Origin of the sequence: Anoxynatronum buryatiense, from assembly GCF_900182905.1 — a bacterium.
In the GTDB taxonomy this organism is placed as follows: Bacteria; Bacillota; Clostridia; order Peptostreptococcales; family Tindalliaceae; genus Anoxynatronum; species Anoxynatronum buryatiense.
This window is the reverse complement of record NZ_FXUF01000019.1, coordinates 1-55,567: the sequence shown is the minus strand read 5'-3', so window position 1 is coordinate 55,567 and position 55,567 is coordinate 1. Positions and strand designations below refer to the sequence as shown.

Annotated in this window: 71 protein-coding genes, 1 riboswitch and 1 other annotated feature (1 of these 73 cut by a window edge); of the genes, 68 read left to right on the top strand and 3 right to left on the bottom strand. The window is 48.3% G+C overall.

Annotated elements, in window-relative coordinates:
* The 62 genes from proS to rpsI all read left to right on the top strand — a co-directional run.
* Nucleotides 1-619, top strand: partial view of a proline--tRNA ligase gene (gene proS, locus QOL74_RS17005; protein ID WP_283410697.1) — the 3' end only. Its footprint begins 824 nt before the window's first position; 619 of the gene's 1,443 nt are visible here — the last part of the coding sequence; the start codon falls outside the window, past its left edge; the stop codon is at nt 617-619.
* Between the two features lie 137 nt (nt 620-756).
* Nucleotides 757-2,226 carry a glutamate--tRNA ligase gene (gene gltX, locus QOL74_RS17000; protein ID WP_283410696.1) on the top strand — a complete coding sequence of 490 codons (1,470 nt, stop codon included), beginning with the start codon at nt 757-759 and terminating at the stop codon, nt 2,224-2,226.
* A 336-nt stretch (nt 2,227-2,562) separates the two neighbouring features.
* Nucleotides 2,563-3,975, top strand: a complete 1,413-nt coding sequence (gene cysS / locus QOL74_RS16995) for a cysteine--tRNA ligase (protein ID WP_283410711.1) — start codon at nt 2,563-2,565, stop codon at nt 3,973-3,975.
* Nucleotides 3,976-4,046: 71 nt separating this feature from the next.
* A complete protein-coding gene (locus tag QOL74_RS16990; protein ID WP_283410695.1) occupies nt 4,047-4,499 on the top strand; it encodes a Mini-ribonuclease 3 in 453 nt (150 codons plus the stop codon).
* Nucleotides 4,486-4,878, top strand: a complete 393-nt coding sequence (locus tag QOL74_RS16985; RefSeq protein ID WP_283410694.1) for a hypothetical protein — start codon at nt 4,486-4,488, stop codon at nt 4,876-4,878. Before QOL74_RS16990 ends, QOL74_RS16985 begins: the two co-directional genes overlap by 14 nt.
* Complete coding sequence (gene thyX / locus QOL74_RS16980; protein WP_283410693.1) at nt 4,856-5,626, top strand: FAD-dependent thymidylate synthase; 771 nt, start codon at nt 4,856-4,858, stop codon at nt 5,624-5,626. Before QOL74_RS16985 ends, thyX begins: the two co-directional genes overlap by 23 nt.
* Nucleotides 5,627-5,644: 18 nt before the next feature.
* Entirely contained in the window at nt 5,645-6,403 is a 759-nt protein-coding gene (rlmB, locus tag QOL74_RS16975) for a 23S rRNA (guanosine(2251)-2'-O)-methyltransferase RlmB (protein WP_283410692.1), read from the top strand.
* Nucleotides 6,400-6,960, top strand: a complete 561-nt coding sequence (locus QOL74_RS16970) for an NYN domain-containing protein (RefSeq protein WP_283410691.1) — start codon at nt 6,400-6,402, stop codon at nt 6,958-6,960. The genes rlmB and QOL74_RS16970 overlap by 4 nt, the downstream gene beginning before the upstream one ends.
* Nucleotides 6,961-7,058: 98 nt before the next feature.
* Entirely contained in the window at nt 7,059-7,712 is a 654-nt protein-coding gene (gene sigH / locus QOL74_RS16965; protein ID WP_283410710.1) for an RNA polymerase sporulation sigma factor SigH, read from the top strand.
* A gap of 34 nt (nt 7,713-7,746) precedes the next feature.
* The gene (gene tuf / locus QOL74_RS16960) at nt 7,747-8,940 is read left to right on the top strand and encodes an elongation factor Tu (RefSeq protein ID WP_283410677.1); all 1,194 of its coding nucleotides are present in this window, start codon (nt 7,747-7,749) and stop codon (nt 8,938-8,940) included.
* 284 nt (nt 8,941-9,224) lie between these two features.
* On the top strand, nt 9,225-9,374 hold the full coding sequence (gene rpmG / locus QOL74_RS16955) for a 50S ribosomal protein L33 (protein ID WP_283410690.1): 150 nt from the start codon (nt 9,225-9,227) through the stop codon (nt 9,372-9,374).
* A 36-nt stretch (nt 9,375-9,410) separates the two neighbouring features.
* On the top strand, nt 9,411-9,626 hold the full coding sequence (secE, locus tag QOL74_RS16950) for a preprotein translocase subunit SecE (protein ID WP_283410689.1): 216 nt from the start codon (nt 9,411-9,413) through the stop codon (nt 9,624-9,626).
* A 63-nt stretch (nt 9,627-9,689) separates the two neighbouring features.
* Nucleotides 9,690-10,208: a transcription termination/antitermination protein NusG gene (gene nusG / locus QOL74_RS16945; protein ID WP_283410688.1), complete on the top strand. Its 519-nt coding sequence runs from the start codon at nt 9,690-9,692 to the stop codon at nt 10,206-10,208.
* 83 nt (nt 10,209-10,291) lie between these two features.
* On the top strand, nt 10,292-10,717 hold the full coding sequence (gene rplK, locus QOL74_RS16940) for a 50S ribosomal protein L11 (protein ID WP_283410687.1): 426 nt from the start codon (nt 10,292-10,294) through the stop codon (nt 10,715-10,717).
* Between the two features lie 50 nt (nt 10,718-10,767).
* Nucleotides 10,768-11,466 carry a 50S ribosomal protein L1 gene (rplA, locus tag QOL74_RS16935; RefSeq protein ID WP_283410686.1) on the top strand — a complete coding sequence of 233 codons (699 nt, stop codon included), beginning with the start codon at nt 10,768-10,770 and terminating at the stop codon, nt 11,464-11,466.
* 17 nt (nt 11,467-11,483) lie between these two features.
* Nucleotides 11,484-11,610 (top strand) — a sequence feature (ribosomal protein L10 leader region).
* A 32-nt stretch (nt 11,611-11,642) separates the two neighbouring features.
* Nucleotides 11,643-12,149, top strand: coding sequence for a 50S ribosomal protein L10 (gene rplJ, locus QOL74_RS16930; RefSeq protein ID WP_283410685.1), 507 nt, complete (start codon nt 11,643-11,645; stop codon nt 12,147-12,149).
* Between the two features lie 59 nt (nt 12,150-12,208).
* On the top strand, nt 12,209-12,574 hold the full coding sequence (rplL, locus tag QOL74_RS16925; RefSeq protein WP_283410684.1) for a 50S ribosomal protein L7/L12: 366 nt from the start codon (nt 12,209-12,211) through the stop codon (nt 12,572-12,574).
* A 357-nt stretch (nt 12,575-12,931) separates the two neighbouring features.
* Nucleotides 12,932-16,675, top strand: coding sequence for a DNA-directed RNA polymerase subunit beta (rpoB, locus tag QOL74_RS16920; protein ID WP_283410683.1), 3,744 nt, complete (start codon nt 12,932-12,934; stop codon nt 16,673-16,675).
* Between the two features lie 56 nt (nt 16,676-16,731).
* Nucleotides 16,732-20,262: a DNA-directed RNA polymerase subunit beta' gene (gene rpoC / locus QOL74_RS16915; protein WP_283410682.1), complete on the top strand. Its 3,531-nt coding sequence runs from the start codon at nt 16,732-16,734 to the stop codon at nt 20,260-20,262.
* Nucleotides 20,263-20,467: 205 nt separating this feature from the next.
* A complete protein-coding gene (locus QOL74_RS16910) occupies nt 20,468-20,713 on the top strand; it encodes a ribosomal L7Ae/L30e/S12e/Gadd45 family protein (RefSeq protein WP_283410681.1) in 246 nt (81 codons plus the stop codon).
* A 38-nt stretch (nt 20,714-20,751) separates the two neighbouring features.
* Nucleotides 20,752-21,168, top strand: a complete 417-nt coding sequence (gene rpsL, locus QOL74_RS16905) for a 30S ribosomal protein S12 (RefSeq protein ID WP_283410680.1) — start codon at nt 20,752-20,754, stop codon at nt 21,166-21,168.
* Between the two features lie 140 nt (nt 21,169-21,308).
* A complete protein-coding gene (rpsG, locus tag QOL74_RS16900) occupies nt 21,309-21,779 on the top strand; it encodes a 30S ribosomal protein S7 (protein WP_283410679.1) in 471 nt (156 codons plus the stop codon).
* A 104-nt stretch (nt 21,780-21,883) separates the two neighbouring features.
* Nucleotides 21,884-23,953 carry an elongation factor G gene (gene fusA, locus QOL74_RS16895; protein WP_283410678.1) on the top strand — a complete coding sequence of 690 codons (2,070 nt, stop codon included), beginning with the start codon at nt 21,884-21,886 and terminating at the stop codon, nt 23,951-23,953.
* Between the two features lie 47 nt (nt 23,954-24,000).
* The gene (gene tuf / locus QOL74_RS16890) at nt 24,001-25,194 is read left to right on the top strand and encodes an elongation factor Tu (RefSeq protein ID WP_283410677.1); all 1,194 of its coding nucleotides are present in this window, start codon (nt 24,001-24,003) and stop codon (nt 25,192-25,194) included.
* Nucleotides 25,195-25,555: 361 nt separating this feature from the next.
* Nucleotides 25,556-25,870 (top strand): 30S ribosomal protein S10, encoded by a 315-nt coding sequence (gene rpsJ / locus QOL74_RS16885; RefSeq protein ID WP_283410676.1) that lies wholly within the window; start codon nt 25,556-25,558, stop codon nt 25,868-25,870.
* 97 nt (nt 25,871-25,967) lie between these two features.
* Complete coding sequence (gene rplC / locus QOL74_RS16880; protein ID WP_283410675.1) at nt 25,968-26,603, top strand: 50S ribosomal protein L3; 636 nt, start codon at nt 25,968-25,970, stop codon at nt 26,601-26,603.
* A gap of 20 nt (nt 26,604-26,623) precedes the next feature.
* Nucleotides 26,624-27,247, top strand: coding sequence for a 50S ribosomal protein L4 (rplD, locus tag QOL74_RS16875; protein ID WP_283410674.1), 624 nt, complete (start codon nt 26,624-26,626; stop codon nt 27,245-27,247).
* Nucleotides 27,247-27,537, top strand: coding sequence for a 50S ribosomal protein L23 (rplW, locus tag QOL74_RS16870; protein WP_343187429.1), 291 nt, complete (start codon nt 27,247-27,249; stop codon nt 27,535-27,537). Before rplD ends, rplW begins: the two co-directional genes overlap by 1 nt.
* A 28-nt stretch (nt 27,538-27,565) precedes the next feature.
* Nucleotides 27,566-28,396 carry a 50S ribosomal protein L2 gene (gene rplB / locus QOL74_RS16865; RefSeq protein WP_283410673.1) on the top strand — a complete coding sequence of 277 codons (831 nt, stop codon included), beginning with the start codon at nt 27,566-27,568 and terminating at the stop codon, nt 28,394-28,396.
* Nucleotides 28,397-28,434: 38 nt separating this feature from the next.
* Nucleotides 28,435-28,716: a 30S ribosomal protein S19 gene (gene rpsS, locus QOL74_RS16860; protein WP_283410672.1), complete on the top strand. Its 282-nt coding sequence runs from the start codon at nt 28,435-28,437 to the stop codon at nt 28,714-28,716.
* Between the two features lie 34 nt (nt 28,717-28,750).
* Nucleotides 28,751-29,098, top strand: coding sequence for a 50S ribosomal protein L22 (gene rplV, locus QOL74_RS16855; protein ID WP_283410671.1), 348 nt, complete (start codon nt 28,751-28,753; stop codon nt 29,096-29,098).
* 1 nt (nt 29,099) lies between these two features.
* On the top strand, nt 29,100-29,771 hold the full coding sequence (rpsC, locus tag QOL74_RS16850) for a 30S ribosomal protein S3 (RefSeq protein WP_283410670.1): 672 nt from the start codon (nt 29,100-29,102) through the stop codon (nt 29,769-29,771).
* Nucleotides 29,772-29,838: 67 nt separating this feature from the next.
* A complete protein-coding gene (gene rplP, locus QOL74_RS16845) occupies nt 29,839-30,282 on the top strand; it encodes a 50S ribosomal protein L16 (protein ID WP_283410669.1) in 444 nt (147 codons plus the stop codon).
* Entirely contained in the window at nt 30,272-30,469 is a 198-nt protein-coding gene (rpmC, locus tag QOL74_RS16840) for a 50S ribosomal protein L29 (protein WP_283410668.1), read from the top strand. The genes rplP and rpmC overlap by 11 nt, the downstream gene beginning before the upstream one ends.
* A gap of 46 nt (nt 30,470-30,515) precedes the next feature.
* Nucleotides 30,516-30,770, top strand: coding sequence for a 30S ribosomal protein S17 (rpsQ, locus tag QOL74_RS16835; RefSeq protein ID WP_283410667.1), 255 nt, complete (start codon nt 30,516-30,518; stop codon nt 30,768-30,770).
* Between the two features lie 26 nt (nt 30,771-30,796).
* Nucleotides 30,797-31,165, top strand: a complete 369-nt coding sequence (gene rplN / locus QOL74_RS16830; RefSeq protein ID WP_283410666.1) for a 50S ribosomal protein L14 — start codon at nt 30,797-30,799, stop codon at nt 31,163-31,165.
* Between the two features lie 15 nt (nt 31,166-31,180).
* Nucleotides 31,181-31,492, top strand: coding sequence for a 50S ribosomal protein L24 (gene rplX / locus QOL74_RS16825; RefSeq protein WP_283410665.1), 312 nt, complete (start codon nt 31,181-31,183; stop codon nt 31,490-31,492).
* A gap of 29 nt (nt 31,493-31,521) precedes the next feature.
* The gene (gene rplE / locus QOL74_RS16820) at nt 31,522-32,061 is read left to right on the top strand and encodes a 50S ribosomal protein L5 (protein ID WP_283410664.1); all 540 of its coding nucleotides are present in this window, start codon (nt 31,522-31,524) and stop codon (nt 32,059-32,061) included.
* Nucleotides 32,062-32,083: 22 nt separating this feature from the next.
* Nucleotides 32,084-32,269: a type Z 30S ribosomal protein S14 gene (locus QOL74_RS16815; RefSeq protein WP_283410663.1), complete on the top strand. Its 186-nt coding sequence runs from the start codon at nt 32,084-32,086 to the stop codon at nt 32,267-32,269.
* Nucleotides 32,270-32,290: 21 nt separating this feature from the next.
* Nucleotides 32,291-32,689: a 30S ribosomal protein S8 gene (rpsH, locus tag QOL74_RS16810; RefSeq protein ID WP_283410662.1), complete on the top strand. Its 399-nt coding sequence runs from the start codon at nt 32,291-32,293 to the stop codon at nt 32,687-32,689.
* Between the two features lie 29 nt (nt 32,690-32,718).
* The gene (rplF, locus tag QOL74_RS16805; RefSeq protein WP_283410661.1) at nt 32,719-33,258 is read left to right on the top strand and encodes a 50S ribosomal protein L6; all 540 of its coding nucleotides are present in this window, start codon (nt 32,719-32,721) and stop codon (nt 33,256-33,258) included.
* Between the two features lie 22 nt (nt 33,259-33,280).
* On the top strand, nt 33,281-33,649 hold the full coding sequence (gene rplR, locus QOL74_RS16800) for a 50S ribosomal protein L18 (protein ID WP_283410660.1): 369 nt from the start codon (nt 33,281-33,283) through the stop codon (nt 33,647-33,649).
* Between the two features lie 15 nt (nt 33,650-33,664).
* On the top strand, nt 33,665-34,171 hold the full coding sequence (gene rpsE, locus QOL74_RS16795) for a 30S ribosomal protein S5 (RefSeq protein WP_283410659.1): 507 nt from the start codon (nt 33,665-33,667) through the stop codon (nt 34,169-34,171).
* Between the two features lie 12 nt (nt 34,172-34,183).
* Nucleotides 34,184-34,363 carry a 50S ribosomal protein L30 gene (gene rpmD / locus QOL74_RS16790; protein WP_283410658.1) on the top strand — a complete coding sequence of 60 codons (180 nt, stop codon included), beginning with the start codon at nt 34,184-34,186 and terminating at the stop codon, nt 34,361-34,363.
* A 17-nt stretch (nt 34,364-34,380) separates the two neighbouring features.
* The gene (gene rplO / locus QOL74_RS16785) at nt 34,381-34,824 is read left to right on the top strand and encodes a 50S ribosomal protein L15 (RefSeq protein ID WP_283410657.1); all 444 of its coding nucleotides are present in this window, start codon (nt 34,381-34,383) and stop codon (nt 34,822-34,824) included.
* A gap of 51 nt (nt 34,825-34,875) precedes the next feature.
* Nucleotides 34,876-36,099 carry a preprotein translocase subunit SecY gene (gene secY / locus QOL74_RS16780; protein ID WP_346771763.1) on the top strand — a complete coding sequence of 408 codons (1,224 nt, stop codon included), beginning with the start codon at nt 34,876-34,878 and terminating at the stop codon, nt 36,097-36,099.
* Nucleotides 36,100-36,144: 45 nt separating this feature from the next.
* Nucleotides 36,145-36,792 (top strand): adenylate kinase, encoded by a 648-nt coding sequence (locus tag QOL74_RS16775; protein WP_283410655.1) that lies wholly within the window; start codon nt 36,145-36,147, stop codon nt 36,790-36,792.
* Nucleotides 36,793-36,794: 2 nt separating this feature from the next.
* Nucleotides 36,795-37,550: a type I methionyl aminopeptidase gene (gene map / locus QOL74_RS16770; RefSeq protein ID WP_283410654.1), complete on the top strand. Its 756-nt coding sequence runs from the start codon at nt 36,795-36,797 to the stop codon at nt 37,548-37,550.
* 12 nt (nt 37,551-37,562) lie between these two features.
* Entirely contained in the window at nt 37,563-37,859 is a 297-nt protein-coding gene (locus QOL74_RS16765) for a KOW domain-containing RNA-binding protein (RefSeq protein ID WP_283410653.1), read from the top strand.
* A gap of 7 nt (nt 37,860-37,866) precedes the next feature.
* Nucleotides 37,867-38,085 carry a translation initiation factor IF-1 gene (infA, locus tag QOL74_RS16760; RefSeq protein WP_283410652.1) on the top strand — a complete coding sequence of 73 codons (219 nt, stop codon included), beginning with the start codon at nt 37,867-37,869 and terminating at the stop codon, nt 38,083-38,085.
* A gap of 42 nt (nt 38,086-38,127) precedes the next feature.
* Nucleotides 38,128-38,241 (top strand): 50S ribosomal protein L36, encoded by a 114-nt coding sequence (gene rpmJ / locus QOL74_RS16755; RefSeq protein WP_283410651.1) that lies wholly within the window; start codon nt 38,128-38,130, stop codon nt 38,239-38,241.
* A gap of 141 nt (nt 38,242-38,382) precedes the next feature.
* Nucleotides 38,383-38,754, top strand: coding sequence for a 30S ribosomal protein S13 (rpsM, locus tag QOL74_RS16750; RefSeq protein WP_283410650.1), 372 nt, complete (start codon nt 38,383-38,385; stop codon nt 38,752-38,754).
* A gap of 22 nt (nt 38,755-38,776) precedes the next feature.
* Nucleotides 38,777-39,175 carry a 30S ribosomal protein S11 gene (gene rpsK, locus QOL74_RS16745; protein ID WP_283410649.1) on the top strand — a complete coding sequence of 133 codons (399 nt, stop codon included), beginning with the start codon at nt 38,777-38,779 and terminating at the stop codon, nt 39,173-39,175.
* 28 nt (nt 39,176-39,203) lie between these two features.
* A complete protein-coding gene (gene rpsD / locus QOL74_RS16740) occupies nt 39,204-39,827 on the top strand; it encodes a 30S ribosomal protein S4 (RefSeq protein ID WP_283410648.1) in 624 nt (207 codons plus the stop codon).
* A gap of 72 nt (nt 39,828-39,899) precedes the next feature.
* Nucleotides 39,900-40,847 carry a DNA-directed RNA polymerase subunit alpha gene (locus QOL74_RS16735; RefSeq protein WP_283410647.1) on the top strand — a complete coding sequence of 316 codons (948 nt, stop codon included), beginning with the start codon at nt 39,900-39,902 and terminating at the stop codon, nt 40,845-40,847.
* A 43-nt stretch (nt 40,848-40,890) separates the two neighbouring features.
* Nucleotides 40,891-41,232, top strand: coding sequence for a 50S ribosomal protein L17 (gene rplQ / locus QOL74_RS16730; RefSeq protein WP_283410646.1), 342 nt, complete (start codon nt 40,891-40,893; stop codon nt 41,230-41,232).
* Nucleotides 41,233-41,297: 65 nt separating this feature from the next.
* Nucleotides 41,298-42,161 carry an energy-coupling factor transporter ATPase gene (locus QOL74_RS16725; RefSeq protein WP_430383882.1) on the top strand — a complete coding sequence of 288 codons (864 nt, stop codon included), beginning with the start codon at nt 41,298-41,300 and terminating at the stop codon, nt 42,159-42,161.
* On the top strand, nt 42,137-43,000 hold the full coding sequence (locus QOL74_RS16720) for an energy-coupling factor transporter ATPase (RefSeq protein WP_283410645.1): 864 nt from the start codon (nt 42,137-42,139) through the stop codon (nt 42,998-43,000). Before QOL74_RS16725 ends, QOL74_RS16720 begins: the two co-directional genes overlap by 25 nt.
* A complete protein-coding gene (locus QOL74_RS16715) occupies nt 42,993-43,790 on the top strand; it encodes an energy-coupling factor transporter transmembrane component T family protein (protein WP_283410644.1) in 798 nt (265 codons plus the stop codon). The genes QOL74_RS16720 and QOL74_RS16715 overlap by 8 nt, the downstream gene beginning before the upstream one ends.
* A gap of 28 nt (nt 43,791-43,818) precedes the next feature.
* The gene (gene truA, locus QOL74_RS16710; RefSeq protein ID WP_283410643.1) at nt 43,819-44,577 is read left to right on the top strand and encodes a tRNA pseudouridine(38-40) synthase TruA; all 759 of its coding nucleotides are present in this window, start codon (nt 43,819-43,821) and stop codon (nt 44,575-44,577) included.
* A 172-nt stretch (nt 44,578-44,749) separates the two neighbouring features.
* Nucleotides 44,750-45,181: a 50S ribosomal protein L13 gene (gene rplM, locus QOL74_RS16705; RefSeq protein WP_484477166.1), complete on the top strand. Its 432-nt coding sequence runs from the start codon at nt 44,750-44,752 to the stop codon at nt 45,179-45,181.
* A 27-nt stretch (nt 45,182-45,208) separates the two neighbouring features.
* Nucleotides 45,209-45,601, top strand: coding sequence for a 30S ribosomal protein S9 (gene rpsI / locus QOL74_RS16700; protein ID WP_283410641.1), 393 nt, complete (start codon nt 45,209-45,211; stop codon nt 45,599-45,601).
* 100 nt (nt 45,602-45,701) lie between these two features.
* Here rpsI and QOL74_RS16695 read toward each other — a convergent pair whose 3' ends face one another.
* Nucleotides 45,702-46,244, bottom strand: a complete 543-nt coding sequence (locus tag QOL74_RS16695) for a cob(I)yrinic acid a,c-diamide adenosyltransferase (protein ID WP_283410640.1) — start codon at nt 46,242-46,244, stop codon at nt 45,702-45,704.
* A 193-nt stretch (nt 46,245-46,437) separates the two neighbouring features.
* Here QOL74_RS16695 and QOL74_RS16690 point away from each other — a divergent pair, with 193 nt between their 5' ends.
* The 6 genes from QOL74_RS16690 to malQ all read left to right on the top strand — a co-directional run bounded on the left by QOL74_RS16690 (nt 46,438) and on the right by malQ (nt 54,221).
* The gene (locus QOL74_RS16690; RefSeq protein WP_283410639.1) at nt 46,438-46,842 is read left to right on the top strand and encodes a secondary thiamine-phosphate synthase enzyme YjbQ; all 405 of its coding nucleotides are present in this window, start codon (nt 46,438-46,440) and stop codon (nt 46,840-46,842) included.
* A 26-nt stretch (nt 46,843-46,868) separates the two neighbouring features.
* Nucleotides 46,869-47,714: an undecaprenyl-diphosphatase UppP gene (uppP, locus tag QOL74_RS16685; RefSeq protein ID WP_283410638.1), complete on the top strand. Its 846-nt coding sequence runs from the start codon at nt 46,869-46,871 to the stop codon at nt 47,712-47,714.
* Nucleotides 47,715-47,978: 264 nt separating this feature from the next.
* A complete protein-coding gene (locus QOL74_RS16680) occupies nt 47,979-50,258 on the top strand; it encodes a sensor domain-containing diguanylate cyclase (protein ID WP_283410637.1) in 2,280 nt (759 codons plus the stop codon).
* A 488-nt stretch (nt 50,259-50,746) separates the two neighbouring features.
* Nucleotides 50,747-50,914 carry a hypothetical protein gene (locus QOL74_RS16675; protein WP_283410636.1) on the top strand — a complete coding sequence of 56 codons (168 nt, stop codon included), beginning with the start codon at nt 50,747-50,749 and terminating at the stop codon, nt 50,912-50,914.
* Entirely contained in the window at nt 50,911-52,569 is a 1,659-nt protein-coding gene (gene glgP, locus QOL74_RS16670; protein ID WP_283410635.1) for an alpha-glucan family phosphorylase, read from the top strand. The genes QOL74_RS16675 and glgP overlap by 4 nt, the downstream gene beginning before the upstream one ends.
* 116 nt (nt 52,570-52,685) lie before the next feature.
* On the top strand, nt 52,686-54,221 hold the full coding sequence (gene malQ / locus QOL74_RS16665) for a 4-alpha-glucanotransferase (protein ID WP_283410634.1): 1,536 nt from the start codon (nt 52,686-52,688) through the stop codon (nt 54,219-54,221).
* 148 nt (nt 54,222-54,369) lie between these two features.
* On the opposite strand, the gene QOL74_RS16660 is transcribed toward malQ, so the two are convergent.
* Both QOL74_RS16660 and QOL74_RS16655 read right to left on the bottom strand, forming a co-directional pair.
* Complete coding sequence (locus QOL74_RS16660) at nt 54,370-54,939, bottom strand: folate family ECF transporter S component (protein WP_283410633.1); 570 nt, start codon at nt 54,937-54,939, stop codon at nt 54,370-54,372.
* A gap of 82 nt (nt 54,940-55,021) precedes the next feature.
* Nucleotides 55,022-55,117, bottom strand: a riboswitch (THF riboswitch).
* 218 nt (nt 55,118-55,335) lie between these two features.
* A partial coding sequence (locus tag QOL74_RS16655; RefSeq protein ID WP_283410632.1) for a hypothetical protein occupies nt 55,336-55,567 on the bottom strand: 232 nt, incomplete at its 5' end.

Sequence of the window (55,567 nt, the reverse complement as noted above, 5' to 3'; positions counted from 1 at the left end):
TATGGTTCACGGTGATAACCGCGGGCTTTCGCTGCCGCCAGGCATTGCTCCCATTCAGGCTGTGATTGTTCCCATTGCCGCTCATAAGGGGGGCGTCAATGAAGCTGCTGCTAAAATCTTTGAAGAACTGAAACCGGCGTTCCGCATGGAACTGGATGACAGAGAGCAATATTCTCCAGGCTGGAAATTCAACGAATGGGAAATGAAAGGTGTTCCCCTGCGCATTGAAATTGGCCCCCGGGACTTGGAGCAAGAGCAGGTGGTGCTTTTCCGCAGAGATACCCTTGAAAAAGAAACCTGCTCATTGAGTCAGGTGAAACAGCGGGTGGGTGAACTGCTGGAAGCCATACAGAAAAACCTGCTGGAAAAAGCCAGAGAAATGCGGGACCAGAAGACTCATGTGGTACATGATGAAGAGACCTTCAAACGGATTATGAAAGAAACCCCTGGTTTTGTAAAAGCCATGTGGTGCGGTGATGAAGACTGCGAAGAGCGGGTCAAGGCAGAAACCGGCGCCACCATTCGCTGCATCCCTTTCGAACAGGAAAAACTGGGAGACACCTGTCCCTTCTGCGCAAAGCCTGCAGAGCAAATGGTCTACTATGCAAAAGCCTATTGATTTCAGCGGGTGCTGATTAAAACAGACAGAACGGCCCCTGGGAAAACCAACCGGTGATAATGGGTAATATCTGTCTTTTGAAAACAACAGCCAGTTTGTGATAATGGCATCGAGCAAGAAGGAAAGGAGGCGTTTTAATGAGTGTTCGCGTGCGATTTGCACCCAGTCCGACCGGTTTTCTGCATGTGGGAGGACTCAGAACAGCACTGTATAATTACTTGTTTGCCAAAGCCCATGGAGGCACTTATCTGTTAAGGATAGAAGATACCGATCAGGAGCGCTTTGTGGAAGGGGCCGTTGAAAACCTGCTGCGCTCCCTTGAATGGGCAGGCGTTCATCACACAGAGGGCGTCATGCTGACAGAAGAAGGCCAGGTGACGGAAAAAGGCGATAAAGGTCCCTATGTTCAGTCGAAGCGCCTGGATATCTACAGCCGCCATATTCGGTCACTGCTGGACTCAGGTCATGCCTATCCCTGTTTCTGCACAAAAGAGCGACTGGATGCCCTGCGTGAGAAAGAGCGTCAGGAAAAAGGCGGTTCACGTTACGACGGACACTGTCGTTCGCTTGACACTGAAGAATGCGCTGCCCGTATGACTGCCGGCGAACCTCATGTGATTCGCCTGAAGCTGCCGGCACACACAGATATCCAGTTCCATGACCTGGTACGGGGCACCGTCACCATGAACACCGATGACTTGGACGATCAGGTGCTTATCAAATCTGACGGGTATCCCACTTACCACTTTGCAGTGGTGGTGGATGACCATCTCATGGCCATCACCCATGTGATTCGGGGAGAGGAATGGCTGGCATCCACTCCCAAGCATGTTTATTTATACCAGGCAATGGGATGGGAAGCACCCACATACGTACACTTGCCCAACATCCTGAACATCGATCGGAAAAAACTCAGCAAGCGCCAGGGCGATGTGGCAGCGGAAGATTTCCGTCGAAAGGGATATCTGCCGGAGGCGCTGGTGAACTTTCTGGCGCTGGTTGGCTGGAGTCCTGAGGACAATGAAGAACTCTTCACACTGGCCGATCTGGAACAAAAGTTTTCCCTGGACCGGGTTTCCAAAAGCGGTGGGGTTTTTGATCTGAAAAAACTCAACTGGATGAGTGCCCATTACATGCGGGAGGCCGATCTGGAAGTGCTCACAGACCTTGCAATTCCCTGCCTTCAGGAAGCGGGCCTTATCACGCCTGATGAAGCCGAAGCCAACAGACAATGGGTGACCAGTCTGGTGGCAATATTACGGGAAAACCTTCATTATATGTCGGAACTCCCTGAAAAAGCAGCGGTTTTTTTCCAGGAAAATCTGGAAGTGGAGTCGGGAGAAGCCGAAGAATGGTGGGTGTCGGAGGCTCTTGAGACCTTGCGGCCAGTACTGACAGAGCAGCTTGCTGCCCTGGGGTCCATGGATGAGGCAGTCATCAAGCCGGTGTTTAAAGCCATTCAAAAAGAAACGGGACTGAAGGGTCCCCAGTTTTTCAAACCCCTGCGTGTGGCCCTTACCGGGCGGGTACACGGACCAGATCTGATGCTGGTGATGAAAGTCCTTGGAAAAGAACGGATTTTGAAACGACTTGAACAGCACCTGTAAGCCATAACGTGATGAATGAGTTCAACTGCCGGTGGAAATCACCGGTGCGAAAAGTCGGATTAAGTAGCCTCGCCACCCAACAGAGAAAGATGTCACGGCTGAAAACATCTTAATGGTGACGCCAAATGCACCCGGCCCCTCAGTGGGTTTCTTTCGCCGGATCAGCCTCCGTTAACAGCTGTTATGAGAGGGCAGGCCCTGACAGGGTCCGTCAATCAGAGTGGAACCGCGACAGGCAAGTCGTCTCTGAACAGGCTGTTCAGTGGCGGCTTGCTTTTTTGAATCAATTTTAAAACAAACCATGCGACCATCATGAAAGGAGAAATGACCATGGCCATCATGCTTTACAATACGCTCACCAGGCAAAAAGAAACCTTCTCTCCCATTGAACCCGGTAAAATCCGCATGTATGCCTGCGGGCCAACTGTCTACAATTATTTTCACATCGGTAATGCCCGTACCTTCATCACCTTCGATGCATTGCGGCAGTATTTCGAGTACCGGGGATATGAAGTCACTTTTGTGCAAAACTTTACAGATGTGGATGACAAAATTATCCAACAGGCACTGAAAGAAAACCTGACTTCTGTGGAGGTGAGTGAAAAGTACATTGAAGCGTATTTTGCTGATGCAGACAGCCTGGGAATCCGCCGGGCCGATGTTCATCCCAGGGTCACAGAAACCATCCCTGAAATCATCGCCTTCGTGGAAGCGCTGATTCAAAAGGGCGTTGCCTATGAACAGCAGGGAGATGTCTATTTTGATGTCACTGCGTATCCTGCCTATGGAAACCTCTCCAAACAAAGCCTCGATGAACTTAAGGCCGGAGCACGAATTGAAGTGAATGAGCAGAAAAAAAGCCCCCTGGATTTCGCCCTCTGGAAAGCCGCCAAACCCGGTGAACCTTTCTGGGAAAGCCCCTGGGGACCAGGACGGCCAGGCTGGCACATCGAGTGCTCCGCCATGGCCCGCAAGTATCTGGGAGAAACCATCGACATTCATGGCGGCGGCGGGGATCTGACCTTCCCCCACCATGAGAATGAAGTGGCTCAAAGTGAAGCCCTCACCGGCAAACCCTTTGCTAATTATTGGGTACATGTGGGGTATCTCAACGTCGATAACCGCAAAATGTCCAAATCACTCAATAATTTTTTCACTGCCAGGGAAATAGCTGCTGAGTATGACCTGGAAGTGGTGCGTTTCTTCATTTTGTCGGCCCACTATCGCAATCCCATTAACTTCAGCAGAGAAGCCATGACTGCTGCCAGAAGCGGGCTGGAGAGACTCTATACTGCCCTGGAAAACTGGCGGTACTATCATGATCACGCCCCTGAAACCGAAGGAACGGAAGACCAGAACCAGATCGCCACATTGGAAAACTATCGGGAACGATTTATGGCAGCAATGGATGACGATTTCAATACGGCAGACGGACTGGGCATTATTTTTGAACTGGTGAAGGCCGGGAATGCACTGCTGACAGAAAAACCAGGCAGAAAAGTACTGCAGCGAGCACTGGAACTGCTTCAGGAGCTGGCGGGCGTGCTGGGACTGCTTCAAAAAGAAGACACCTCAGAAGGCTCGCTGGAAGATGCTGTGGAAAAGCTCATAAGCGAACGGCAACAGGCGCGGCAGAACCGGGATTTTGCTCGGGCTGATGCCATACGGGATCAGCTGAAAGAACAGGGCATCGTACTGGAAGACACCCCCGAAGGAATCAAGTGGAAGCGGGTTGTCAATGACCGGTAAATCCCCTATAATCCAGAGTAGAATCCTTGGAAGGAAAGGGGGTCACAATAGTAAAAATGGATGTTCAGGAAATGTTGGAACAAATGAAAGACAGCGGTGAAACGGCGGGTCATCAGGTGGAAACCATGGCACCTCTCACCCTGGCCTATATGGGAGATGCCATTTTTGAAATGTATATGCGTGACTACTTAATTCGAAAACCCCATACCACCATTCATCGGTTGCATCGACGCACGGTGACATATGTCAATGCAGTGGCTCAGGCAGAAATGGTACGGCAGCTCCAGCCCTTCTTGACAGACCTGGAAAAGAACGCGGTGAGGCGGGGTAGAAACCAAAAATCGGGAACAGTGCCCCGAAACACAGACCCGGCAACCTATCGGGTGGCCACCGGCTTTGAAGCGCTTTTGGGGTGGCTTTACTATCGCAACGAGCTTTCGCGGTTAATGGCTGTTATGACAAAAGCCGTCGAGCTGCTGGAAAAAACCAGAGAGGAGGCGGGATCCTCTCATGAAGCGATATGACCGGCGCATGGCCGGCATTGTTTTGGTGTTGCTCCTCCTACTGAGTATGAAGTCAGTTTTTCTTGATCCGGTCAGGCCGTCAACCAAGATCCTTGAACAGTATGCCGGATTTGCCCGGCTGGCGGCACCGCTCCAAATCGGTATGCCGCCTTTACTGGAAAAGCTGCACACCTTCCGCACCATCAGTGTGAAGCAGGTGTCGGAAGAGGGCAATACCCTGATCCTTTATCCGGTGCCCGGGGAAAACAAACTGGAAGAAGTCCAGCTTACCGGCACATATGAAGCCCGTGTTCGGGGGTATCTGTTTTTTGTGTTGCCAGTGAAACAAATTCTGATTGAAGGAGGACTTGAAAGCCATGGAAACGACACCCAGAGTTGACCTGATTGCTCATACCCCAGAACCTGAAAAGGTGGTGGCGGCTGCTGCCCGCCTGTGCTATTCTTCCCATGGGGTGACCACTCTTCTGGACGAAATGAGTGATGCAGAAATCAAGCGGCTGGTGGGAATTCTTAGTGACATGGGGCACCAGTCTCCTTTTGAACATGTCAGTTTTACCTTTGCCATTGAAGGTGTCTCCCGCAGCCTGACACATCAACTGGTAAGGCACCGCATTGCCAGCTTTTCCCAGAAAAGCCAGCGTTATGTGAGGGAGGGTGGTTTTGACTATGTCATACCCGAGGCAATCGAAGAAGATGACGCCCTCAAAATCATTTACCTGAAAGCCATGGCAGATCAGCAGGCAGCGTATGACCAGCTGGCCGATGGTTTGAAAGAAAAACATTTGAAACAGCTTGTTAATGAAGGTCTTTCAGAAAAAAAAGCAGCAGGAATCGCTGAAAAAGCGGCCATCGAAGATGCCCGTTATGTGCTTCCCAATGCCTGCGAAACTAAAATTGTCGTGACCATGAATGCACGCAGCCTGCTTCATTTCTTCAATGTCCGCTGTTGCAACCGAGCCCAGTGGGAAATAAGGGTAATGGCTACAGAAATGCTGCGCCAGGTCAAGCAGACTGCTCCCAATCTGTTTCGGGTTGCCGGACCGGATTGTGTCAGCGGCCCCTGTGGTGAAGGTGCCATGAGCTGCGGAAAAAGCCGTGAAGTGGCAGAGCAGTTTCGTAATTTGTAGCGAAAGGAATGAAAAAACATGTCAGATCAGCTGGAAGGCAGAAATGCTGTGCGGGAAGCACTGAGAGCAGGCAGGGAAATACTGGAAATTTTTCTTCTGACTTCTGGAAAAGACCGGGTTTTACAGGAGATTCGTGACCAGGCAAAGAAAAAGCGTGTCCCGATCAAATTAATGGAAAGACAGGAACTGGATCGCATCTCCCGCAGTGATAATCATCAGGGAGTGATTGCGGTGGTGCCTGCGTTTCAATACACTTCCATGGAAGTGATGATTCGAAAAAGTCAAACAGAAAAAACGCCGTTGATTCTTATTTTAGACGGGGTGGAGGATCCCCACAATTTGGGTTCCATTCTCCGCAGTGCAGAAGTTTTTGGAGCGCATGGCGTCGTTATTCCCAAGCGCCGGGCAGCCGGCGTCACGCCGGTTGTATCCAAGGTTGCCAGCGGTGCGCTGGAACATATACCGGTAGCACAGGTTTCCAACCTGACAGATACATTGAAGCAACTTAAAAAAGAAGGATTCTGGATTGCCGGCGGTGAAGGCGGCAGCAGTGTCAATGTCATGGATCAGGATCTGACTGGTCCTTTGGGATTAGTCATCGGCAGTGAGGGAAAAGGGATTTCTCGCCTGGTGAGGGAACACTGCGATTACCTGGTGAGAATTCCCATGGCGGGCAGTACCGGTTCCCTGAACGCTTCTGTGGCGGCAGGAGTGCTGCTGTATGAAATATCCCGGCAGCGGCTTCGGCAAACGATGAGTTCGGAGGCAGCCAGGTGAAAGAAATACTGATTCTGGATGGCTATAATGTGATGAACGCACTCCCTGAGCTGCAGGCAATGGTAAAACATGACTTTCAGGGAGCGCGGGACCGTCTCATTGATCTGATGGCTGAATACCGTACTTTTCGGGGAATTGATGTGCGCATTGTTTTTGATGCCCATTTGGCCCCTCGTGCCCGGGAACACCGTGAAATCATACAGGGCGTTGAAGTGATCTTCACAAAAGAAAAAATGACAGCAGACAGTTATATCGAAAAATCCATCGAGGAACTTGCCAAAAAAAGACAGGTCATCGTGGTCACCAATGACTGGACAGAACAGCTGATGGTGTTGGGCAGCGGTGCGGTACGGGTAAGTGTGCGTGAACTGCAGCTGGATCTCACAGCTGCCCGTGGGCGTATCAGAGAAACTGCCTGTCAGCTCAGGCACGAGAAAGACTTTCTTTCCAATCGAATCGATGAAAAAACACTTCAGAAATTGGAGGTTTTACGCAATAAATCTGAAAAAAAGCCGTCGTCCAATCGACGGAACCGCTCAGATGATCGTCGTCGCTGAGGTTGTTGAGGCATCGGTTGACGACAGGGGAAGGCATGGGATATAATAGCGGTAGTTTCAATGCAGCACCAAATCCAGCTTTGCCGGGGGTGATGTGGATGGGTGCAGGGACTGGCGATGCGCCATGCACGGCGAGTGTCAACCAACAACTGCCTTCAGACGAACAGGTGATCGAAGCTGCCAGACAGGGAGATTTGAAATCTCTTGAGATTCTCATGAATCGGTACAAGAATTTTGTGCGTTCCAAAGCGCGGTCCTATTATTTGATTGGTGCTGACCGGGAAGACATTATTCAGGAAGGGATGATTGGGCTTTTCAAGGCGGTCCGCGATTATCAGGACGAGAGGCCCTGTTCCTTTAAAGCTTTTGCTGAGCTGTGCATTACCCGACAGATGATAACAGCCATAAAAACAGCCACCAGGCAGAAACACATTCCCCTGAATTCATACATATCCCTCAATAAGCCCATGTATGACGAAGAATCTGAACGGACGTTGCTGGATGTTTTATCAGGACACCGGCTGACCAATCCTGAAGAACTGATGATTTGCAGGGAAGAACTGGGAAGTATTGAGAATCGGATTGGCGATATTCTCAGCGATCTGGAGCTGAAAGTACTGACACTGTACGTCAATGGCCGGTCATACCAGGAAATTGCCTGTGAAATGAACCGGCATGTCAAATCCATTGATAACGCATTGCAACGCGTCAAACGAAAACTCGAACGTTACCTGGAAACCAGAAAAGCCTGAGTTTATTGGGCGAATTGAAAAGGGAGGAACGAAAATGGGAAAAGCAAAATTTGAAAGAACAAAACCCCACGTAAACATTGGAACCATTGGTCACGTTGACCATGGCAAAACCACGCTGACAGCGGCCATCACATCAGTACTGAACAAGCGATTCGGCACCGGATCAGCAGTGGCCTTCGACATGATCGACAAAGCGCCTGAAGAAAGAGAAAGAGGAATCACCATCTCAACAGCACATGTTGAGTACGAAACCCCGAACCGCCACTACGCCCACGTAGACTGCCCCGGCCATGCCGACTATGTTAAAAACATGATCACCGGAGCCGCCCAAATGGACGGAGCCATCCTGGTGGTATCCGCAGCCGACGGCCCCATGCCCCAAACCAGAGAGCACATCCTGCTGTCCAGACAGGTAGGCGTACCCTACATCGTGGTCTTCATGAACAAATGCGACATGGTGGATGACGAAGAACTGCTGGAACTGGTTGAGCTGGAAATCCGCGACCTGTTGAGCGCGTACGAGTTCCCAGGCGACGACACCCCCATCTTCAAAGGCAGCGCATTAAAAGCACTGGAAGATCCGGACAGCGAATGGGCAGATAAAATCGTTGAAATGTTTGAAGGCATCGACGAGTATATTCCACAGCCCGAGCGAGACGTGGACAAACCCTTCCTGATGCCCGTAGAGGACGTCTTCTCCATCACCGGCCGAGGCACAGTAGCCACCGGACGTGTGGAAAGAGGAACCGTTAAAGTACAGGAAGAAGTACAATTGGTGGGCCTCTCCGAAGAGCCCCGCAAACTGATTGTAACCGGCGTGGAAATGTTCCGCAAACTGTTGGATTTCGCCCAGGCAGGCGACAACATCGGCCTGTTGCTTCGCGGCATTCAGCGAACAGAAATTGAGCGTGGACAAGTACTGGCCAAGACCGGCAGCATCCATCCCCACACCAAGTTCAAAGCAGAAGTCTACGTACTGAAAAAAGAAGAAGGCGGCCGACACACACCCTTCTTTGACGGCTACCGTCCCCAGTTCTACTTCAGAACCACCGACGTTACCGGAAGCATCAAACTGCCGGATGGCGTAGAGATGGTTATGCCTGGAGACAACATCACCATGGACATCGAACTGATCAGCCCCATCGCCACCGAAGAAGGCCTGCGATTTGCCATTCGTGAAGGCGGCCGAACAGTAGGAGCCGGTGTTGTCGCTCAGATCATCGAGTAACAGGCTGCTTATTTAACACGAAACTTTGTTGCGGCAGGCCGGAGCGACGGTGGAAAACCGTCATCTGACAGCCTGCCGCAATAGAATTAAGAGATAACACCGAGGGCCAGGTATCTGCTGGTCCTTTATTTGCCGGACAAAAAACAACGGTCTGCTGGTGAAATACGATTGACAGGTCTGGTGAAATATGGTATATTCTACCAGTTAACGAGTTGTAAAGCCCGGTAAAGGCTTGGATAGAACAGCAAGGGGGCTTTAGGGAGCCTGACAGGGAGGTGTGAAGGATGAGAGTGAAAGTAACACTGGCGTGTACCGAATGCAAAAGAAGAAATTACCATACCACCAAGAACAAGAAAAATGATCCGGACCGCATTGAGCTGAGAAAGTACTGCAAGTTTGACCGTGCGCATACACTGCACCGTGAAACCAAGTAAACAGCGGCGGATAAAGAAAAAAGGATGTGAAGCACCGTGGCGAACCAGACTGTAACGGCTCCGACAAAATCCCAATCAATTGGCAAGTATGTTAGAAGCTCACGGGCAGAGTTGAAAAAAGTCCACTGGCCAACCAGAGAAGAACTCAAAAACCATACAGCGGTTGTTGTAGCTGTTTGCCTGATGGCAACACTGGCCCTGTGGGTGCTGGACACTGTTTTTGGCTTCGGGTTGAACATGATTATCCGATAACCGTCAGATTATCCAGGCTCAAAGGGGGGAAGGGGACACTGTCACAGGCAGTATCCTTCAGATATGTCAGAACAGGCAAAATGGTATGTGGTTCATACGTATTCCGGCCATGAAAACAAAGTGAAGGTTAACATCGAAAAAATGGTGGAAAACCGAGGCATGGAAGACGTGATCCTGGAAGTCAGGGTTCCAATGGAAGAAAAAATTGAAATTAAAAATGGAAAAAAACGCATCAAAGAATCAAAGCTGTTTCCAGGCTATGTCATCGTGAAGATGGTGATGACAGATGAGTCCTGGTATTTGGTGCGCAATACCCGTGGCGTTACCGGATTCGTGGGCCCCAGCTCCAAACCGGTCCCACTGACAGAAGATGAAGTGCGTAATATGGGTGTGGAAATCATTCGCCACGACATCAATTTTCAGGTGGGAGACTCTGTTCGTGTCATCAGTGGTCCCTTTGAGAGTTTCATTGGCAGCATTGAAAAAATCAACATGGACAAACAGACTTTTAAGGTACTAATTTCCATGTTTGGCCGGGAGACACCGGTTGAGCTGGAATTTCACCAGGTGGAGACCCTGTAATCCGGCGATAAGGGGAAACCGCTCATTAGGCAGACGCACACTCCTGACGGACGTGTGACCATCCCATAAAGGAGGTGGAAATAATGGCAAAAAAAGTTGTGGGACAAATCAAGCTGCAAATACCTGCCGGCAAAGCAACACCGGCACCGCCAGTTGGTCCGGCCCTTGGTCAGCATGGTGTCAACATCATGGGTTTCTGTAAAGAATTCAATGCCAAGACAGCAGACCAGGCAGGCTTGATCATTCCGGTGATCATTACTGTCTATCAGGACCGCTCTTTCACATTTATCACCAAAACACCGCCAGCAGCTGTTTTGATTAAAAAGGCCATCGGACTCGACAAAGCTTCCGGGGAACCCAACAAAAACAAAGTTGGTAAAATCAAAAAAGCGCAGGTGCGTGAAATTGCTGAGCTGAAAATGCCTGACTTGAATGCAGCCAGTGTTGAAACTGCAATGAACATGATTGCAGGAACTGCCCGCAGCATGGGTATTGAAGTGGAAGAATAGGAATTTAGTGGGAGGCCCTTCGGCCGATGGGACCACAAGGAGGAAAACCAATGAAAAAGAAAGCCAAAAAGTACCAAGACGCTCTCAAAGCGTTTGACAGTGCAAAGATGCATGATGTCGCTGAGGCAGTGGAAGTGCTGAAGCAGCTTCCATCAGCAAAATTTGATGAAACCATTGAACTGCACATGAAGCTGGGAGTCGACTCCCGCCATGCAGACCAGCAAGTCCGGGGAGCTGTGGTATTGCCCCACGGAACTGGCAAAACAAAGAAAGTACTGGTATTTGCAAAAGGTGAAAAAGTAACCGAAGCAGAAAAAGCCGGTGCCGACTTTGTGGGTGGCGACGAAATGGTTGAAAAAATCCAGAAAGAAAACTGGTTTGAGTTTGACGTGGTGGTGGCAACCCCTGACATGATGGGTGTTGTAGGCCGTTTGGGACGTGTGCTTGGCCCCAAGGGTCTGATGCCGAACCCGAAATCCGGAACAGTGACGTTTGAACTGGAACGGGCCGTCAATGAAATCAAAGCCGGTAAAGTGGAATACCGTCTGGATAAAACCAACATCATCCATGTACCCATCGGGAAAAAGTCTTTTGAAGCCGACAAGCTGACAGATAATCTGAGAGCATTGTTGGATGCGGTTGTGAAAGCAAAACCCGCAGCTTCCAAAGGCCAGTACCTGAGAAGCGTTACCCTGACAAGCACCATGGGACCCGGCATTCGCATCAACCCCAACAAAGTGATGTCTTAGACCGGAACCAGAGGTTCACAACATTGAATACTCTGCCGTAGACCGCAGGGACAGTTGACTGTTTAAACATCCTGCCGAGGCTTTTTCGAAATATAGAAAAAGGCCTCGTGCTGTCACCAGCAACGGGGCTTTGTTTCGTAAAAGCGGAACCAGAACCAAAAGGAGGTGCATTGCGTATGTCAAAAGCCATCGAGATGAAGAAGGCAATTGTTGAAGAGATTGCCGATAAGTTTTCAAAATCCACTGCAGCCATTTTGTTTGATTACCGAGGTCTGACAGTGGAAGAAGTCACAGAACTGCGAAAACAGTTTCGTGAAGCGGGTGTGGACTATAAAGTCTATAAAAACACACTGGTGAAGCGAGCGATTCAGGAAAAAGGGTTGAGTGATTTCTCAGAATTGCTGGATGGGCCCAACGCCATTGCTTTCAGCTATGACGATCCGATCATCCCTGCAAAAATCGGCAGTGAGTTCGCCAAAACCCACAAAAGCCTTGAGTTAAAAGCAGGTATTGTGGAAGGTGCGTTCTTGGATGAAGCAAAAGTGAATGAACTGGCTTCCATCCCGGCAAGAGAAGTGCTGATTGCAAAACTGCTGGGCAGCCTGAAGGCACCAGTGAGCAATTTCGCATATCTGTTGCAGGCAGTGATCGACAAGAAAACTGCCGAAGGCGAAGCCAGCTAGGAAACGAGTCAACCAATCAATCAAGCCCCTTAAGGGCAATATTAATGGAGGTGTCATGAATGACGATCGAACAAATTCTTGAAACGATTGAAAATATGAAAGTTACAGAGCTGAATGAACTGGTGAAAGCAGCAGAGGAAAAATTTGGCGTATCCGCAAGTGCTCCTGTGATGATGGCTGGCGGCGGAGCTGCAGCAGCTGTTGAAGAAGAAAAAACTGATTTTGATGTAATCCTGACCAGTCCCGGATCATCCAAAATTGGCGTTATCAAAGTAGTGCGTGAACTGACCGGACTTGGACTGAAAGAAGCCAAAGAGCTGGTTGACAATGCTCCGAAGCCAGTTAAAGAAGGTGCCGAAAAAGAAGAAGCAGAAGCCATCAAGGCCAAACTTGAAGAAGCCGGCGCCAGTGTTGAACTGAAGTAGTTCTTTTTACTGAAGAAAAATGATTCGCCAATAATGACTGTAAAAGCGTCTTCGACAGAAAATAAAATTTCTGAGAAGACGCTTTTTGTTGACAACTTGTATTTTGTTGTGATAATATTATACATTGCATAAAAGTCTTTTTTTCTGCGCATCAAATCTGGCGGCAACCCATGCACATCACCCGTCAGAGTGTTGCCGCGTCAACGTATTTCAATGTTTGAAACTCCACATTGAGGTAACCCCTGTATTCATGAAAATTCCGTTCAAAGCATTTTGGTCCTGGCGACCGAATGAACCAATGCGGGATTTTTCATTTCACGATAGAATTTACTATGATCACAAGGAGTGAAGCCCGGCATGCCACATCCCGTCAAAATTGGCAACAAAGAGCGAATGTCCTACTCAAGAATTGAAGAAATTCTTGAAGTCCCCAATCTGATTGAGATTCAGCAGGAATCCTATCGCTGGTTTCTGGAAGAAGGACTGGGAGAAGTCTTTAATGATATTTCCCCTATTGAAGATTATACCGGAAACCTGATCCTGGAATTTGTGGATTACAAACTGGAAGAATCTGCCAAATACAGTGTGGAAGAAGCCAAGGAACGTGATATGACTTACTCAGCCCCCATTAAGGTGAAGGTAAGGCTTATCAATAAAGAAACCGGCGAAGTCAAAGAGCAGGAAGTGTTCATGGGTGATTTTCCCATTATGACTGAGACGGGGACCTTTATTATCAATGGTGCTGAACGTGTCATTGTCAGTCAGTTGGTTCGTTCTCCCGGGGTTTATTACCATTCAGAATATGACAAAGCCGGCACCATGCTTTTCTCCTCGACACTGATCCCTAACCGGGGTGCCTGGCTGGAATACGAAACAGATTCAAATGGTGTGGTATCGGTGCGTATCGACCGTACCCGAAAGCAACCCATTACCATTTTGCTTCGAGCGCTGGGCTACTCAAAAGATCAACAAATCATTGATCTGCTGGGTGAAGATGAGCGTTTGTTGGCGACACTTGAAAAAGACAACACCACCACAACAGAAGAAGCATTGCTGGAAATCTATAAGCGTCTACGCCCTGGTGAGCCGCCGACTGTCGAAAGTGCCACTTCGCTGCTGAACTCCCTGTTCTTTGATCCGAAGCGGTATGATCTGGCAAAGGTTGGGCGTTATAAATTCAATAAAAAGCTGGCACTTGCAACACGCATCATGTACCGCAAGGCAGCAGAAAATATCGTTGATCCCCGAACCGGCGAAGTGCTGGTGGAGTCCGGCAAGAAAATCACCCGGCATGTTGCCGAAGCTATTCAGAATACAGGACTTAACCAGGCGCTGGTTTATTCCGAGGAAAATCAGGTGATCAAGGTCATCGGCAATCATTTTGTGGATGTTAAAGTACATGTACCCTTTGACCTCTCAGGCATTCGCCTGCGTGACAAAGTGTACTATCCAGTCCTGAAGGAAATACTGGATAGCTTTAAAACAGAAGATGAGATTCGACAGGCACTGAAAGAGCGTGTGCGGGAACTGAATCCGAAGCACATCATTGTGGCCGATATCATTGCCTCCATCAGCTATGTGTTCAATTTGGCGCATGAAATCGGACGGGTGGATGACATTGACCATCTGGGCAACCGGCGTCTGCGTTCGGTGGGCGAGTTGCTCCAGAATCAATTTCGCATCGGGCTCTCCCGCATGGAGCGTGTGGTTAAGGAAAGAATGACCATTCAGGATGTTGATCTGGTAACCCCCCAGGCGCTCATTAATATTCGTCCCGTGGTCGCTGCCATCAAGGAATTTTTTGGCAGTTCACAGCTGTCACAGTTTATGGATCAAACCAACCCATTGGCTGAACTGACTCACAAACGACGGCTTTCAGCTCTTGGACCTGGCGGACTGTCCCGGGAACGTGCCGGATTTGAAGTTCGGGACGTACATCACTCCCACTATGGACGCATGTGCCCCATTGAAACACCTGAGGGACCAAACATTGGACTAATCAACTCGCTGAGTACCTTTGCCCGTGTCAATGAATATGGGTTTATTGAAGTTCCCTATCGTAAAATCATCCAGGAAGAAGGCCGGGTTACCAAAGAAGTGGAATATCTGACGGCCGATGAGGAAGACATGCTCACCATCGCACAGGCGAATGAGCCGCTGGATGAAGAAGGTCATTTCATCAACAAACGGGTTGCTTCCAGAACAATTGAAGGCGCCATTGACATGGTTCCCCGGGAAGAAGCCGATTACATGGACGTTTCTCCGAAGCAGATTGTTTCGGTGGCAACCGCCATGATTCCTTTTCTGGAGAACGACGATGCCAACCGTGCCCTTATGGGATCGAATATGCAGCGGCAGGCGGTACCCTTGTTAATTGCAGAGCCTCCGGTTATTGGAACGGGGATGGAGTATAAGGCAGCCAGAGATTCTGGCGTTGTGGTGATTGCTAAAATCGATGGCGTGATTGAACGGGTGACTGGTACTGAAATCCTCATCAGGCGGGATGCTGACGGTCAGATCGACCGCCATAACCTGTTGAAATTCAAGCGCTCCAACCAGGGAACCTGCGTCAATCAAAAACCGATTATTGTCAAAGGACAACGGGTGAAAGCAGGCGACGTCATTGCAGACGGTCCTTCCACTCACCAGGGAGAAATCGCCCTTGGGCGCAATTGTCTGATTGGTTTTATGACCTGGGAAGGTTATAACTATGAAGATGCAATTCTCATCAATGAACGCCTGGTTAAAGAAGATGTGCTGACATCCATTCACATCGAAGAGTATGAAGCGGATGCACGCGACACAAAACTGGGACCGGAAGAAATCACACGAGATATTCCCAATGTGGGAGAAGATGCTCTGAAAGACCTGGATGAACGCGGCATTATCCGCATTGGCGCAGAAGTTCTGTCCGGTGACATTCTGGTGGGTAAAGTCACTCCTAAAGGGGAGACGGAACTGACGGCAGAAGAGAGGTTGTTGCGGGCTATTTTTGGAGAAAAGGCCCGAGAGGTAAGAGACACCTCGTTGAAAGTACCCCACGGTGAATCGGGTATCATTGTCGACGTGAAAGTGTTCACCCGGGAAAATGGCGACGAGCTTTCTCCAGGAGTTAACGAACTGGTGCGTGTGTACATTGCTAAAAAACGAAAAATCAACGTCGGTGATAAAATTGCCGGACGACATGGTAACAAAGGGGTTATTTCCAGAATTCTGCCGGAAGAAGATATGCCCTTCCTGGCGGATGGAACTCCCCTCGATATTGTATTGAATCCCCTGGGCGTTCCTTCCCGAATGAATATTGGACAGGTGCTGGAAGTGCACTTGGGTCTGGCAGCCAAAGCCCTTGGGTGGGAAGTGGCAACACCGGTATTCGACGGTGCCAATGAACATGATGTCATGGAGGCCCTGGAACTGGCGGGTTATCCGCGATCAGGAAAAATCCAGCTGCAGGATGGCCGCACCGGCGAGTTTTTTGACAACCCGGTTACCGTGGGTTACATGTACATGCTGAAACTTCACCATCTGGTGGATGATAAAATCCATGCACGCAGCACGGGCCCCTACTCACTGGTAACACAGCAGCCCCTGGGCGGTAAGGCTCAGTTTGGCGGTCAGCGATTTGGTGAAATGGAGGTCTGGGCACTGGAAGCATACGGTGCTGCCCACACCCTTCAGGAAATTCTGACGGTGAAATCCGATGATGTGGTGGGTCGTGTGAAAACCTACGAATGCATCGTCAAAGGTGAAACCATTCCGGAACCTGGTGTGCCTGAGTCTTTCAAAGTACTGATTAAGGAGCTTCAGAGTCTGTGCCTGAACATTCAGGTGATGACAGATGACAATCATGAAATAGAAATCAAGGACGCCGCTGATGATGAAATAGAATCTCTGGATACCGATCGCAAGGATCTTTTGCCGGAGCGCGAGACTGATCCGGAGCCCCTGGAAGATGAGGAAGATGCAGGTCCGGCAATCAGCGAATCGCGTGATGTGGATGAAGAAGAGCTGGAGTCGTCCATGATGTCCATTACCGGATTTGAAGAAGATGATGCCGAGGCATTGACACATGAAGTTATTGAAGATGACGAAGATCTGTAATCAACTGCTTTCGGCAACAGGTTCAGACCAGCAAGAACTGAAAGGGGAGAAGCTCCTTGTTTGAATTGAATCATTTTAAATCACTGCGAATATCCCTGGCCTCGCCTGAGAAAATCCGGCAATGGTCAAAGGGAGAAGTCAAAAAACCAGAAACCATCAATTACCGTACCCTTAAGCCAGAGAAAGAAGGCCTTTTCTGCGAAAAGATCTTTGGTCCCACGAAAGACTGGGAATGTCACTGCGGAAAATACAAACGGGTGCGATATAAAGGCGTTATTTGTGATCGGTGCGGCGTAGAAGTCACCAAGTCAAAAGTGCGTCGTGATCGAATGGGCCACATTGAACTGGCGGCACCGGTGTCTCATATCTGGTACTTTAAGGGAATTCCCAGTCGAATGGGTCTGCTGCTGGACATGTCGCCCCGTTCCCTTGAAAAAGTGCTGTACTTTGCGGCATATGTGGTGACAGATCCCGGCGACAGCCACCTGAGCCACAAGCAGATTCTGACAGAAAAAGAATTTGGCGAAGCCATGGATCACGCCCGTAAATCAGGGCAATATTTTACGGCGGCCATGGGTGCAGAAGCCATTAAAGAATTATTGGTGCAAATTGACCTGGAAGAACTGAACCAAGACTTGAGACAACGCCTGCAGGATAGTTCGGGGCAAAAAAGAGTGCGAACCATTCGGCGTCTGGAAGTGGTGGAAGCCTTCAGGAGATCAGGAAATCAACCAGACTGGATGATTCTGGATGTGGTACCGGTGATTCCGCCGGATCTGCGACCGATGGTACAGCTGGATGGCGGCAGATTTGCCACCTCTGATCTTAATGATTTGTACCGCCGGGTGATTAACCGCAATAATCGTCTCAAAAGATTGCTGGACCTTGGCGCGCCTGATATCATTGTACGCAATGAAAAACGCATGCTTCAGGAGGCGGTGGACGCGCTCATCGACAATGGCCGACGGGGCAAACCTGTAACTGGACCAGGCAACCGCCCGTTGAAATCGCTGTCAGATATGCTGAAAGGAAAACAGGGGCGTTTTCGTCAGAATTTGCTGGGGAAACGTGTGGACTATTCTGGACGTTCTGTCATCGTGGTAGGACCGGAGCTGAAATTCCATCAGTGTGGTCTGCCGAAAAAGATGGCTCTGGAACTCTTTAAACCTTTCGTCATGAAAACGCTGGTGGCAGATGGGCATGCCCATAACATCAAAAGTGCCAAGCGCATGGTGGAAAAAGTGCGACCCGAGGTGTGGGATGTGCTTGAAGAGGTCATTAAAAATCATCCGGTGCTTTTAAACCGGGCCCCAACCCTTCACAGACTTGGAATTCAGGCGTTCGAGCCGGTACTGGTGGAAGGAAAGGCGATTAAACTCCATCCTCTGGTGTGCACTGCGTATAACGCTGATTTCGATGGTGACCAGATGGCGGTACACGTTCCGCTATCGGCAAAGGCCCAGGCAGAAGCCCACGATCTCATGCTGTCAGTCAACAACATTCTGGCACCCAAAGATGGTCAGCCTATTACCACGCCTACTCAGGATATGGTACTGGGAAGCTACTACCTGACCATCGATATTCCCGGATCAAAAGGGGAAGGGATGATTTTCAAAGATTTTGAAGAGATGCTAATGGCGTATGACACCGGCAAAGTTGACTTGCATGCCATGGTGAAGGTGCGCATGAAGCACCCTGAAAAAGCAGAGAGAGCATTGGTTGAAAGTACGGTGGGACGCTTCATTTTCAATGAAAAACTGCCCCAGTCCCTGGGTTTTGTGGATCGTGAAGAAGACGCATATTCCCTTGAAGTGGATTTCGTCTGCGACAAAAAGGCGCTGGGTAAGATTATTTCCAAGTGCTATCGCAAATATGGGAATCTTGCAACCGCAGAAATGCTGGATTATATCAAATTTATCGGATTCAAATTCTCCACCCGGGGTGCTGTCACCATCGCTGTTTCAGATATGGAGGTTCCCGAAGAAAAAGCCGGCTTAATCGCTCAGGCAGAAGAGAAAGTGGATCAGTACGAGCAGGTTTTCCGTCGGGGACTGATTTCCAATGACGAACGTTACGAGAAAGTTATGGCTGTTTGGGAAGAAACGACCGGAAAAGTGACAGATGCCTTGATGAACGGACTTGACCGGATGAACAACGTCTTTATCATGGCTCAATCAGGCGCCCGGGGAAGTAAAAACCAGATTCGACAGCTGGGCGGTATGCGTGGATTGATGTCAAATGCAAGTGGACACACAGTGGAAGTTCCCATTAAATCAAACTTTCGTGAAGGTCTGACCGTGCTGGAATATTTTATTTCAACCCATGGTGCCCGAAAAGGACTTGCCGATACGGCTCTTCGAACAGCGGATTCAGGTTATCTGACCCGCCGCCTGGTGGATGTATCTCAGGATGTGATTATTCGTGAAGAGGATTGCGGCTCTGAAGTGGGCATGACAGTGGAAGCCTTCAAAGACGGCAACGAGATGATTGAAGAGTTGTACGATCGACTGGTGGGCCGTTATCTTCTAAAAGATATTCTTCATCCTGAAACCGGCGCGGTGCTGCTGGAAAAAGGCAAAATGGTCATGGAAGAGGATGCCGAGCGCATTATTGAAGCAGGTGTTCAGCGGGCTGAAATCCGATCCATCCTTGACTGCAAAACCAAGTACGGTATCTGCAAAGTCTGCTATGGCCGCAATCTGGCCACCGGCAAGCAGGTGGAAGTGGGAGAAGCTGTTGGTATTATTGCCGCCCAGTCCATTGGAGAACCTGGAACTCAGTTGACCATGAGAACCTTCCATACCGGTGGTGTTGCTGGAGCAGATATCACCCAGGGTCTTCCCCGTGTCGAAGAACTCTTTGAAGCCCGAAAGCCAAAAGGACTGGCTATCATCAGCGAGATTGACGGTGCGGTGAGTCTGGTTGAAAGTAAAAAGAAACGGGAAGTACATGTACGCAACGCAGAAGAAGAAAAGGTGTATGAGATTCCCTATGGTTCCCGCATACGGGTTAAAGAAGGGCAAATGATTGAGGCTGCTGAAGAAATTACAGACGGTTCAGTCAACCCTCATGATATCCTGCGTATCAAAGATGTGGGCGGCGTGCAGAACTATATCATTAAAGAAGTGCAGCGCGTTTACCGAATGCAGGGTGTTGATATTAACGATAAACACATTGAAGTGATTGTGCGACAAATGCTGGGTAAAGTGAGAATCGAAGATGACGGTGATGCTGACCTGCTGCCAGGCACTCTGGAAAGTGTTTACACCCTCGAAGATATTAACAAGAAGGCCGTTGAAGAGGGGCGGGAACCGGTTCAAAGCAAGCGCGTGCTGCTGGGAATCACTAAAGCTTCTCTGGCAACTGAGTCCTTTTTGTCAGCAGCGTCATTCCAGGAAACCACTCGAGTGCTCACTGAAGCGGCCATTAAAGGGAAAGAGGATTTCCTCATCGGCCTGAAAGAAAATGTGATTATTGGCAAGCTAATACCGGCAGGAACGGGTATGAAACGGTATATGGATGTGGCTCTTGATCTGAAAGAAACAGATATATCGGAGATGGATGCAGATTCAGCAGATACGTTTTAACACAATCTTCATCAACTTATTGTTGACACTCATTTTGCCAAGTGTTAGAATAATTAAGTGTGTTAGCTGGTAAAAGGGCTTAAACCCTTCAAAAGACAGGACTTCGCCGGAGTTGAGGCTCCGGCGGCCTTCCTGATGTGTCTGGTTCACCCGCATAAGCATGTGGTGTATTCGGCAGATCAGGAGCACGGAGGAGGAGAAAAAAGTGTTGGAGTTGCTTCAACATGAAAAAAAAGTGGTGGGGATTAAACAGGTTACCCGCTCACTCACAGAGGGCCAGGACGTCAAGTGTGTGTACCTGGCATCAGATGCGGAAACGCACCTGCTGGATAAAATGCGCCAATTGGCACTGGAAAAGCAAGTGGAAGTTGTGCCGGTGGAAAGCCGAAAAAAACTGGGCAAGTTTTGCGGCATTGATGTGGGAGCAACCGTGGTTGCGGTTCTAAAATAAATGAGAATCAAATGATCAAATGAAAAGGAGGTGAAAACATGCCAACCATTAACCAACTGGTTCGAAAAGGCCGAAAAGTTGAAATGGAAAAGTCAGATGCCCCTGCGTTGCTGAAAGGTTTTAATTCTTTGAACAGAACATCCACAGATCAGAGTGCTCCACAAAAACGAGGTGTCTGCACATCCGTTAAAACAGTGACGCCTAAGAAACCAAACTCTGCACTTCGAAAAGTGGCAAGGGTACGTCTCACAAACCAGATCGAGGTTTCTGCTTATATTCCCGGAATGGGACACAACCTGCAGGAACATAGTGTCGTTCTGATTCGTGGGGGAAGAGTGAAAGACCTTCCTGGTGTTCGTTACCACATTGTTCGTGGTACTCTGGATACCGCTGGCGTTGCCAACAGAATGCAGGGCCGTTCCAAGTACGGAGCGAAACGACCCAAAAAGAAATAATGACGTGATCGCGTTTTAGCATAGATGATCAATAGGAGTCATTTCCTGAGTCTCATCACGCTGAGAACGCACAACGGCATTCAATGAATGTCGAGTACCGGTGAATTCTGGCTGAATTCACAGATAAGGAGGGAAGAAACGTGCCGAGAAAAGGAAATGTACCGAAGCGATTGGTACTTCCGGATCCCATGTATGGAAGCAAGGTTGTCACCAAGCTGATCAACGGCATTATGTTGGACGGTAAAAAAGGGGTGGCCCAGCGGATCGTATATGATGCCTTCGATATCATCAAGGAAAAATCCGGACAGGACCCAATGGAAACATTTGAGAAAGCCATGAACAACATCATGCCTGTTCTCGAAGTAAAGGCCAGACGTGTGGGAGGTGCCAACTACCAGGTGCCGGTGGAAGTTAGACCTGAGCGTCGTCAGACACTGGGAATTCGCTGGTTGGTTAAGTACACCCGTCTCCGTGGCGAAAAACGCATGGAAGAGAGACTGGCGAAAGAATTGATGGATGCGGCCAACAGCATGGGAGCATCTGTTAAAAAACGTGAAGACACACATAAAATGGCAGAAGCCAACAAAGCTTTTGCGCATTATCGTTGGTAATACCGGCAATCAGGGAATCATCTGTGCATTTGCATCGGTAAAATGGCGAATGCACAGTTCATTTCAGAGTTTTTGTTTGTCGGCATGTTGGAAGGAGGATCACGGTGCCAAGGCAGTTTACGCTTGAAAAAACAAGAAACATTGGAATCATGGCACATATTGACGCAGGTAAAACCACCACCACTGAACGGATTCTGTTTTATGCAGGCCGCATCAGAAAACTTGGTGAAACCCATGACGGGGCCTCGCAAATGGACTGGATGGAGCAAGAAAAGGAGCGCGGTATTACTATCACCTCCGCGGCCACCAGTTGTGAATGGAATGGCCATGGTATCAACATAATTGACACACCAGGACACGTTGACTTTACGGTTGAAGTTGAACGGTCTTTGCGAGTGCTTGATGGTGCCGTTGCAGTTTTCTGTGCTAAAGGCGGCGTTGAACCTCAATCAGAAACAGTCTGGCGTCAGGCTGATAAATATAAGGTTCCCCGCATGGCTTTCGTCAACAAAATGGACATTATGGGTGCAGACTTTTACCAGGCAGTGAGCATGATGAAAGAACGTCTGGGAACCAATGCGGTACCCATTCAGCTGCCCATCGGCAGTGAAGCTGATTTCGTCGGTATTATCGATCTGGTGGATATGAAAGCGCACATTTTCCTGGATGATTTGGGTCAAGACATTCGAGTGGAAGACATTCCAGCCGAAATGGAAGAAAAGGCACAGATGTATCGTGAAAAAATGCTGGAAGCTGTTGCAGAAACCAGCGAAGAGCTGATGATGAAATATCTGGAAGGTGAAGCCCTCACTTTGGAAGAGGTGGTTCAAGGTCTCAGAAGAGGCACTGTTCAAACCTCCATGACACCTGTACTGTGCGGCTCTTCCTACAAGAACAAAGGCGTCACCATGCTGCTGGACAGAATTGTCCAACTCATGCCTTCACCGCTGGATGTTGAAGCCATTCGAGGTACTGACCTTGATGGTGAAGCGGAAATGGAGCGCCACCCCAGTGATGAAGAACCCTTCTCTGCCCTGGCCTTTAAAATCATGGCAGACCCCTTTGTGGGTAAACTGGCTTTCTTCCGGGTTTATTCCGGAGTTCTGAAGTCGGGTTCTTATGTTTACAATGCAACAAAAGGGAAAAAAGAACGTGTTGGCCGCATTCTTCAAATGCATGCCAACACCCGAAAAGAGATTTCTGAAGTGTATGCCGGCGACATTGCCGCCATCGTGGGATTGAAAGATACTTCCACGGGGGATACCCTGTGCGATCCTGATCATCAGATTCTCCTGGAATCCATGGAGTTTCCTGAGCCGGTTATTAATGTTGCCATCGAGCCAAAAACAAAAGCAGGCCAGGAAAAAATGGGGATTGCACTGCAGAAACTGGCAGAAGAGGATCCCACTTTCCGAACCTATACAGACACCGAAACCGGCCAGACTATTATTGCCGGAATGGGAGAGCTGCATCTTGAAATCATTGTTGACCGAATGATGCGCGAGTTTAAAGTGGAAGCCAATGTGGGCAAACCACAGGTGGCTTACAAAGAAACCATCACTGAAACTGTTGATGTGGAAGCCAAATACGCTCGTCAGTCTGGTGGTAAAGGTCAGTACGGTCATGTTAAGATGCGAATGATTCCCCAGGAACCTGGAGCCGGATACCTGTTCGAAAGCAAGGTTGTCGGCGGATCAATTCCCAAAGAGTACATTCCTGCAGTAGATCAGGGGATTCAGGGCAGTATGAGCAATGGTATTCTAGCTGGCTACGAAGTGGTGGATTTCCGGGTTGAACTGCTGGATGGTTCCTACCACGAAGTGGATTCTTCTGAAATGGCCTTTAAAATTGCAGGATCCATGGCTTTCAAAGACGGTATGAAGAAAGCCAAGCCGGTATTGCTGGAACCTTACATGCGTGTGGAAGTGGTAACCCCTGAAGAATATATGGGCGACGTGATCGGCGACCTGAACTCCCGACGCGGCAGAATTGAAGGAATGATACCGCGTGCCAATGGCATTCAGGTGATCAAGTCTCAGGTGCCGCTGGCGGAAATGTTTGGATATGCCACAGACCTTCGTTCAAAATCACAGGGACGTGCCAATTACACCATGCACTTTGATCACTTTGAGCAGGTGCCCAACAGCATTGCAGAAAAGATTATGAAGGGCTAGCCTGTTGCATTTCAAACTATGAATAAACAATTTAGGGAGGAACGAAAATGGGAAAAGCAAAATTTGAAAGAACAAAACCCCACGTAAACATTGGAACCATTGGTCACGTTGACCATGGCAAAACCACGCTGACAGCGGCCATCACATCAGTACTGAACAAGCGATTCGGCACCGGATCAGCAGTGGCCTTCGACATGATCGACAAAGCGCCTGAAGAAAGAGAAAGAGGAATCACCATCTCAACAGCACATGTTGAGTACGAAACCCCGAACCGCCACTACGCCCACGTAGACTGCCCCGGCCATGCCGACTATGTTAAAAACATGATCACCGGAGCCGCCCAAATGGACGGAGCCATCCTGGTGGTATCCGCAGCCGACGGCCCCATGCCCCAAACCAGAGAGCACATCCTGCTGTCCAGACAGGTAGGCGTACCCTACATCGTGGTCTTCATGAACAAATGCGACATGGTGGATGACGAAGAACTGCTGGAACTGGTTGAGCTGGAAATCCGCGACCTGTTGAGCGCGTACGAGTTCCCAGGCGACGACACCCCCATCTTCAAAGGCAGCGCATTAAAAGCACTGGAAGATCCGGACAGCGAATGGGCAGATAAAATCGTTGAAATGTTTGAAGGCATCGACGAGTATATTCCACAGCCCGAGCGAGACGTGGACAAACCCTTCCTGATGCCCGTAGAGGACGTCTTCTCCATCACCGGCCGAGGCACAGTAGCCACCGGACGTGTGGAAAGAGGAACCGTTAAAGTACAGGAAGAAGTACAATTGGTGGGCCTCTCCGAAGAGCCCCGCAAACTGATTGTAACCGGCGTGGAAATGTTCCGCAAACTGTTGGATTTCGCCCAGGCAGGCGACAACATCGGCCTGTTGCTTCGCGGCATTCAGCGAACAGAAATTGAGCGTGGACAAGTACTGGCCAAGACCGGCAGCATCCATCCCCACACCAAGTTCAAAGCAGAAGTCTACGTACTGAAAAAAGAAGAAGGCGGCCGACACACCCCCTTCTTTGACGGCTACCGTCCCCAGTTCTACTTCAGAACCACCGACGTTACCGGAAGCATCAAACTGCCGGATGGCGTAGAGATGGTTATGCCTGGAGACAACATCACCATGGACATCGAACTGATCAGCCCCATCGCCACCGAAGAAGGCCTGCGATTTGCCATTCGTGAAGGCGGCCGAACAGTAGGAGCCGGTGTTGTCGCTCAGATCATCGAGTAATTGCTGTAGCCGATCACAATGTGAAGCAGCTTAGGGACCAGGCAAAAGCCTGGTCCTTTTTTGCCTTAATTGCTGATAATGCGCAGGTATATAAAAAAAGGAGTCAATAAAGATGGTTTTTGCAGAAAAAAATAGTCAAACCATCTTGCTTTTCTTGCAATTGTATTATAAAATACTTAAGTGTCCCATTTTATGCGATGAAGCGGAAGGTGGCCTTTCGAAGGGGAATTTCCGTGGAGAATGTCGGATCTAAGAATCAGGCGACTGGATAGAAATGTTTCGGATTTAAAAAAATGCAACACACCCGGAGCAGTGTTCATGTCCTGTCGCACGAAAACGTGCGAATGGAGGAGGTTAGCAAATGGCTAAAGCAAAACAAAAAATCAGAATCAGATTGAAGGCGTATGATCACAAGGTGCTGGACCAATCGGCAGAAAAGATTGTCGACACTGCTAAAAGAAGTGGTGCAGATGTGTCAGGGCCAATCCCCCTGCCTACTGAAAAGCAGATCGTTACCATCCTGCGCTCAGTACACAAACACAAAGATTCAAGAGAACAGTTTGAAATGCGCACTCACAAACGTCTCATTGACATTCTGAGCCCCACACCCAAAACCGTTGATTCACTGATGAAACTGGATCTGCCGGCGGGCGTGGATATTGAAATCAAGTTATAGGAAAGCAGCGATTGTTTGATCGATCTTTTATAGAGGATCAATCTTAGTATGATTGCTGACGCAATCCGCTGTAAGATTAACAGGAGGTGTTTTGAACATGAAAGCATTAATGGGTAGAAAAGTTGGTATGACCCAGGTGTTTGATGAACTGGGGAACGTGATCCCGGTGACTGTCATCGCTGTCGAAACCAACCAGGTCACACAGATCAAAACAAAAGAAAAAGAAGGCTATACTGCAGTTCAAATAGCTTTCAGCACCACCAAAGAGAATCGCACCATTAAACCGGCCAAAGGCCACTTTGATAAAGCGGGCGTTGCTTATCGCAAGTACCTGCGTGAACTCAAAGTGAAAGACCCATCCACCTACACAGTTGGACAGGAATTAAATGCTGATGTCTTTGTGGCGGGTGACAAGGTTGACATTACCGGTACTTCCAAAGGTAAAGGCTTCCAGGGTGTTATCAAACGGCACAACCAAAGCCGCGGCCCCATGACCCACGGTTCTCACTATCACAGAAATCCAGGTTCCATGGGAGCATCTTCTTCTCCCAGCCGCGTATTTAAAGGTAAAAAGTTACCAGGACAAATGGGTTCCGTACGCGTTACAATGCAAAATCTGGAAGTGGTTCGAGTCGATGCTGAAAGAAACGCCATTCTGGTTAAAGGTGCCGTTCCCGGCCCCAAAAAAGGCATGGTATTCATGAAAGAAGCTCGAAAAACTCAGGAAAAATAGGTTGGAAAGGAGGAGCTTAAATGCCTACAGTACCCGTTTACAATGTATCTGGAGAAAAAGTCAGTGAAATTCAGCTGAACGACAGCATTTTCGGCGTAGAGATTAACACGCATGTCATGCATGCTGTTGTTAAGAATCAGCTAGCCAATAAGCGACAAGGAACACAGTCTGCCAAAACCCGCGCAGAAGTAAGAGGCGGCGGCAGAAAGCCCTGGCGTCAAAAGGGAACCGGTCGTGCCCGTCATGGGTCCAGCCGTTCACCCATCTGGGTTGGTGGAGGAACTGTCTTTGCACCCAAACCCAGGGATTACAGCTATAAGCTGCCCAAAAAGGTGAGACGTTTGGCGCTGAAATCGGCACTTTCATCAAAAGTACTCAGTGAAACGCTGATTGTTTTGGATGATCTGCAAATGGAACAGCCCAAAACAAAAGAAATGACCAACATTCTTAAAAACCTTAAAGTTGACGGCAAAGCGCTCATCGTTATGGAGCAGGTAAATGACAGTGTAATCCGTTCAGCCAGAAATATTCCCGGCGTACAAACAACACTGGTGAATACCCTGAACGTCTACGACATTCTGAAGTATGACCGCTTCATCATCACCAGAAATGCCGTTGAGAAAGTGGAGGAGGTGTACGCATAATGTTTGATCCGTACAGCGTGATTTTAAGACCTCTGGTCACTGAACAGAGCATGAGCGGCCTGGCTGATAAAAAATACGCCTTTGTGGTTCGCAAAAATGCCAACAAGACCGAGATTAAAAATGCCATCGAAAAAATCTTTTCGGTGAAGGTTGACAGCGTCAACACCATGAACATGAAAGGCAAAACCAAAAGAATGGGCCGCCACGTTGGCAAACGCCCAGACTGGAAAAAAGCCATTGTTCAACTGACAGCAGAAAGCAAAGAAATTGAATTCTTTGAAGGCATGTAATTAACGGCTTTGTGGAGGAGGTAAAGTTATGGCGATAAAAAAATACAAACCCACTTCCCCGGCCAGAAGACATATGTCCGTATCCACCTTTGAGGAGCTTTCAAAAGTAGAACCGGAAAAATCTCTTCTGGCACCCCTGAAAAAGAGTGGGGGAAGAAATGCACAGGGTAAAATCACGGTTCGCCATCGCGGTGGCGGTGCCATGAGAAAATACAGAATCATTGATTTTAAAAGAAACAAAGATGGTGTGCCGGCAAAAGTGGCTACCATTGAGTATGATCCCAATCGTAGTGCCAACATTGCGTTGCTGCATTATGCGGATGGTGACAAGCGTTACATTCTGGCTCCAAACCACTTGAAAGTGGGAGACAAAGTTGAGTCAGGTGAAGGTGCCGATATTAAAGTTGGCAATGCGCTTCCATTGAAAAGCATTCCCGTCGGTACTGTGTTGCACAACATTGAAATGAAACCCGGAAAAGGCGGGCAGATTGCCCGTGCTGCCGGCAACTCAGCTCAGTTGATGGCAAAAGAAGGGAAGTACGCGCTGTTGCGTTTGCCTTCCGGAGAAATTCGTTATATTTTGATTGAGTGTCGTGCAACCATCGGGCAGGTGGGCAACCTTGATCATGAGAATATCAGCATCGGTAAAGCGGGACGTACCAGGCATATGGGCATTCGTCCAACAGTGCGCGGTTCTGCCATGAACCCCAATGACCATCCTCACGGTGGTGGTGAAGGTCGAGCACCCATTGGACGTCCAGGGCCGGTAACTCCTTGGGGAAAACCAGCTTTGGGATACAAAACCCGCCAAAAGAACAAAGCATCTGACAAGATGATTGTCAAACGGCGCAAGAAGTAAGCAGAGCGCACGTTAAGCTGCCGAAGGGAGGAACAAGAATGAGCAGATCTTCAAAAAAAGGACCTTTTGTCCATGAAAAACTGTTGAAAAAAATTGAAGAAATGAACGATGGCGGATCCAAAAAAGTAATCAAAACATGGTCCCGGGCATCCACTATTTTTCCGCAAATGATCGGACACACCATTGCGGTGCATGATGGGCGCAAACACATCCCCGTGTACATAACGGAGGATATGGTCGGTCATAAGCTGGGAGAATTTGCGTTGACACGTACCTACCGTGGCCATGACGATTCCGAAAAAAGCAGCAAACGGAAATAGATAAACTGAAAGCGACGAAAGGAGGTTTATGGCTATGGAAGCAAAAGCAGTAGCCAGACATGTACGCATTGCTCCGAGAAAAGCAAAGCTGGTTGCCGATCTGATCAGAGGCAAAAAGGTAGATGAAGCGTTGGCCATTTTGAAGTTTACCCCCCGTGGTGCTTCGCCGGTCATTGAAAAAATTGTGAAATCTGCCATTGCCAATGCAGAGAACAATCACCAGATGAATAAAGACAGCCTGTATGTGGCAGAAATTTATGCAAATCAGGGCCCCACGCTGAAGCGTTTCAGACCCCGCGCTCAGGGAAGGGCTTCACAGATCCTGAAACGAACCAGCCATATTGGTGTCGTATTACGGGAAAAACCGGGTAAGGAGGGATAGAATGGGTCAAAAGGTAAATCCTCATGGGTTACGAGTTGGCATTATTAAAGACTGGGATAGCAAATGGTATGCCAACAAAAAAGATTTTGGCGACATTCTGATTGAAGACTGCAACATTCGAAAGTATGTCAAAGACAAACTGTTTACTTCAGGCGTGTCAAAGATTGAAATTGAACGTGCAGCCAACAATCGGGTGAAAGTTAACATTCATACAGCAAAACCGGGCATGGTTATCGGCAAAGGTGGACAGGGTGTTGAAGAGCTGCGCAAAGACCTGGAGAAAATGACAGGGAAAAGCACGCTGATCAACGTAGTTGAAATCAAGTACCCCGAAATCGATGCACAGCTTGTAGCTGAGAACATTGCGTTATCACTTGAGCGTCGTGTTGCTTTCCGCCGAGCCATGAAGCAGGCAATGCAACGGGCATTCCGTGCTGGAGCAAAAGGTGTTAAGGTTGCAACCGCAGGTCGTTTGGGCGGTGCTGAAATTGCTCGTACTGAGGGCTATAATCAAGGAAATGTGCCGCTGCACACATTGCGGGCAGACATTGATTATGGATTTCACGAAGCCACTACCACTTATGGAAAACTGGGTGTGAAAGTCTGGATCTACAAGGGTGAAATACTTCCTGAAAAGAAAACAGACAAAAAAAAGGAAGCTGCGGCTCAATAACTGACGCAGCGTCATCATGATACAGGTGTCAGCCTGAGCAACATGTGACAGGAAGGAGGAATCGTGCATGTTAATGCCTAAACGTGTTAAACGCCGCCGTGTTTTCCGGGGTAAAATGGAAGGCCGCGCGATGAAAGGAAATACAGTCTCATACGGTGATTTTGGCCTGATGGCAACTGAAGCCTCGTGGATCACCTCCAATCAGATTGAAGCAGCACGTATTGCCATGACCCGATCCATCAAACGTGGTGGTAAGGTATGGATCAAAATTTTCCCACATAAGCCGGTAACCAAGAAGCCAGCTGAAACCCGCATGGGTGCTGGTAAAGGTGCTCCCGAGTTTTGGGTTGCAGTTGTTAAGCCGGGCCGGGTAATGTTTGAAATTGCCGGCGTATCTGAAGAAAAAGCCCGGGAAGCAATGCGTCTGGCAATGCATAAATTGCCGGTGAAATGCAAAGTTGTTTCCAGAAGAGAATTAGAAGGAATAGGTGGTGAAGCTGATGAAAGCTAATGCTTTGAAAGATATGACAAGTGCAGAATTGACACAGAAACTGACCGATCATAAAGGTGAACTGTTTAACCTGCGCTTTCAGTTAGCAACCGGTCAGCTGGAAAACCCTTTGCGGATCCGCCATGTCAAAAGAGATATCGCACGTGTGAAAACTGTTTTGCGTGAGCGTGAAATCAACGAAGGATAGTCCGCTTTGATCCCATACGGAGTTTACGTGAAAGGAGGCCCTTGTCTTGGAAAGAAAAGCCAGAAAAACAAGAGTCGGTATGGTTACCAGCGATAAAATGGATAAGACCATTGTCGTATCCGTTGTGAATAAAGAAAGACATCCGCTGTACGGAAAAGCAGTGAAGCGGACCAAAAAATTCAAAGCCCATGACGAACTGAACCAGTGTCAAGCTGGTGATCGCGTTCGAATCATGGAAACCAGACCCATGTCAAAAGATAAAAGATGGCGGTTGGTTCAAATCATCGAAAAAGCGAAGTAAGACTTACATTGGAAGGAGGGGCCGCAATGATTCAACAGGAATCCAGGCTGAAAGCTGCTGACAACTCAGGTGCAAAAGAACTGCTTTGCATTCGTGTGCTTGGCGGTACCAGAAGAAGATATGCAAGAATTGGTGACGTTATCGTTTGTTCTGTTAAAAGCGCAACACCCGGCGGAGTTGTCAAAAAAGGAACGGTTGTCAAAGCTGTGGTTGTTCGCACCAATGCCACTGTACGTCGTAAAGACGGAACTCATATCCGTTTTGACGAGAATGCGGCAGTCATTATTAAAGACGACAAACAACCTGTGGGAACCCGTATTTTCGGACCCGTGGCCAGAGAACTTCGGGACAAGGAATTCATGAAAATTGTCTCGCTGGCACCGGAAGTATTATAAAAGGAGGTGTGCTGCATGCGAGTAAAAAAAGGAGACACCGTTGTGGTGATCGCCGGTAAGGATAAAGGCAAAAAAGGCCAGATTCTCCAAGTGTTCCCGAAAGAGCAACGGGTTATCGTTGAAGGTGTCAACATGGTTAAAAAGCACCAGAAAGCGACTCAAAAAATCCAGCAGGGTGGTATTGTTACCCAGGAAGCTCCCGTTCATGTATCAAACGTCATGTATTTTGAAAAGAAAGCCAACCAAGGCGTTCGGGTTGGATTCAAAATGCTCAATAGCGGTGAGAAAGTGCGTGTAAGCAAAAAAACCGGAGAAGTACTTGATTAATTTGATGGAGAAGGGAGGTACGACCACCGATGGCAAGATTGAAAGAAAAGTATAACACCGAAGTTACCGTTGCGATGAAAGAGAAATTTCAATATAAATCAGTCATGGAAATTCCAAGACTTGAAAAGATTGTAGTCAACATGGGGCTTGGCGATGCAAAAGACAATGCCAAGGCACTGGAGTCGGCAGTCGGTGAACTAACACTCATCGTTGGACAAAAACCTGTTGTCACCCGGGCAAAAAAATCAGTTTCAAACTTTAAAGTACGTGAAGGAATGCCGGTGGGAGCAAAAGTAACCCTGAGGGGCCAAAAGATGTATGAGTTTGCTGATCGCCTGATGAACATTGCCCTTCCCCGCGTACGAGATTTCCGAGGTGTCAGTGCAAAAGCGTTTGACGGACGGGGTAACTACTCACTGGGAATCAAAGAGCATCTGATCTTCCCGGAAATTGACTATGATAAAGTGGAAACCACCCGCGGCATGGATATTATCTTTGTCACCACATCCAAAACAGATGAAGAGTGTCGTGAACTGCTTCGATTAATGGGTATGCCGTTTGCAAAGTAGTAATTAAAGGAGGGACAAGCCGGTGGCTAAAACATCGCTTAAAGTGAAGCAATCGAGACAACCGAAATATTCCACACGTGCCTATACACGTTGCAAGCGTTGCGGAAGACCGCACGCAGTACTACGCAAGTTCGGCATTTGTCGGATTTGTTTCAGAGAACTGGCATACAAAGGACAAATACCAGGGGTTCGCAAAGCCAGCTGGTAAACCAGGAAGGAGGGTAATGCCATGACAATGACTGATCCATTGGCGGATATGCTGACAAGAGTCAGAAATGCGAGTGCAGTAAAGCATGAATCGGTAGACGTTCCTGCTTCCAACATCAAAAAGGAAGTTGCGCGAATTTTGCTGGCGGAAGGCTTCATTAAAAGCTTTGACGTCATCGAAGACGGCAAACAGGGAATCATCCGCATTCAGTTGAAATACAGCCGTGAAAACGAAAAAGTCATCACCGGCATCAAGCGAATTTCAAAACCGGGACTCCGGGTTTATGCCAACAAAGATGACGTTCCCAAAGTACTTGGAGGCCTGGGTGTTGCCATTATCTCAACATCAAAAGGTCTGATTACTGACAAACAAGCCAGAGAGCAAGGTGTAGGCGGCGAAGTCATCGCTTACGTCTGGTAATCTCCGGCGATCGAACAGGAGGTGGAAGCATGTCCAGAATTGGAAAGAAACCAATTGATTTGCCACAGGGCGTTGAGATTAAAGTCGACGAAAAAAACCTGGTAACGGTTAAAGGACCTATGGGAATACTTTCCCAGCAAATCAGCAAAGAGATTTCGGTCGAAGTGGCAGATGGTGTCGTTACCATTACCCGGCCATCCGATCTTAAAAAACATAAATCCCTGCATGGCCTTTCGCGGTCACTGGTGGCCAACATGGTTGAAGGTGTCACCAAAGGATTTGAAAAGAAGCTGGAAATTGTTGGTGTTGGATATCGTGCCAACAAGCAGGGCAGTCAGGTTGTTTTGAGCCTCGGTTACTCTCATCCCGTTGAGTTGACAGAGCCAGACGGCATTACACTTGATGTGCCTTCTCAAACAGAAATTATTGTTAAAGGAATTGATAAGCAACTGGTCGGCAACTATGCCGCTAAAATCAGAGCTTACCGCAAGCCTGAGCCATACAAAGGCAAAGGTGTTCGATATGCCGGCGAAATCATTCGTCGTAAAGAAGGAAAAACCGGCAAATAGTCAATGAAAGGGGTGTCACACGTTGCTTAAGAAGCCCAGTAAAAATAGCTTACGTTTAAAAAGGCATATGCGCCTGCGCAACAAGGTTGCCGGTACGGCACAACGGCCTAGATTAAATGTTTATCGCAGCCTGAGCCACATTTATGCACAGGTAATTGATGATGCAAGAGGCATTACACTGGTATCCGCCTCTTCCATGGAACAACCGGTAAAAGGACAGGTGAAGTCCACGGGTTCCAAAGAAGCAGCCGCAATTGTCGGAAAGCTGGTGGCAGAACGCGCCAAAGAAAAAGGCATTGAGACCGTTACCTTTGACCGTGGCGGTTACATCTATCATGGACGGGTGCAAGCCCTCGCCGAAGGCGCACGGGAATCCGGTCTGAAGTTTTAGGAGGGAGGGAAAACCATGCAGAAAGTTCGAATTGATGCTTCACAACTTGACATTAAAGAGCAAGTTGTTGATATTAGACGCGTCACCAAAGTTGTCAAAGGTGGTCGGAACTTCCGTTTCGCAGCCATTGTTGTCGTCGGTGATGAAAACGGTCGTGTAGGCATTGGATCCGGTAAAGCAATGGAAATTCCGGATGCCATTCGAAAAGGCATTGAAGATGCCAAGAAGAACATGATTCAGGTGCCAATTCTGGGAACCACCATACCCCACGAAGTCAAAGGCCACTTTGGTGCAGGCAGAGTCCTAATTATGCCTGCGGTTGAAGGTACCGGAATCATTGCCGGCGGCCCTGTACGTGCAGTATTGGAACTGGCTGGACTTAAAGATGTTCGAGCCAAATCTCTGGGATCAAATAACTCCCGCAATATGGTAAATGCAACCATGGCAGGATTAAAACAGCTGAAGCGGGCCGAAGACGTCGCTCGTCTGCGGGGTAAAACCGTAGAAGAAATTATGGGTTAGGAGTGAAACATCATGGCGACAGTGAGAATTAAACTGACCAAAAGCCTGATCGGAAGACTGCCCAAGCAGCGTAAAACCGTGGCGGCCCTTGGCCTGAAAAAGATTGGGCAATCAGTGGAAAAAGAAATGACCCCATCTTTGAATGGGATGATAGAAGTTATTAAGCACATGGTTCAAGTGGAAGAGATTTAAGCACAGGAGGTGTGACCATGAAACTGCATGAACTCAGACCTGCCAAAGGCAGTGTTCATAAAACCAAGCGTAAAGGCCGTGGAACCGGATCAGGACTTGGAAAAAGTGCCGGCCGAGGCGGCGACGGACAGCGTTCCCGTAGCGGCGGCGGCGTTCGTATTGGATTCGAGGGTGGCCAAATGCCCCTGGCAAGACGAATTCCCAAAAGAGGCTTTACAAACATCTTCAAAAAGCAGTACAATCTTATCAATGTGGACGATCTCAACCGTTTTGAAGATCAGACAGAAGTCAGTGCTGAACTGCTGAAAGAAATTGGCGCCATCAAAAAAATCGAAAAAGACGGATTGAAAGTGCTTGGCGATGGCGAACTGACAAAAAAAGTGACGGTAAAAGCTGCCAAGTTTACCAAATCCGCCATTGAGAAGATCGAAAATGCCGGCGGAAAGGCTGAGGTGATTTAATTGCTCGCTACCCTGAGAAATGCCTGGAAAATCCCGGACCTGCGCAAAAAAATGACTTTCACAATGTTGATGCTGATGATCTTCCGCCTCGGGGCAGTTATTCCGGTGCCAGGTGTGAACATTGACTATGTTCGAGATATCGTTCAGAATGCAGGGCTCCTGTCAATGTTTGATATGTTTTCCGGCGGAGCTTTTGGAAACATGACCATTTTTGCTCTCAGTATCACACCTTACATCACCGCTTCCATTATCATGCAACTTTTGACCATTGCGATCCCTGCATTGGAAGAGTTGTCAAAGGAAGGCGAAGAGGGAAGAAAGAAAATTGCCCAGTATATCCGTTATGGAACAGTGGTCCTTGCGTTGATCCAGGCTACTGGTATCAGTGTGGGACTGTTCCGGGGAGCCCTGATTCGGCGTGACACCTTCAGCATTATCGTGGTGATCTTAACTCTGACGGCTGGAACAGCGTTCCTCATGTGGTTAGGTGAGCAGATTACAGAGCATGGCATTGGAAACGGAATTTCTCTTCTGATCTTCACTGGTATTGTGGCAGGGATTCCTGACGGGGTGTACCGCACCTTTATGCTTACCAGACAGGGAGAAATTCACATCATCACACTTGTCATTTTTGCCATTGTGGCGATGTTCATCGTTGCAGGTGTTGTAGCTATTCAGGAAGGCCAGCGCAAGATTCCTGTACAGTACGCAAAACGCGTTGTTGGCCGAAAAATGTACGGCGGACAAAGCACTCATATTCCGCTGAAGGTGAATCAGGCAGGTGTTATTCCTGTGATCTTTGCCATGTCAATTCTGGCATTTCCACAGACCATTGCGTTCTTTGTGGGTGAAAACAGTGGGTTTGCCCTGTTCATTGCCAAATGGCTTTCACCCAGTGGCAACCCGGGGATTTACATTTATGCGCTGATGAGTGCGCTGCTGATTATCTTCTTTACTTATTTTTACACAGCAGTCACTTTTAATCCTGTTGAAATTGCATCTAATATGAAGAAAAATGGTGGTTTTATCCCAGGCATTCGCCCTGGAAAACCCACTTCCGATTACCTGGCAAAAGTGCTGAATCGCATTACACTGGCTGGAGCTGTCTTTTTGGCTGCCATTGCCATGATGCCGATGATCATTCTTAATTTCACAGGCATGCCGGTATCTTTCGGAGGCACAGCCTTACTGATTGTTGTCGGGGTTGCCCTTGAAACGGTGAAGCAAATCGAAGCGCAAATGATGATGCGTCACTACCAGGGTTTTCTGAAGTAATTCCTTGTGCCTCGATTGTCAACAGACTCCATGGGAGATGATAAGATGAGACTCATTCTGCTGGGACCGCCCAACGCAGGAAAAGGAACACAGGCACAATCGTTGATAAACAAGTATCACATTCCACAAATTTCCACCGGTGATATCTTCCGGGCCAACATCAAGCAGGAAACCCCCCTGGGTAAAGAAGCAAAGAGCTATCTGGATCAGGGGCTGCTGGTGCCCGATGAGCTGGTGGTTGCCATCGTCCAGGACCGGTTAAAGCAGGAGGACTGCCAGAAGGGATTTTTACTGGATGGCTTTCCACGCACTGTTGTTCAGGCGGAGGCGCTGGAACGGTTTTTAAAGGAAGATGGCAGTGCCCTTAACAGGGTGATCAACATACATGTGGCCAGAGAAACTCTCATTGAGAGGGCGATCGGCCGGCGTGTGTGTCAACGGTGTGGCGCAACTTATCATGTTGCCTTTAAACCAACAGCCGCCGAGGGGATCTGCGATTCCTGCGGGGGCGAAGTGATTCAACGCAAGGATGATCAGCGGGAAACGGCTGAAAAACGCATCCAGGTTTATGAGAACGAAACAGCTCCGCTCATTGAATTCTACCAGTCACAGAATTTATTGGTCACCATCGATGGAGAACAGAGCATTGAAGCGGTAACAACAGCCATATACGAAGCATTAAAGGACGCTTGATCATGATAAACATCCGATCTCGACAGGAAATTGAACAGATCAGAAAGGCCGGGGTCATTGTGGCAGAAGTCCACGACCTCATGAAACAGATGGTACGGCCGGGAATTACCACCATAGAACTGGACGAAGCGGCGGAAGCCCACATACGTTCCAGAGGTGGTGTGCCTGCTTTTAAGGGTTACAGCGGTTTTCCAGCCTCCATCTGCAGCTCCATTAACCACCAGGTGGTCCACGGAATCCCAGGCCAAGTTCAACTTGTGGAAGGCGACATGATCAGCATTGATACAGGCGTTCAACTTAACGGATACTTTGCAGATGCTGCCAAAACCTATCCGGTGGGTACCATCAGTACCCAGACACAACGGCTCATCGACATCACAAGGAACAGCTTTTATGAGGGAATCCGATATGCCCGGGAAGGGTATCGATTGTCAGATATTTCCCATGCGATCCAGTCTTATGTAGAAGCAGCAGGCTTTTCAGTGGTTCGAAATTATGTGGGACATGGCATTGGGACAGCGCTGCACGAAGAACCCCAGATTCCCAATTTCGGGTTGGCGGGAAAAGGACCGAGACTTAAATCAGGTATGGTTTTGGCCATTGAGCCCATGATCAATCAGGGAACATACCAAGTAAACGTCATGCCTGACGGATGGACGGTCATCACTGCAGATGGCGAATGCTCCTCACATCATGAGCATACCATCGCCATCACTGATGGAGAACCAGAATTGCTGACAGTGCTGAATGCCGGGTAAAGAGGTGACATTGTGAAACAGGAACCACTTCAAATTGGGCAGGTAGTCAGGTCGATTCAGGGTCGGGACAAAGGAAGATATCTGGTTGTCATCGATGTACTGGATGAAACCCACGCTTTGCTGGTTGACGGCAAGCTGCGAAGACTTGACAGGCCCAAGAAGAAAAAGAGCAAGCATTTCGTCTCGGCGGGCCTGATCTCCGAAGAGATTCGACAACGCATTCTGTCGGAGAAGAAAATGAACAATGCCCTGATAAGAGTTGAACTGGAAAGATTGACGGACAACGAGCCGGGGAAGAATGGAGGGTGATGGCTGCATGTCAAAGAAAGATGTCATTGAAGTAGAAGGTACCGTCAAAGAAGCATTACCGAATGCCATGTTTATTGTACAGCTGGAAAACGGTCATGAAATTTTGGCCCATATCTCCGGAAAACTCCGAATGCATTTTATCCGAATTCTTCCGGGAGATCAGGTGACTGTGGAACTGTCTCCTTATGACCTAAAGAGAGGCCGCATCACCTGGCGTAAAAAGTAACCGGCTAATCCACAAGTGAACGTTGAAGAAGGAGGGATTAGGTTGAAAGTGAGAGCTTCCGTAAAACCTATCTGTGAAAAATGTCAGGTGATTCGCCGCAGTGGGAAAGTTATGGTGATTTGCCAGAACCCCAAGCATAAACAAAAACAAGGATAACCCTATGGATTTCAGGGAGCGGCTGTCAGGTTTACCTGATTCCCTGTGCAATAGAGCGAAGGACACTTCGCAGTTATCACCGTCACATATAAATTAACGTTGAATAAACTTAAGGAACTGATTTAGGAGGTGTATTTGTTAATGGCACGTATTGCTGGTGTGGATTTACCCAGAGATAAACGCGTTGAAATTGGACTGACCTATATTTTTGGAATCGGACGCAACACATCCAATAAAATTCTGGCAAGCTGCAACATTAACCCGGATACCCGCATTAAGGATCTGACCGAAGAAGAAGTTAGCTCACTTCGTAAGACCATTGACACCGACTACCATGTAGAAGGTGATCTGCGCCGGGAAATTGCGCTGAACATTAAACGTCTAAAAGAAATTCGATGCTATCGTGGGATCCGACACATTAAAGGATTGCCGGTGCATGGACAAAAGACCAAAACCAATGCGAGAACACGTAAAGGTCCCAAAAAGACTGTTGGACGCAAGAAGAAAAAATAGTTAAGTAAGGAGGGAAGAGCGAATGGCAAAAGCAGTACGCAAGAAAGTCAGCCGAAGAAGAAAAGAACGCAAGAATATCGAACGTGGTCATGCACATATTCAGTCCACTTTTAATAATTCAATCATCACACTGACAGACACCAGCGGCAACACCATTGCCTGGGCCAGTGCAGGCCAGCTGGGATTCAAAGGCTCCCGAAAATCCACTCCTTTTGCTGCCCAGATGGCAGCAGAATCTGCAGCTAAAGCAGCCATGGAACATGGGCTGAAAACTGTGGAAGTTTTTGTGCGAGGACCCGGAGCGGGCCGAGAAGCAGCCATCCGCTCACTGCAGGCAGCAGGCCTTGAAGTGAGCATGATTAAGGATGAAACACCGATTCCGCATAATGGCTGCAGACCACCGAAACGACGAAGAGTCTAATTGATATTTAAGGAGGTGTCATGAACCGATGGCAAGATATACCGAAGCTGTGTGCAGACTATGCCGCAGAGAAGGAATGAAGCTTTACTTAAAAGGCGACCGGTGCTATACCGATAAATGTGCAATCAACAAGCGCAACATGGCGCCTGGACAACATGGAACCAGCCGTAAAAAGCTGTCTAACTATGGAATCCAGCTGCGTGAAAAACAGAAAGCCAAGCGCCATTATGGTGTTTTGGAAACTCAGTTTAGAAAATATTATGAAATGGCTGATCATCAGAAAGGGATTACTGGTGAGAATCTGCTTCGAATCCTGGAAACGAGACTGGACAATGTGGTATTCCGACTGGGTTTTGCCGCTTCACGGGCACAAGCCAGACAACTGGTAGTCCACGGTCATTTCACGGTAAATGGTAAGAAGGTAGATATTCCTTCCTACCTGGTATCTGTAGGTGATGAAATTAAAGCATCTGAAAGATCCAAAGGCCTTCCCAAGTTCAAGGCCCAGGTGGAAGAAGCAAAAGGAAACGCGCCTGAGTGGCTGTCTGCTGATCTTGAAAACCTGCAGGGGAAAGTGGTTTCCATGCCGAACCGCGAAGATATTGACCTGCCGATTTCCGAGAACCTGATTGTTGAGCTATACTCCAGATAATCCGTTAGAACGGATACTGATCCCCTCAACGAGCCAGAGTGACCAGGGAGTCAAAAGGAGGGTACGAGTCGAATGATCGAAATGGAAAAACCTAAGATTGAGATTGTGGAAGTCAGCGAGGACAACACGTATGGCAAGTTTGTTGTTGAACCGCTGGAACGCGGATACGGCACAACGCTGGGCAACTCAATGCGACGCATTATGCTGTCTTCCCTGCCGGGAGCAGCAGTGACATCTGTCCACATTGAGGGTATTCTGCATGAGTTTGACAATGTTGAAGGGGTAAAAGAAGACATCACAGAGATCATTCTGAACATTAAAGACCTTTCAATCCGGGTACATGGAAATGAACCCAAAACCCTGCGTATCGAAGCGGAAGGCGAAGGAGCTGTTACGGCAGGTGACTTGATTGCAGACGCGGATGTTGAAATACTCAATCCGGAAATGCACATCGCCACTTTAGCAGCAGGCGCGCGCTTAAACATGGAAATGAATGTGTTACAGGGCAGAGGCTACGTGGCGGCAGAAAGCAATAAAACGCCAGCCATGCCCATCGGCGTCATTCCGGTGGATTCCATCTTTACTCCGGTGAAGAAGGTCAGTTATACCGTGGGCAACACCCGTGTGGGTCAAATGACCGACTACGACAAACTGACCATGGAAGTGTACACTGATGGCAGCATCAAACCTGAAGAAGCCCTGTCTCTTTCTGCGAAAGTTATGACGGAGCATCTGAATCTGTTCATTCACCTGACTGAGCACGTGAGTGCTGTTGAAATCATGGTGCAGAAGGAAGACGATGAAAAGGAAAAAGTACTGGAAATGACCATTGAAGAACTGGATCTTTCCGTACGTTCCTATAACTGTCTGAAGCGGGCAGGCATCAATACGGTGGAAGAGCTGACCCAAAAGAATGATGAAGAAATGATGAAAGTTCGCAACCTGGGCAAGAAATCTTTGGAAGAAGTTCAGAAAAAGCTGATTGCATTGGGCCTGGGTCTGAAATCCAAAGAAGAATAGTCAGGTGCATCGATTTGATACTGTATCGTAAGGAGGGAAAAGCATGGCAGCATATCGAAAGCTGGGACGTGTCAGTGCGCACCGCGATCTGATGCTCAGAAATATGGTGACAAGTCTGTTGAAGCACGGCAAGATTCAAACAACTGTCACCAGAGCGAAAGAAGCCCGCAGACTGGCTGAAAAAATGATCACCCTTGGAAAACGTGGCGACTTACATGCCCGTCGACAGGCACTTGCCTTCATCACAGAAGAAACCATTGTCAAAAACCTTTTTGATGAAATTGCACCCAAGTATCAGGAACGCAATGGCGGATATACCCGTATTTTAAGATTGGAACCGCGCAAAGGTGACGGTGCAGAAATGGTCGTATTGGAACTGGTATAAACACTAACTCGGGATTAAGTCATCATGCTTAGTCCCTGTTTTTTTAGGGTATAGGAGAATCGTCGATGGAAATGAATCAACAGAAACCCATCATAGAAGTCAAAGGTTTGACCTTTGAATACAGAAGTCATGATGAAGCCGATCTGATTGCCCTTAAAGAGGTAACCCTGAACGTTTCAAAGGGTGAGCACCTTGTGGTGATTGGCCACAATGGATCAGGAAAATCCACGCTGGCAAAGCATCTAAATGCACTGTTGCTCCCGACTGCCGGAACGGTTCTGGTAGCTGGCATGGACACGAAAAAACAGGAACTGCTCTGGGAAATACGACAGACGGCAGGCATGGTCTTTCAAAATCCGGATAATCAGATTGTGGCCACCATTGTGGAAGAAGACGTTGCCTTCGGGCCTGAAAATCTGGGGATTGATCCTGCTGAAATTGGAATCAGGGTAACCAATGCCCTGCACCGGGTAGACATGAGCGACTACAGGCATAAAGCACCACACCTCTTGTCAGGGGGGCAAAAGCAGCGCATTGCCATCGCCGGTGTGATAGCCATGAAACCGGCCTGCATCATATTTGATGAACCGACGGCCATGCTGGATCCTTCCGGGAGAAGAGAAGTGGTGAACGCCATTAGAAACCTCAATCGGGAAGAAGGCATTACGGTGATTCATATCACTCACTTTATGGAAGAAGCCGTTGAAGCACACCGGGTGGTGGTCATGGAAGACGGACAGCTGGTGATGCAGGGTACTCCCCGGGAAGTGTTTGCACGGGTGGATGAGTTGAAAGCCCTGGGGTTGGATGTGCCTCAGATGACAGATTTGGCAGCTGAACTCCGAAGTGAAGGCATTGATTTGCCTGAGGATGTGCTGACGGTGGAAGAGATGGTGAACCATTTATGTCAATTAAAATCCAAGAACTGACACATACCTATAACCCTGGAAGCCCGTTTGAAACCCATGCCCTGAAGAATATCAATTTGACCATTGAGCCCGGAGAGTTCATAGGGCTCATAGGTCACACCGGATCAGGGAAATCCACCCTCATTCAGCACCTGAACGGTCTTTTGAAGCCCACTTCCGGCAGTATCTGGATAGACGGGACGGATATTACGAAACCAGGGATTAAACTGAAAGATATTCGCAAAAAAGTGGGACTGGTTTTTCAGTACCCGGAATATCAGCTTTTTGAAGAGACGGTTGCAAAAGACATTGCCTTTGGACCGGCCAATCTAAACCTTGATGAGCAGGAGATTCAGAAGCGTGTCAAAGAAGCAATGGAAATGGTCAAGCTCCCCTATGAAGGTCTGAAAGACCGATCTCCCTTTGATTTGAGCGGAGGGCAGCGTCGCCGGGTGGCCATTGCAGGTGTGCTGGCCATGAAACCGGACATATTGATTCTGGACGAACCGACGGCCAGCCTGGACCCACGGGGCAGGGATGAAATTCTGGACCAGATAAAAACCCTGCATCGCCAGCAACAATTGACGGTCATCTTGGTTTCTCACAGCATGGAAGACATCGGGCGATTAGTGGATCGTATCATTGTCATGCATCAGGGAACCGTTGCCTTGACAGGCAGCCCCCGCACCATCTTTCAACAGGCAGAAATGCTGGAGGAAATTGGATTGGGAGTGCCGCAGATCACTCATTTAATGAAATCCATGAACCAACGGGGATGCGCATTGCCAGAAGATGTGTTTACCGTTGAAGAGGCAAAAGAAGTCATTCTGAGTTATTTGAGAGGGAGTCAGCATGCTTAAAGACATCACCATCGGACAACATTATCCCACGGGATCCCTGATTCACAGACTGGATCCCCGGACAAAGATCATCGGTACCTTTGTGTTCATGGCCGGGCTCTTTATGATCCGCGACTTTAAAGCCTACCTGGTGGTGATGGCACTTCTGCTGATGGTTATCACGGGTTCCAAAGTGCCCTTGCGGTATGTGCTCAAAGGACTTCGACCACTGATGGTGCTGATTATGGTTACCTTTTTCATCAATCTGTTTATGACCAGAGGAACCGTTTTTTTTCAGCTGGGACCAGTCAACATGACATGGGAAGGCTTGCGTCAAGGGGTTTTTATGGCCTTGCGCCTGATCTTTTTGATCATGGGAACCTCTATGTTGACCCTCACCACTTCACCCATCACCCTCACAGATGGCATTGAACATTTGCTGAATCCACTGAAAAGAGTGGGGGTACCTGCTCACGAGCTGGCCATGATGATGACCATCGCTCTCAGATTTATCCCCACACTCCTGGAAGAAACAGATAAAATCATGAAAGCACAGATGGCACGAGGCGCCGATTTTGAAAGTGGAAATCTCATTCACCGGGCGCAAAGCCTGGTGCCTCTGTTGGTGCCGCTGTTCATCAGCTCTTTCAGACGTGCTGATGACCTGGCAATGGCCATGGAAGCGCGGTGCTACCGGGGAGGCGAAAACCGTACCCGGATGAAAGCGTTGAAGTGGCAACAGGCAGATGCAGCAGGACTGGTGCTGATGAGTGCCTTTATGGGCATCATGCTCTGGCTCCGGTGGTATTAGAGCCCGTGAGCAGGAGGTTGCAGAAGAGATGCAGACCATTCGGATGATCATTGAATATGATGGAACAGGTTATTGCGGCTGGCAGATACAACCCAATGGGATCAGCATACAGGAAAAACTGACAGATGCTCTGACAGCTGTTACAGGAGAAAAAGTCACTGTTCATGGCTCAGGACGCACAGATGCAGGTGTTCATGCCCGGGGGCAGTGTGCCAGTTTCAAAACCAAAAGCCGCATCCCGGCGAACCGGTTTGCGCCGGCACTGAACACACATCTTCCGCCAGACATTTGTGTGCTGGAAACCCGTGAGGCATCACCAGACTTTCATGCCCGATACAGTGCCCTGGGCAAGGCATACAGTTATCATCTTCATGTGCATCCCCAAGGAAGCGCCCTGTTGAGAAATGCCGCATGGCAGCTGCGCCAGTGGCCAGATACAGCAAAGATGGAAGCTGCGTTGGAGATGATCACAGGCACTCATGATTTTGCGGCTTTTCGGGCTGCCAACAGCGATGTGAAAGACACGGTGCGTACAATTTGGAAAGCAAGCCTATATCACAGAGAACCGCATCTGAGGATCACCTACCAGGGTAACGGATTCCTTTACAAGATGGTGCGCATGTTGTCAGCGGCTGTGGTACAGGTTGGCCTGGGGAAAATGCCCCTGGAAGCGATCCGGGAGCGATTAAACCATCCGGCAGCAGACTACCGGAAGCTGACGGCACCGCCACAGGGACTCTTTTTGGACAAGGTGTATTATGAGGCCGAAGAATTGCCATTATTTTAGCGTTCCACTATTGACACAGCAGGATCCGTGTATTAGAATATGAGAGTGTGTCTAAAAGATCCCGCCCCGGGTCTTTAGTATAAAGCAACACAGCAGCGTCGGTGAAGCGCTGCAAGAGATGCCAGGTATCACACAGAATGATACCATTCAGCAGTCTTTATAAGGGAGGTTAATCATGAAGTCATATATGGCAAAAGCAAATGAAATTGAAAAAAAATGGTTTGTCGTTGATGCCGAAGGCAAAACCCTCGGTCGTTTGTCAACTCAAATCGCCATGATTCTGATGGGAAAACACAAGCCTGAATATACCAGCCACGTGGATACCGGTGATTATGTGATTGTCATCAATGCAGACAAAGTCACACTTACCGGTAAAAAATGGGACCAGGAGTTTCATGTACGTCACACTGGATATCCCGGCGGGCAGAGAAAGGTTTCTTTGCGAACAGTGCTGCAGAAACATCCGGAGCGTTTGATCGAGCATTCTGTGAAAGGCATGCTCCCCAAAAACCGGTTGGGTCGGCAAATGTACAAAAAGCTGAAAGTCTATGCCGGCACCGAACATCAGCATCAGGCACAAAAGCCTGAAATGCTGGAACTGTAGTCATTTTTCAGGAAAGGAGCGAATATAATGTCAAATGTTGTTTACTGGGGAACAGGCCGTCGTAAAACCTCTGTGGCCAGAGTTCGACTGGTTCCTGGACAAGGCAAAATCACCATTAATGATCAAGATCTTGAAGAATACATGGATTATGAAACTCTTCGCCGTGAAGTGAGAAGCCCGCTGACCATCACCAATACACTGAACAAGTACGACGTACTTGCCCGCGTACACGGTGGCGGTTTCACCGGTCAATCAGGTGCTCTGCGCCATGGGATCTCCCGTGCGCTGGTAAGAGCAGACGGTGAACTGAAAGATATTCTTAAGAAAGCCGGATTCCTGACACGTGATGCCAGAATGGTTGAACGTAAGAAATACGGTCTTAAGAAAGCCCGGCGTGCGCCACAGTTCTCCAAGCGCTAAGCCTATCAGACAAAACAAAACCCTCAACCTGTATCGGTTGGGGGTTTTCGATTTTGATGACTTTCGTTTCATATTATCAATGTATAGGCGCATCGTTGATTTAGTTTTCGATGCCTTTGCGGGCGTTGACACCTTTGGTATAATAGTGTTTGACTTCCTTCATTTCGGTTACCAGATCTGCTGCGTTCATGATGGTTTCCGGTGCATATCTTCCGGTAAGCACCAACTCCACATGGGCTGGTTTTTCAGCCATGAGAGCCAATACGGCCTCTTGAGTAAACAGCTGGTAATAGAGGGCCACATTGATTTCATCCAGAATGACCACATCGTATTCGCCGGCTTTAAGTATTTCCCGGGCTCTTTCCAGCCCTTGAAGTGCAATGCGTGTATCTTCCTCGGTGGGGTTGTTGCGAATGAAGCAGTCTCGCCCAAACTGTTCAATGACAAGCCCTGGAAGCCACTGAACGGCATTTAATTCACTGTAGACCATCCCCTTGATAAACTGACCCATAAACACTTTTTTTCCCGCGCAAATGGCGCGCAGGGCCAGTCCAAGAGCGGCGGTGGTTTTCCCTTTTCCGTTTCCGGTATACACCTGAATATAACCTTGATCTTTAACGGGCTCACGTTCGTTGGTAGACATGATATTCCTCCTTGATGATCTTTCCTGAATGAGCAATCACGAGTATTCATATTCATTATAGCCTGATCCGGGCAGGAAATCAAAAGAAGGTAATACAACGCGCCTGCATGAAGAAAACAAGGGATTCATCATGAGCCGGAATGCCAAGAGAACCGCATGAACATCGACAGCAATCCAAGGAGGGAGGAACCACATGATTGAACTGAATCTGACCACCCGGCATCGGGATCACTGGCTGGAAATCACCGGCGAAGTGGAAAGAATCATTGAGCAGCATCAATGGAAAGACGGGACAGTGATCATTTATGTGCCCCATACCACTGCTGGTGTGACCATCAATGAAAATGCAGATGCACATGTGACTGCCGATCTGATTCAAGTGCTGCAAAAACTTGTTCCCTGGGAAGACAACTACCGTCACGCCGAAGGTAATACAGCGGCCCATCTGAAGGCCAGCCTAATGGGCGCATCACAGACCCTGCTGGTGAAAAATGGCAGATGGCAGCGGGGAACCTGGCAGGGCCTTTACTTTTGTGAGTTTGACGGACCGCGGCAACGGAAAATATGGATTCAGTTTCAGCCAGTCATCAACAACTGACATACTGACTAATAGGAGGATTATTCATGGCATTATGGAAAGCGATTGTTTTGGGAATTGTTCAGGGATTGACAGAATTTTTACCAGTGAGCAGTTCCGGCCATTTGGCCATCACCCAACTGCTGTTAAATGTACCTGAAGACCGAATTTTCTTTTTAACCGTGATGCTTCATGTGGGAACGCTTTTTTCGGTATTGGTGGTTTACCGCCAGGATCTTTATCGTATCGTGGTGGCTTTTTTTCAGATGTGCAACGATCTGGTTCATCGACGGGGTTTGGGCCTTGAAAATGAATACCGCCGCCTGGGACTCTTTATCATTGTGGGAACCATTCCAACGGGAGTAATGGGACTTTTGCTGAAAGACGTTTTTTCAGCCTTTTACACTTCTCGGCTGGTGATTGGATTTTCGCTGCTGATCACCGGAACCTTGCTGTGGATGGCAGAAAGGTCGCAGCCAATCAAAACCCGAACCCGCAAATCGTTGCAGCAAATGACATGGAAAAATGCTTTTGCAGTGGGTGTCTTCCAGGGTTTTGCCATCACTCCGGGAATTTCCCGTTCAGGATCCACCATTGCCGGTGCGCTTTTTCAGGGAATCAATAAAGAAACGGCCACGCGCTATTCTTTCCTGCTGTCTTTTCCGGCGATTCTGGCGGCGACGCTGCTGGAAACCAAAGATGCTTTTACCTACGGCATGGGGGATGTGACAGTGCCGGTGCTGTTGGCGGGAATTCTGGCTTCTTTCCTGGCGGGGGTCTTTGCCATACGGGCACTGATTAATCTCATTAAAAAAGAGCGTTTGTACTATTTCTCCTTTTATACATGGGCCATCGGCTTGGGGACCATTGCTGCAGCGCTGATGTGGCGATAAAGAACTGCCGGGTGTGCTGCTGTGAAAATGAATCTTCACATAGGGTGCTGGCCGGTGAAACAGCTTAAATGCAATTAATGTAAGTGAATGTTGCATATTATTTTTCTCGCCAAATAAAATAGGTAAAAAGTACTGGAATGATGATTCGATTCACCGTATAATGGATATATAATTCCCTAGGGGTCTAAATGCCCTGCAGAGATAAACGGCGAAATGAAAGATAGACCGGTACGGAGGTGTACCCAGTTGAAGGAGTCTACAAAGATGCAACAGTCCACAGATGGTCATCATCTGGATAGATATGCCGAAAAATCTGTTGGCGAGCTGAATGCACTGGCGGAAAAAGTGGAAAGAAGCAACCCTGCTGATTCTTTGGCCTATGCACAGAAAGCCTATGCACTGGCAGTGGAAAGCGGCGATCTTTCCGGGCAAATGAAGAGCTTGCTGAACATAGGGCGCAGCTATTGGCTGGGTGGGAAGCTTAATCAAGCTGTTCAGGAGCTGACAAAAGGGCTGGAACTTGCAAAAGCGGTTGAAGAACACCGGTTGGAAGTAGAGATTCTAAATGCCCTGGGGAATGTTTATTTATATATGCAAAACTTTGATCGTACCCTGGAATTCTACGGCCAAGGTTTAAAGTTGGCAGATGCCATTCATTATGAACGGATGGCTGCCGGGTTGCTGAACAACTTTGGAGAAGTGTACAAAATACTCAAAGACTACGGCACGGCCCTGATGTATTACCATGAAAGTTTATCCCGTCATAAACGTCATCAGCGAAGAGCTGACATGGCATTCCCTTTGGTGAACATTGGGATGGTTTATTGTGAGATGGGAGATCTGGAAAAAGCCCGGCAGTACGCCGGGGAAAGTCTTCAGGTAAGCAGGCTGGAAGATCATTTTGTGGGGGAGGGCTACAGCCTTCATCTCATGGGAAAGATCGCCCACCGTCAAGGCTTGCTGGAGGAGTCAATTGAACTATACCAGCGATGTTTAAATATCCTCTCTGAAACAGCAGACGTGAACCTTCGCCTTGATCTATGCGTTGATTTGTATCATGCAACAAAAGAGGCCGGCGATTCGCATCAGGCACTTACTTATCTTCTTCGCGGATTAAGTATTGCCAAAGGGCTTGAGATTGATATTCTCATAGTGAAGTTTTACAGCCTGATTGCCACACATTATGAGGCAGAGGGCGACTTGGGCAAAAGCGTGCTTTATTATAAGAAATATCATAACATCCATAAACAAATGGCAGAGGTTGAGCAACAGAATAAGCTGAGAAGCATTGCCTTCCAAATGGAAGCTGATGAATATCTGGAGAAGCACCGGGCCTACGAGGTTTTGACCGAACAATTGAAAGAACAGGCCAGTAGATTGGAACTGCAGTCGAAAGCATTGAAGCAGTCCTATGAGCAAATGCAGATTATCAGTGAAATTGGTCAAAAGATCACGGCAACTTTGAACATTAACCATGTTTTTGAACAGATATACCAACACACCAATAGCCTTATGGAGGCGGATGTGCTGGGGATTGGTGTTTACCGGAATAATGAAGATGTGTTGGAATACCCTTTTTACATGGAAAAAGGACAAGTGATCCCCACGTTTTCCATCCCGCTGTCCAGTGAAACAAGTTATGCAGTCTGGTGTTTAAAAAATCGTCGGGAAGTTTTTGTCAACGACCTTGAAAATGAGTATCAGCACTATATCAAGGGGTATGAAAGCACCAGCGGAGAACTCATGCCCTCGCTGTTATTCTGCCCGTTGATGGTCAACGAACAGGTGATTGGTGTGATGACAGTACAAAGCCGGCGAAAAGATGCCTATACGCAATATAATCTTGACACTTTGCGCATACTGGCATCTTATGCTGCCATCGCCATTAACAATGCCAGACAGTCTCAGGAACTGGCTCAGGAAGTGACCATTCGCCAAAAGACACAACAAGAACTTGAAAAACTGAATCGCCAGCTGAAAGAACTGTCAGAGATCGACAGTCTGACAGGTATTGCAAACCGCCGAAAATTAGATGCGTATCTGCAAGAGGAATGGGAACGCTCTCGGCGTGATCAGCTGCCAGTTTCTTTGATATTGGTAGATGTGGATTATTTTAAAGCTTTCAACGATCAGTTTGGACACCAGACGGGTGACCGTATTCTGGTGGATGTGGCAAAAACATTGGAACAATCACTGCGGCGGAAAACAGATTTTATTGGGCGCTACGGCGGTGACGAGTTTGCTGTGGTATTACATAATACCGACAGAGGAGGTGCGGTTCAGCTGGCAGAGAAAATCGTTGATAACATTGATGATCTGGCCATCCCTCTGGGAGAAAAGCACGAGCAAAACTGTTTGACGGTGACGCTGGGTGTGGCCACGCTCATACCATCAAGCTTGTATTTTCCGGATCAACTGATTCATGCGGCTGATCTGGCCCTCTATCAGGCGAAGGATCGAGGAAGAAACTGCGCGGTTCACTTTGATGAGCTGAGTGCTGGAAACAACGATCGCAAAGCTTCTCTTTTTTGCAAACCTTCATAGACCGACATCGGCGGTTTCTTCAAAAAACAATTGATTAAGCCTGCAAGAATGTGGTATTATATGAGTAAGGAAAGGTGGCCGAAGCCTTGAGGCCAATACCTTAACTGCAGAGACGTCTGAAGATGCGAATTGGCGTTCGCAGATAAGACACATGAAGTTCGTCACTTCCTTAAAATGACGAAAACGCATATCTGGTTTTAAGCACCATCAAAGCAAGATCCGAGCAACACCAAAGCAGCATCGGTTATTTGATCCTAACTGAAAAGTCAGGAGGTATGTGATATCCTGGATACAAACCTGGACACAACTGAATACAAAGGCAATAGAAGAGGTCTCTGCAGTTGACAGGGTTTGTTGTACCAACAATGAATCCTGTTCCTTTTTTTTGTCCTTTTCTTTTTTGCCTTTTATGAAACCGGTGGAAATGATGGGGTTTACTGCCGGCTTTTGTGTTTTTTGAAGGTGATTGGGTAAAAGGACCATAGTTGATGACGATGAAAGAACCATGGAAAATGAGAAGCGATGATACTTTTGGGCTTCTCGTTTGTGGGAACCTGTTTCAAGATCAGAGGGATTTCAGGAAAGAGAAGGTGGATCACTTCTTGGCGGATGAATTGACATTTTCGCAGCAACCATTGGAAAGGAATGAAGAATGATGGTGGCAACAGATAAGCCGAAACGACATGGCGAACCATACGAAAAAGATAAATACATCGCTTACTTTTGTATGGAATATGGACTGGCATCCCATTTCAAGATTTATTCCGGTGGCTTGGGCATTTTGGCTGGAGATCACCTGAAAGCAGCAAAAGATGCGGGAGTTCCGTTGGTGGGTATTGGCATTAAATGGCAGCAGGGTTATGTGGAACAACGCATGACGCCGGAGGGCCAGGTGGTTGACTGCTACCGATCGTTAGAAGGATCATCCCTTGAAGATACGGGGATCATTGTGCATGTCACCATCAGAGAAGACCGGGTACCGGTGAAAGTATGGAAAACAGAAGCCTTTGGCAATGTTCCCCTCTATCTTCTGGATACAGCGGTTTCTGAATCGCCCTACCACTGGGTGACCCGACAGCTTTATGGTGGCACCGAAGAAGAACGGGTGGCCCAGGAAATCGTATTGGGAGTAGGTGGTCTGCGGGCTTTGCAGGCGCTTAAAATACCAGTGATAACTTATCATTTCAATGAAGGTCATGCGGTGCTGGCGGGGCTGGCGCTGCTACGGGACAAAATGGATAGGGGAGCAGATTTTCATAGTGCATGGAGTGACACCCGGCAACAAATCGTGTTTACCACCCATACCCCCATACCTGCAGGCAATGAATCCCATCCACTTGCCCGGCTGAGGTACATGAGTGCCCATCAGGGACTCACCATTGAGCAACTGGCAGAAATTGGAGGTACTCCTTTCAACATGACCGTTGCAGGTCTGCGTCTTTCGCGACAGGCAAATTCGGTGGCAGCGTTGCATCTGGAAACGACGAAATCCATGTGGCGCAGCGTCAAAGGAAAAGCACCCCTTATCAACATCACGAATGGTGTTCATGTGCCCACCTGGATGGATGAGCGTCTGAATCGTTCCTCACTGACGGTGGCCCATGTCAAGCGGGTTCATTCAGAAAATCGCAGTGAACTGCTGGAGCTGGTGAAAGAACGAAAGGGCATCCAGTTGAACCCACAGGGACTGGTGGTGGGTTTTGCCAGACGGGCAGCCCCTTATAAACGAAGCGATCTGATTTTTTCACAGATGGAACGCATTGAACCTTTACTGAAGCAGCAGCGGCTGCAACTGATTTTTTCCGGCAAGGCACATCCCATGGACAGTAAAGGAAAGGAAATGTTGAAGAAACTGGCGAAGGTTCAACAACAGCATCCCCAGTCGGTGGTGTTTCTGGAAGACTATGACATGGCACTGGGGGCTCTCCTCACACGAGGGTGCGATATCTGGCTTAATAATCCACAAAGACCCAAGGAAGCCTGTGGCACGTCTGGAATGAAGGCAGCCATGAACGGCGTGATGAACGTGAGCATACTTGACGGCTGGTGGCCCGAAGCCTGTCGCCATGGTGTGAATGGCTGGGCTATTGGTGATGAACAGGTGCCTGCCACAGAAACAGCCCAGGACCAGCGGGATGCGGAAGCGCTTTATCAGGTGCTGTTGGAAGAGGTGCTCCCCTGTTTCGAAGACCAGCATGAACGATGGTCGGAAATGATGGTGGCCAGTATCATGGATACCAGAGAAGCTTTTTCAGCGGAACGCATGATCAAGGCCTACTGCAGGGAGCTGTATCACTTGGCTCAAGAATAATATGCCAGGCTATTGCCAATAGCAACAAGACATGAATATAAACGAAGATAACATCACCCGAGGACTGAATGACATTAAACAGCTGGTAAAAAATGGAAGCAAAGGGCTGACAACAGATGACCAAAGACGCTAATGCAGGATTGCTGCTGCATATCTCTTCACTCCCGTCACCCCATGGTGTGGGTGACATCGGCGCTGCAGAAAGAATGCTCCTCCCTTTTCTGAAAAAGACAGGGAATCGTTTCTGGCAGATACTGCCTTTGAATCCGGTGGGGTACGGTGATTCTCCTTACCAGAGTTTTTCTGCCTTTGCAGGCAACGAAGATTTTATCAGCCCTGAGAAGTTGACCGCTCGGGGCTGGTTGCACTGTGAGGAGATGGCAGAACCGCCTGACTTTCCTGAAACCAGAGTAGATTTTCTCCGAATGAGAGAATGGAAAAGTCAGCTGTATCATCTGGCCTATCAACGATTCAAGAGACAAAATAAGCCCAACGACTACCACCGGTTTATTGAAGAACAACGATGGTGGCTGGAGGACTATGCGCTCTTCGCGGTCATTAAAAAAAATCAAAAACTGCGACCCTGGCAAGAGTGGCCTGAAGAGTTGAGAAACCGGTCGGTGAAGGGGTTGCGCCTTTTTCAGGAACAACACCTGAATGAACTGGAATACGTTGAATTTCTGCAATATTGTTTTCACACCCAGTGGCAGGAAATGAAGAAGGTTTTCTGGGAGAACAACATACGGCTCATTGGTGATCTTCCCATCTTTGTTGCTCATGACAGTGCGGATGTGTGGGCTGACCCACAACTTTTTCAACTGAATCCAGATGGCACACCGGCGGTGGTTGCAGGAGTTCCTCCCGACTATTTTTCCAGAACAGGACAGCGGTGGGGCAACCCCCACTATCGGTGGGATAAAATGATGAAAGACGATTTTAGCTGGTGGCGAAAGCGCTTGCAACATTTGATGGAATCTGTGGATATGATTCGCATCGATCATTTCCGGGGATTTGAAGCTTACTGGGAAATTCATGCAACTGAACCCACGGCAGTAAGAGGCCGTTGGGTGAAGGCGCCGGGGATGGCACTCTTTCGCTCGCTGGAAAAGCACCTGGGGGAACTGCCGCTGATTGCTGAAGATCTGGGAGTCATTACTCCGGAAGTGGAGGCGCTGAAAAAAACCTTTGGATTTCCTGGCATGAAAATTCTGCAGTTTTCTTTCGGTAAAAAGACAAAAAAGAAAGAAAGGCCGGCATACTACGAAAAACACACGGTGGCCTACACAGGCACCCACGATAATGACACCCTGGTCGGCTGGCTGAAAGAAAAAGCATTTTCGGATGTGGGGATTCGGGAAATATTGAAACGCTATCATCGCATTAATCCGGAAAAAACATCTGAAGAAAACTGTCAACAACTGATTCGGCTGCTGATGCATACAAATGCAAAAACGGTTGTCATTCCACTGCAGGACTACCTTTGCCTGGGAACGGCTGCCAGAATGAATTATCCCGGAACCATTGGTGGAACCAACTGGCAATGGCGGGCGACAGAAGAGCAACTGTCAGATTCAGCCTTGCAGCATTTCATTTACCAAGTGATCGAAGAAGCACAGCGTCATTCGAAAAGTGGCGTTAACGGAAGACAATAAAAAGCAACCGCTTCCCCGATGATTAGGGGCAAGCGGTTGCCTGTTTTGAGAGTATTTGTGAGGCTGGTGATGGTACTTGCGTGTGAGACGTGCTTACGCATCATGTTGAATACCTGGCGACAAAATGACTGAAACAGCTGCATGATTATCAAGTCTTTAAAGACAAGACACTTGCGGGCACCAGGTTGGAACGCTGAAAGCTTTTAATCAATGCATACGTCAGCACGGTATTGATGATTGTGACAATGCCATGACTGGCTAATCGTGCCGGGAATAAGATGCTGAAACCCGTTCCCAACAGGTGAGTCAACCAGATGGTGTTGAGTAAGCCGGAAATCAGCAGATACACCAACAGGTTGGCAACCACCACATTCAGCAGAGAAAACCGGCTTTTTCCAACTTTAAGACTCCAAAGCATGACCAGCCCTGGAATTAAACCGGTTAAGCCGGCACTGAGAGTGAATCCCGGATGATAGGCGCCGCCGTGGGAGTTAATGAGAAAACCCAGCAAATCACTGACGATACCGGTCATCAAACCGGCGGCAGGCCCCAGCAATAACCCTGACAGAATCAGTGGAATGTTGCCAAAACTAAGCCGGACGCTGTTGTTAAAGAGCATGATTGCGCCGACCCGGGAGAGGATAATGTTAATCCCCACAAAAAACGAAGCCAGCACCAGTGCCTTTGTCGAAATGCGAAAACCGTTTGATTGAACCATGTGCACACCTCCTTTCACTGTAGTGAGGCGATGACCCCACATCAGAGAAAGAAGTACAAAAACGACACTGCTTCTCAAATGTGGCAGCGGATGCAACATTATACCGCGAATCATGTCATTCTTCGTTTGAGAGCAACTTCCCATCTCCCAACACTTAACGCATAATGTCTACTCTGCCTCTGTCCTTATCTTATCGTATCCGTCATCATATGTAAAGAGGACTGCTGGTTGTCGAAAGCAGATGTCGTGAAGCGCTAAACGACTTGGAGAAATGAAGAAAAAGAAATCCAAAATGAAAAATAAATCAATACCTTCCTTTTAATGTTAAATTATATGGGTATTAACCATATGCGGCATGAATACAAAGTCAAATACCAGGCAAAAAAATCGATAGAATCAGTTGACACCCCCAGGTAAAAATGGTATATTAAATGAGCCGCTAAAAACGCTTTGGCGGACGAAGCCCAAAGCGATAAGCGGCTTTAACGTTCTTTGAAAACTGAACAGCAGGAAGAAGCGAAGAGAACCAAAAGAAGCCAGAATCTGAAAAGAGACTGGGTTTGGGAAAAAAATTCTAATAAGAGTTTGATCCTGGCTCAGGATGAACGCTGGCGGCGTGCCTAACACA

Excerpts from the sequence above, each read along its gene's own strand:
- gltX (WP_283410696.1), top strand. The coding sequence starts at position 757 with ATGAGTGTTCGCGTGCGATTTGCACCCAGTCCGACCGGTTTTCTGCAT.
- QOL74_RS16990 (WP_283410695.1), top strand. The coding sequence starts at position 4,047 with ATGTTGGAACAAATGAAAGACAGCGGTGAAACGGCGGGTCATCAGGTG.
- QOL74_RS16985 (WP_283410694.1), top strand. The coding sequence starts at position 4,486 with ATGAAGCGATATGACCGGCGCATGGCCGGCATTGTTTTGGTGTTGCTC.
- thyX (WP_283410693.1), top strand. The coding sequence starts at position 4,856 with ATGGAAACGACACCCAGAGTTGACCTGATTGCTCATACCCCAGAACCT.
- rlmB (WP_283410692.1), top strand. The coding sequence starts at position 5,645 with ATGTCAGATCAGCTGGAAGGCAGAAATGCTGTGCGGGAAGCACTGAGA.
- sigH (WP_283410710.1), top strand. The coding sequence starts at position 7,059 with ATGGGTGCAGGGACTGGCGATGCGCCATGCACGGCGAGTGTCAACCAA.
- tuf (WP_283410677.1), top strand. The coding sequence starts at position 7,747 with ATGGGAAAAGCAAAATTTGAAAGAACAAAACCCCACGTAAACATTGGA.
- rpmG (WP_283410690.1), top strand. The coding sequence starts at position 9,225 with ATGAGAGTGAAAGTAACACTGGCGTGTACCGAATGCAAAAGAAGAAAT.
- nusG (WP_283410688.1), top strand. The coding sequence starts at position 9,690 with ATGTCAGAACAGGCAAAATGGTATGTGGTTCATACGTATTCCGGCCAT.
- rplK (WP_283410687.1), top strand. The coding sequence starts at position 10,292 with ATGGCAAAAAAAGTTGTGGGACAAATCAAGCTGCAAATACCTGCCGGC.
- rplA (WP_283410686.1), top strand. The coding sequence starts at position 10,768 with ATGAAAAAGAAAGCCAAAAAGTACCAAGACGCTCTCAAAGCGTTTGAC.
- rplJ (WP_283410685.1), top strand. The coding sequence starts at position 11,643 with ATGTCAAAAGCCATCGAGATGAAGAAGGCAATTGTTGAAGAGATTGCC.
- rplL (WP_283410684.1), top strand. The coding sequence starts at position 12,209 with ATGACGATCGAACAAATTCTTGAAACGATTGAAAATATGAAAGTTACA.
- rpoB (WP_283410683.1), top strand. The coding sequence starts at position 12,932 with ATGCCACATCCCGTCAAAATTGGCAACAAAGAGCGAATGTCCTACTCA.
- rpsL (WP_283410680.1), top strand. The coding sequence starts at position 20,752 with ATGCCAACCATTAACCAACTGGTTCGAAAAGGCCGAAAAGTTGAAATG.
- tuf (WP_283410677.1), top strand. The coding sequence starts at position 24,001 with ATGGGAAAAGCAAAATTTGAAAGAACAAAACCCCACGTAAACATTGGA.
- rpsJ (WP_283410676.1), top strand. The coding sequence starts at position 25,556 with ATGGCTAAAGCAAAACAAAAAATCAGAATCAGATTGAAGGCGTATGAT.
- rplC (WP_283410675.1), top strand. The coding sequence starts at position 25,968 with ATGAAAGCATTAATGGGTAGAAAAGTTGGTATGACCCAGGTGTTTGAT.
- rplD (WP_283410674.1), top strand. The coding sequence starts at position 26,624 with ATGCCTACAGTACCCGTTTACAATGTATCTGGAGAAAAAGTCAGTGAA.
- rplW (WP_343187429.1), top strand. The coding sequence starts at position 27,247 with ATGTTTGATCCGTACAGCGTGATTTTAAGACCTCTGGTCACTGAACAG.
- rplB (WP_283410673.1), top strand. The coding sequence starts at position 27,566 with ATGGCGATAAAAAAATACAAACCCACTTCCCCGGCCAGAAGACATATG.
- rpsS (WP_283410672.1), top strand. The coding sequence starts at position 28,435 with ATGAGCAGATCTTCAAAAAAAGGACCTTTTGTCCATGAAAAACTGTTG.
- rplV (WP_283410671.1), top strand. The coding sequence starts at position 28,751 with ATGGAAGCAAAAGCAGTAGCCAGACATGTACGCATTGCTCCGAGAAAA.
- rpsC (WP_283410670.1), top strand. The coding sequence starts at position 29,100 with ATGGGTCAAAAGGTAAATCCTCATGGGTTACGAGTTGGCATTATTAAA.
- rplP (WP_283410669.1), top strand. The coding sequence starts at position 29,839 with ATGTTAATGCCTAAACGTGTTAAACGCCGCCGTGTTTTCCGGGGTAAA.
- rpmC (WP_283410668.1), top strand. The coding sequence starts at position 30,272 with ATGAAAGCTAATGCTTTGAAAGATATGACAAGTGCAGAATTGACACAG.
- rplN (WP_283410666.1), top strand. The coding sequence starts at position 30,797 with ATGATTCAACAGGAATCCAGGCTGAAAGCTGCTGACAACTCAGGTGCA.
- rplX (WP_283410665.1), top strand. The coding sequence starts at position 31,181 with ATGCGAGTAAAAAAAGGAGACACCGTTGTGGTGATCGCCGGTAAGGAT.
- rplE (WP_283410664.1), top strand. The coding sequence starts at position 31,522 with ATGGCAAGATTGAAAGAAAAGTATAACACCGAAGTTACCGTTGCGATG.
- rpsH (WP_283410662.1), top strand. The coding sequence starts at position 32,291 with ATGACAATGACTGATCCATTGGCGGATATGCTGACAAGAGTCAGAAAT.
- rplF (WP_283410661.1), top strand. The coding sequence starts at position 32,719 with ATGTCCAGAATTGGAAAGAAACCAATTGATTTGCCACAGGGCGTTGAG.
- rpsE (WP_283410659.1), top strand. The coding sequence starts at position 33,665 with ATGCAGAAAGTTCGAATTGATGCTTCACAACTTGACATTAAAGAGCAA.
- rpmD (WP_283410658.1), top strand. The coding sequence starts at position 34,184 with ATGGCGACAGTGAGAATTAAACTGACCAAAAGCCTGATCGGAAGACTG.
- rplO (WP_283410657.1), top strand. The coding sequence starts at position 34,381 with ATGAAACTGCATGAACTCAGACCTGCCAAAGGCAGTGTTCATAAAACC.
- secY (WP_346771763.1), top strand. The coding sequence starts at position 34,876 with ATGACTTTCACAATGTTGATGCTGATGATCTTCCGCCTCGGGGCAGTT.
- QOL74_RS16775 (WP_283410655.1), top strand. The coding sequence starts at position 36,145 with ATGAGACTCATTCTGCTGGGACCGCCCAACGCAGGAAAAGGAACACAG.
- map (WP_283410654.1), top strand. The coding sequence starts at position 36,795 with ATGATAAACATCCGATCTCGACAGGAAATTGAACAGATCAGAAAGGCC.
- infA (WP_283410652.1), top strand. The coding sequence starts at position 37,867 with ATGTCAAAGAAAGATGTCATTGAAGTAGAAGGTACCGTCAAAGAAGCA.
- rpsM (WP_283410650.1), top strand. The coding sequence starts at position 38,383 with ATGGCACGTATTGCTGGTGTGGATTTACCCAGAGATAAACGCGTTGAA.
- rpsK (WP_283410649.1), top strand. The coding sequence starts at position 38,777 with ATGGCAAAAGCAGTACGCAAGAAAGTCAGCCGAAGAAGAAAAGAACGC.
- rpsD (WP_283410648.1), top strand. The coding sequence starts at position 39,204 with ATGGCAAGATATACCGAAGCTGTGTGCAGACTATGCCGCAGAGAAGGA.
- QOL74_RS16735 (WP_283410647.1), top strand. The coding sequence starts at position 39,900 with ATGATCGAAATGGAAAAACCTAAGATTGAGATTGTGGAAGTCAGCGAG.
- rplQ (WP_283410646.1), top strand. The coding sequence starts at position 40,891 with ATGGCAGCATATCGAAAGCTGGGACGTGTCAGTGCGCACCGCGATCTG.
- QOL74_RS16725 (WP_430383882.1), top strand. The coding sequence starts at position 41,298 with ATGGAAATGAATCAACAGAAACCCATCATAGAAGTCAAAGGTTTGACC.
- QOL74_RS16720 (WP_283410645.1), top strand. The coding sequence starts at position 42,137 with ATGTCAATTAAAATCCAAGAACTGACACATACCTATAACCCTGGAAGC.
- QOL74_RS16715 (WP_283410644.1), top strand. The coding sequence starts at position 42,993 with ATGCTTAAAGACATCACCATCGGACAACATTATCCCACGGGATCCCTG.
- truA (WP_283410643.1), top strand. The coding sequence starts at position 43,819 with ATGCAGACCATTCGGATGATCATTGAATATGATGGAACAGGTTATTGC.
- rpsI (WP_283410641.1), top strand. The coding sequence starts at position 45,209 with ATGTCAAATGTTGTTTACTGGGGAACAGGCCGTCGTAAAACCTCTGTG.
- QOL74_RS16695 (WP_283410640.1), bottom strand. The coding sequence starts at position 46,244 with ATGTCTACCAACGAACGTGAGCCCGTTAAAGATCAAGGTTATATTCAG.
- QOL74_RS16690 (WP_283410639.1), top strand. The coding sequence starts at position 46,438 with ATGATTGAACTGAATCTGACCACCCGGCATCGGGATCACTGGCTGGAA.
- uppP (WP_283410638.1), top strand. The coding sequence starts at position 46,869 with ATGGCATTATGGAAAGCGATTGTTTTGGGAATTGTTCAGGGATTGACA.
- QOL74_RS16680 (WP_283410637.1), top strand. The coding sequence starts at position 47,979 with ATGCAACAGTCCACAGATGGTCATCATCTGGATAGATATGCCGAAAAA.
- QOL74_RS16675 (WP_283410636.1), top strand. The coding sequence starts at position 50,747 with ATGACGATGAAAGAACCATGGAAAATGAGAAGCGATGATACTTTTGGG.
- glgP (WP_283410635.1), top strand. The coding sequence starts at position 50,911 with ATGATGGTGGCAACAGATAAGCCGAAACGACATGGCGAACCATACGAA.
- malQ (WP_283410634.1), top strand. The coding sequence starts at position 52,686 with ATGACCAAAGACGCTAATGCAGGATTGCTGCTGCATATCTCTTCACTC.
- QOL74_RS16660 (WP_283410633.1), bottom strand. The coding sequence starts at position 54,939 with ATGGTTCAATCAAACGGTTTTCGCATTTCGACAAAGGCACTGGTGCTG.